Origin of the sequence: Filobacillus milosensis (assembly GCF_004402015.1) — a bacterium.
Classification (GTDB): domain Bacteria; phylum Bacillota; class Bacilli; order Bacillales; family Alkalibacillaceae; genus Filobacillus; species Filobacillus milosensis.
The window spans coordinates 1-57,671 of the sequence record NZ_SOPW01000014.1 but is presented as its reverse complement, the minus strand read 5'-3'; the positions used below and the strand labels follow the sequence as shown (position 1 = coordinate 57,671).

The 57,671-nt window shown below is 33.1% G+C and carries 70 protein-coding genes, 1 pseudogene and 1 other annotated feature (1 of these 72 running past the window's edge); of the genes and pseudogenes, 13 read left to right on the top strand and 58 right to left on the bottom strand.

What is annotated here, in order from left to right; translation table 11 throughout:
- From E3U55_RS12520 to E3U55_RS12490, 7 genes are all read right to left on the bottom strand, one after another.
- On the bottom strand, positions 1 to 51 hold the beginning of the coding sequence (locus E3U55_RS12520) for a hypothetical protein (protein ID WP_134340821.1). It extends 261 nt beyond the left edge of the window; only the first 51 of its 312 coding nucleotides appear in the window; its start codon is at positions 49 to 51; its stop codon lies beyond the left edge, outside the window.
- 145 nt (positions 52 to 196) lie between these two features.
- The gene (locus E3U55_RS12515) at positions 197 to 1,939 is read right to left on the bottom strand and encodes a carbon starvation CstA family protein (RefSeq protein WP_134340820.1); all 1,743 of its coding nucleotides are present in this window, start codon (positions 1,937 to 1,939) and stop codon (positions 197 to 199) included.
- 101 nt (positions 1,940 to 2,040) lie between these two features.
- Positions 2,041 to 2,901: a 5-oxoprolinase subunit C family protein gene (locus E3U55_RS12510; RefSeq protein ID WP_134340819.1), complete on the bottom strand. Its 861-nt coding sequence runs from the start codon at positions 2,899 to 2,901 to the stop codon at positions 2,041 to 2,043.
- 1 nt (position 2,902) lies between these two features.
- Complete coding sequence (locus E3U55_RS12505) at positions 2,903 to 3,667, bottom strand: LamB/YcsF family protein (RefSeq protein WP_134340818.1); 765 nt, start codon at positions 3,665 to 3,667, stop codon at positions 2,903 to 2,905.
- Positions 3,657 to 4,367 carry a 5-oxoprolinase subunit PxpB gene (gene pxpB, locus E3U55_RS12500; RefSeq protein ID WP_134340817.1) on the bottom strand — a complete coding sequence of 237 codons (711 nt, stop codon included), beginning with the start codon at positions 4,365 to 4,367 and terminating at the stop codon, positions 3,657 to 3,659. Before pxpB ends, E3U55_RS12505 begins: the two co-directional genes overlap by 11 nt.
- Position 4,368: 1 nt before the next feature.
- Positions 4,369 to 5,934, bottom strand: a complete 1,566-nt coding sequence (locus E3U55_RS12495) for a zinc ribbon domain-containing protein (RefSeq protein ID WP_134340816.1) — start codon at positions 5,932 to 5,934, stop codon at positions 4,369 to 4,371.
- 11 nt (positions 5,935 to 5,945) lie between these two features.
- Positions 5,946 to 6,332: a zinc ribbon domain-containing protein gene (locus tag E3U55_RS12490; RefSeq protein ID WP_134340815.1), complete on the bottom strand. Its 387-nt coding sequence runs from the start codon at positions 6,330 to 6,332 to the stop codon at positions 5,946 to 5,948.
- Between the two features lie 143 nt (positions 6,333 to 6,475).
- Here E3U55_RS12490 and pcp point away from each other — a divergent pair, with 143 nt between their 5' ends.
- Positions 6,476 to 7,075 (top strand): pyroglutamyl-peptidase I, encoded by a 600-nt coding sequence (gene pcp, locus E3U55_RS12485; protein WP_134340814.1) that lies wholly within the window; start codon positions 6,476 to 6,478, stop codon positions 7,073 to 7,075.
- Between the two features lie 158 nt (positions 7,076 to 7,233).
- Here pcp and E3U55_RS12480 read toward each other — a convergent pair whose 3' ends face one another.
- The 8 genes and pseudogenes from E3U55_RS12480 to E3U55_RS12440 form a co-directional block, all read right to left on the bottom strand.
- Positions 7,234 to 8,325, bottom strand: coding sequence for a Ger(x)C family spore germination protein (locus E3U55_RS12480; protein ID WP_134340813.1), 1,092 nt, complete (start codon positions 8,323 to 8,325; stop codon positions 7,234 to 7,236).
- Positions 8,312 to 9,420: pseudogene (locus tag E3U55_RS17725) on the bottom strand (GerAB/ArcD/ProY family transporter). The gene E3U55_RS12480 and the pseudogene E3U55_RS17725 overlap by 14 nt, the downstream one beginning before the upstream one ends.
- 9 nt (positions 9,421 to 9,429) lie before the next feature.
- Positions 9,430 to 10,950, bottom strand: a complete 1,521-nt coding sequence (locus E3U55_RS12465; RefSeq protein ID WP_134340810.1) for a spore germination protein — start codon at positions 10,948 to 10,950, stop codon at positions 9,430 to 9,432.
- 241 nt (positions 10,951 to 11,191) lie between these two features.
- A complete protein-coding gene (locus tag E3U55_RS12460) occupies positions 11,192 to 11,896 on the bottom strand; it encodes a hypothetical protein (protein ID WP_134340809.1) in 705 nt (234 codons plus the stop codon).
- Positions 11,897 to 11,950: 54 nt separating this feature from the next.
- Positions 11,951 to 12,340, bottom strand: a complete 390-nt coding sequence (locus E3U55_RS12455; RefSeq protein ID WP_134340808.1) for a hypothetical protein — start codon at positions 12,338 to 12,340, stop codon at positions 11,951 to 11,953.
- Between the two features lie 66 nt (positions 12,341 to 12,406).
- A complete protein-coding gene (locus E3U55_RS12450; protein WP_134340807.1) occupies positions 12,407 to 12,607 on the bottom strand; it encodes a hypothetical protein in 201 nt (66 codons plus the stop codon).
- A gap of 178 nt (positions 12,608 to 12,785) precedes the next feature.
- Positions 12,786 to 13,097 (bottom strand): hypothetical protein, encoded by a 312-nt coding sequence (locus tag E3U55_RS12445; RefSeq protein WP_134340806.1) that lies wholly within the window; start codon positions 13,095 to 13,097, stop codon positions 12,786 to 12,788.
- Positions 13,098 to 13,893: 796 nt separating this feature from the next.
- Positions 13,894 to 14,451: a phosphatidylglycerophosphatase A family protein gene (locus E3U55_RS12440; protein ID WP_134340805.1), complete on the bottom strand. Its 558-nt coding sequence runs from the start codon at positions 14,449 to 14,451 to the stop codon at positions 13,894 to 13,896.
- A gap of 182 nt (positions 14,452 to 14,633) precedes the next feature.
- Here E3U55_RS12440 and E3U55_RS12435 point away from each other — a divergent pair, with 182 nt between their 5' ends.
- The 4 genes from E3U55_RS12435 (at position 14,634) to E3U55_RS12420 (ending at position 17,173) form a co-directional block, all read left to right on the top strand.
- On the top strand, positions 14,634 to 15,359 hold the full coding sequence (locus E3U55_RS12435; RefSeq protein WP_134340804.1) for an alpha/beta hydrolase: 726 nt from the start codon (positions 14,634 to 14,636) through the stop codon (positions 15,357 to 15,359).
- Between the two features lie 97 nt (positions 15,360 to 15,456).
- Positions 15,457 to 15,975, top strand: coding sequence for a YjcG family protein (locus E3U55_RS12430; protein WP_134340803.1), 519 nt, complete (start codon positions 15,457 to 15,459; stop codon positions 15,973 to 15,975).
- A 3-nt stretch (positions 15,976 to 15,978) separates the two neighbouring features.
- Positions 15,979 to 16,404 (top strand): GNAT family N-acetyltransferase, encoded by a 426-nt coding sequence (locus E3U55_RS12425; RefSeq protein WP_134340802.1) that lies wholly within the window; start codon positions 15,979 to 15,981, stop codon positions 16,402 to 16,404.
- Positions 16,405 to 16,492: 88 nt separating this feature from the next.
- Positions 16,493 to 17,173 carry a DUF421 domain-containing protein gene (locus E3U55_RS12420; protein WP_323740416.1) on the top strand — a complete coding sequence of 227 codons (681 nt, stop codon included), beginning with the start codon at positions 16,493 to 16,495 and terminating at the stop codon, positions 17,171 to 17,173.
- Here the strand turns inward: E3U55_RS12420 and E3U55_RS12415 are convergent.
- From E3U55_RS12415 to E3U55_RS12405, 4 genes are all read right to left on the bottom strand, one after another.
- The gene (locus E3U55_RS12415; RefSeq protein WP_134340800.1) at positions 17,170 to 18,078 is read right to left on the bottom strand and encodes an MBL fold metallo-hydrolase; all 909 of its coding nucleotides are present in this window, start codon (positions 18,076 to 18,078) and stop codon (positions 17,170 to 17,172) included. The two genes, E3U55_RS12420 and E3U55_RS12415, sit on opposite strands and share 4 nt — an antisense overlap.
- Positions 18,079 to 18,106: 28 nt before the next feature.
- Positions 18,107 to 18,397, bottom strand: a complete 291-nt coding sequence (locus tag E3U55_RS12410; protein ID WP_134340799.1) for a hypothetical protein — start codon at positions 18,395 to 18,397, stop codon at positions 18,107 to 18,109.
- Between the two features lie 77 nt (positions 18,398 to 18,474).
- Entirely contained in the window at positions 18,475 to 18,648 is a 174-nt protein-coding gene (locus E3U55_RS17420; RefSeq protein ID WP_153801948.1) for a hypothetical protein, read from the bottom strand.
- A 326-nt stretch (positions 18,649 to 18,974) separates the two neighbouring features.
- Positions 18,975 to 19,169, bottom strand: a complete 195-nt coding sequence (locus tag E3U55_RS12405) for a hypothetical protein (protein ID WP_134340798.1) — start codon at positions 19,167 to 19,169, stop codon at positions 18,975 to 18,977.
- 232 nt (positions 19,170 to 19,401) lie between these two features.
- Between E3U55_RS12405 and E3U55_RS12400 the strand changes: the two genes are divergently transcribed.
- Positions 19,402 to 19,854: a CotY/CotZ family spore coat protein gene (locus E3U55_RS12400; RefSeq protein WP_134340797.1), complete on the top strand. Its 453-nt coding sequence runs from the start codon at positions 19,402 to 19,404 to the stop codon at positions 19,852 to 19,854.
- A gap of 56 nt (positions 19,855 to 19,910) precedes the next feature.
- On the opposite strand, the gene E3U55_RS12395 is transcribed toward E3U55_RS12400, so the two are convergent.
- Together E3U55_RS12395 and mgtE are read right to left on the bottom strand one after the other, a co-directional pair.
- Positions 19,911 to 20,285, bottom strand: a complete 375-nt coding sequence (locus E3U55_RS12395; protein ID WP_134340796.1) for a CotO family spore coat protein — start codon at positions 20,283 to 20,285, stop codon at positions 19,911 to 19,913.
- A gap of 138 nt (positions 20,286 to 20,423) precedes the next feature.
- Positions 20,424 to 21,797: a magnesium transporter gene (mgtE, locus tag E3U55_RS12390; protein WP_134340795.1), complete on the bottom strand. Its 1,374-nt coding sequence runs from the start codon at positions 21,795 to 21,797 to the stop codon at positions 20,424 to 20,426.
- Positions 21,798 to 22,127: 330 nt separating this feature from the next.
- Here mgtE and E3U55_RS12385 point away from each other — a divergent pair, with 330 nt between their 5' ends.
- Positions 22,128 to 23,309 carry an FtsW/RodA/SpoVE family cell cycle protein gene (locus E3U55_RS12385; protein ID WP_134340794.1) on the top strand — a complete coding sequence of 394 codons (1,182 nt, stop codon included), beginning with the start codon at positions 22,128 to 22,130 and terminating at the stop codon, positions 23,307 to 23,309.
- Here E3U55_RS12385 and E3U55_RS12380 read toward each other — a convergent pair.
- From E3U55_RS12380 to E3U55_RS12370, 3 genes are read right to left on the bottom strand one after another with little or no spacing between them, the layout of a single operon-like run.
- Entirely contained in the window at positions 23,281 to 24,159 is an 879-nt protein-coding gene (locus tag E3U55_RS12380; RefSeq protein WP_134340793.1) for an RluA family pseudouridine synthase, read from the bottom strand. The genes E3U55_RS12385 and E3U55_RS12380 overlap by 29 nt on opposite strands.
- A gap of 3 nt (positions 24,160 to 24,162) precedes the next feature.
- Positions 24,163 to 24,972, bottom strand: coding sequence for an NAD kinase (locus tag E3U55_RS12375; RefSeq protein ID WP_134340792.1), 810 nt, complete (start codon positions 24,970 to 24,972; stop codon positions 24,163 to 24,165).
- Between the two features lie 24 nt (positions 24,973 to 24,996).
- Positions 24,997 to 25,611 carry a GTP pyrophosphokinase gene (locus E3U55_RS12370; RefSeq protein ID WP_134340791.1) on the bottom strand — a complete coding sequence of 205 codons (615 nt, stop codon included), beginning with the start codon at positions 25,609 to 25,611 and terminating at the stop codon, positions 24,997 to 24,999.
- 145 nt (positions 25,612 to 25,756) lie between these two features.
- Between E3U55_RS12370 and E3U55_RS12365 the strand changes: the two genes are divergently transcribed.
- The 3 genes from E3U55_RS12365 (at position 25,757) to E3U55_RS12355 (ending at position 27,785) form a co-directional block, all read left to right on the top strand.
- Complete coding sequence (locus tag E3U55_RS12365) at positions 25,757 to 26,323, top strand: CYTH domain-containing protein (protein WP_134340790.1); 567 nt, start codon at positions 25,757 to 25,759, stop codon at positions 26,321 to 26,323.
- Positions 26,324 to 26,471: 148 nt separating this feature from the next.
- Positions 26,472 to 26,855 (top strand): globin domain-containing protein, encoded by a 384-nt coding sequence (locus E3U55_RS12360; protein ID WP_134340789.1) that lies wholly within the window; start codon positions 26,472 to 26,474, stop codon positions 26,853 to 26,855.
- A 27-nt stretch (positions 26,856 to 26,882) separates the two neighbouring features.
- Positions 26,883 to 27,785, top strand: a complete 903-nt coding sequence (locus tag E3U55_RS12355; protein WP_323740415.1) for a ClpXP adapter SpxH family protein — start codon at positions 26,883 to 26,885, stop codon at positions 27,783 to 27,785.
- Between the two features lie 37 nt (positions 27,786 to 27,822).
- Here the strand turns inward: E3U55_RS12355 and E3U55_RS17415 are convergent, their stop codons facing one another.
- The 25 genes from E3U55_RS17415 to E3U55_RS12235 form a co-directional block, all read right to left on the bottom strand.
- A complete protein-coding gene (locus E3U55_RS17415; protein WP_153801947.1) occupies positions 27,823 to 27,984 on the bottom strand; it encodes a hypothetical protein in 162 nt (53 codons plus the stop codon).
- Between the two features lie 118 nt (positions 27,985 to 28,102).
- Positions 28,103 to 28,669, bottom strand: coding sequence for a DUF4256 domain-containing protein (locus E3U55_RS12350; protein ID WP_134340788.1), 567 nt, complete (start codon positions 28,667 to 28,669; stop codon positions 28,103 to 28,105).
- 209 nt (positions 28,670 to 28,878) lie between these two features.
- Entirely contained in the window at positions 28,879 to 29,223 is a 345-nt protein-coding gene (locus E3U55_RS12345) for a hypothetical protein (RefSeq protein WP_134340787.1), read from the bottom strand.
- Positions 29,224 to 29,281: 58 nt separating this feature from the next.
- Positions 29,282 to 29,449 carry a hypothetical protein gene (locus E3U55_RS17410; RefSeq protein ID WP_153801946.1) on the bottom strand — a complete coding sequence of 56 codons (168 nt, stop codon included), beginning with the start codon at positions 29,447 to 29,449 and terminating at the stop codon, positions 29,282 to 29,284.
- The gene (locus E3U55_RS12340) at positions 29,449 to 29,949 is read right to left on the bottom strand and encodes an NUDIX hydrolase (RefSeq protein ID WP_134340786.1); all 501 of its coding nucleotides are present in this window, start codon (positions 29,947 to 29,949) and stop codon (positions 29,449 to 29,451) included. Before E3U55_RS12340 ends, E3U55_RS17410 begins: the two co-directional genes overlap by 1 nt.
- A 150-nt stretch (positions 29,950 to 30,099) precedes the next feature.
- Positions 30,100 to 30,294, bottom strand: a complete 195-nt coding sequence (locus tag E3U55_RS12335; protein ID WP_134340785.1) for a hypothetical protein — start codon at positions 30,292 to 30,294, stop codon at positions 30,100 to 30,102.
- Positions 30,295 to 30,329: 35 nt separating this feature from the next.
- Entirely contained in the window at positions 30,330 to 30,680 is a 351-nt protein-coding gene (locus E3U55_RS12330) for a DUF2200 domain-containing protein (protein WP_134340784.1), read from the bottom strand.
- 297 nt (positions 30,681 to 30,977) lie between these two features.
- Positions 30,978 to 31,409, bottom strand: a complete 432-nt coding sequence (locus E3U55_RS12325) for an SRPBCC family protein (protein WP_194840917.1) — start codon at positions 31,407 to 31,409, stop codon at positions 30,978 to 30,980.
- A gap of 69 nt (positions 31,410 to 31,478) precedes the next feature.
- Complete coding sequence (locus E3U55_RS12320; RefSeq protein WP_134340783.1) at positions 31,479 to 31,931, bottom strand: SRPBCC family protein; 453 nt, start codon at positions 31,929 to 31,931, stop codon at positions 31,479 to 31,481.
- 170 nt (positions 31,932 to 32,101) lie between these two features.
- Entirely contained in the window at positions 32,102 to 33,424 is a 1,323-nt protein-coding gene (locus tag E3U55_RS12315; protein WP_134340782.1) for an MFS transporter, read from the bottom strand.
- A gap of 5 nt (positions 33,425 to 33,429) precedes the next feature.
- Positions 33,430 to 34,035 (bottom strand): TetR/AcrR family transcriptional regulator, encoded by a 606-nt coding sequence (locus E3U55_RS12310; RefSeq protein ID WP_134340781.1) that lies wholly within the window; start codon positions 34,033 to 34,035, stop codon positions 33,430 to 33,432.
- A gap of 169 nt (positions 34,036 to 34,204) precedes the next feature.
- Positions 34,205 to 34,408: a helix-turn-helix transcriptional regulator gene (locus tag E3U55_RS12305; RefSeq protein WP_134340780.1), complete on the bottom strand. Its 204-nt coding sequence runs from the start codon at positions 34,406 to 34,408 to the stop codon at positions 34,205 to 34,207.
- A gap of 299 nt (positions 34,409 to 34,707) precedes the next feature.
- Positions 34,708 to 35,610: a phosphotransferase gene (locus tag E3U55_RS12295; RefSeq protein ID WP_134340778.1), complete on the bottom strand. Its 903-nt coding sequence runs from the start codon at positions 35,608 to 35,610 to the stop codon at positions 34,708 to 34,710.
- A 33-nt stretch (positions 35,611 to 35,643) separates the two neighbouring features.
- The gene (locus tag E3U55_RS12290; protein ID WP_134340777.1) at positions 35,644 to 35,991 is read right to left on the bottom strand and encodes an NUDIX hydrolase; all 348 of its coding nucleotides are present in this window, start codon (positions 35,989 to 35,991) and stop codon (positions 35,644 to 35,646) included.
- A 299-nt stretch (positions 35,992 to 36,290) separates the two neighbouring features.
- Positions 36,291 to 37,076: a class I SAM-dependent DNA methyltransferase gene (locus E3U55_RS12285; RefSeq protein ID WP_323740414.1), complete on the bottom strand. Its 786-nt coding sequence runs from the start codon at positions 37,074 to 37,076 to the stop codon at positions 36,291 to 36,293.
- Between the two features lie 69 nt (positions 37,077 to 37,145).
- Positions 37,146 to 37,694, bottom strand: coding sequence for a putative glycolipid-binding domain-containing protein (locus E3U55_RS12280; protein WP_194840912.1), 549 nt, complete (start codon positions 37,692 to 37,694; stop codon positions 37,146 to 37,148).
- Between the two features lie 148 nt (positions 37,695 to 37,842).
- Positions 37,843 to 38,772 (bottom strand): zinc-dependent alcohol dehydrogenase, encoded by a 930-nt coding sequence (locus E3U55_RS12275; RefSeq protein WP_134340775.1) that lies wholly within the window; start codon positions 38,770 to 38,772, stop codon positions 37,843 to 37,845.
- Positions 38,773 to 39,037: 265 nt separating this feature from the next.
- Positions 39,038 to 40,726 (bottom strand): arginine--tRNA ligase, encoded by a 1,689-nt coding sequence (gene argS / locus E3U55_RS12270; protein WP_134340774.1) that lies wholly within the window; start codon positions 40,724 to 40,726, stop codon positions 39,038 to 39,040.
- A 46-nt stretch (positions 40,727 to 40,772) separates the two neighbouring features.
- Positions 40,773 to 40,988: a binding site (T-box leader), on the bottom strand.
- Positions 40,989 to 41,264: 276 nt separating this feature from the next.
- Complete coding sequence (locus tag E3U55_RS12265) at positions 41,265 to 41,861, bottom strand: DUF1062 domain-containing protein (protein ID WP_134340773.1); 597 nt, start codon at positions 41,859 to 41,861, stop codon at positions 41,265 to 41,267.
- A 665-nt stretch (positions 41,862 to 42,526) separates the two neighbouring features.
- Positions 42,527 to 43,327, bottom strand: coding sequence for an MBL fold metallo-hydrolase (locus E3U55_RS12255; protein ID WP_134340772.1), 801 nt, complete (start codon positions 43,325 to 43,327; stop codon positions 42,527 to 42,529).
- A 152-nt stretch (positions 43,328 to 43,479) separates the two neighbouring features.
- Positions 43,480 to 44,328: an MBL fold metallo-hydrolase gene (locus tag E3U55_RS12250; RefSeq protein WP_134340771.1), complete on the bottom strand. Its 849-nt coding sequence runs from the start codon at positions 44,326 to 44,328 to the stop codon at positions 43,480 to 43,482.
- 319 nt (positions 44,329 to 44,647) lie between these two features.
- A complete protein-coding gene (locus E3U55_RS12245; RefSeq protein ID WP_134340770.1) occupies positions 44,648 to 45,928 on the bottom strand; it encodes an MFS transporter in 1,281 nt (426 codons plus the stop codon).
- Positions 45,929 to 45,987: 59 nt separating this feature from the next.
- Complete coding sequence (locus E3U55_RS12240; protein ID WP_134340769.1) at positions 45,988 to 46,590, bottom strand: TetR/AcrR family transcriptional regulator; 603 nt, start codon at positions 46,588 to 46,590, stop codon at positions 45,988 to 45,990.
- Between the two features lie 414 nt (positions 46,591 to 47,004).
- The gene (locus E3U55_RS17720; protein ID WP_228547560.1) at positions 47,005 to 47,274 is read right to left on the bottom strand and encodes a hypothetical protein; all 270 of its coding nucleotides are present in this window, start codon (positions 47,272 to 47,274) and stop codon (positions 47,005 to 47,007) included.
- A 16-nt stretch (positions 47,275 to 47,290) separates the two neighbouring features.
- A complete protein-coding gene (locus E3U55_RS12235) occupies positions 47,291 to 48,013 on the bottom strand; it encodes a LysM peptidoglycan-binding domain-containing protein (protein ID WP_228547559.1) in 723 nt (240 codons plus the stop codon).
- A gap of 461 nt (positions 48,014 to 48,474) precedes the next feature.
- Between E3U55_RS12235 and E3U55_RS12230 the strand changes: the two genes are divergently transcribed.
- A complete protein-coding gene (locus tag E3U55_RS12230) occupies positions 48,475 to 49,551 on the top strand; it encodes a LysM peptidoglycan-binding domain-containing protein (RefSeq protein WP_194840911.1) in 1,077 nt (358 codons plus the stop codon).
- A 195-nt stretch (positions 49,552 to 49,746) separates the two neighbouring features.
- Here the strand turns inward: E3U55_RS12230 and E3U55_RS12225 are convergent, their stop codons facing one another.
- Complete coding sequence (locus E3U55_RS12225; RefSeq protein ID WP_134340767.1) at positions 49,747 to 49,959, bottom strand: hypothetical protein; 213 nt, start codon at positions 49,957 to 49,959, stop codon at positions 49,747 to 49,749.
- A gap of 265 nt (positions 49,960 to 50,224) precedes the next feature.
- On the opposite strand from E3U55_RS12225, the gene E3U55_RS12220 reads away from it, so the two are divergent.
- On the top strand, positions 50,225 to 51,460 hold the full coding sequence (locus E3U55_RS12220) for an MFS transporter (protein ID WP_134340766.1): 1,236 nt from the start codon (positions 50,225 to 50,227) through the stop codon (positions 51,458 to 51,460).
- Here the strand turns inward: E3U55_RS12220 and E3U55_RS12215 are convergent.
- The 8 genes from E3U55_RS12215 to E3U55_RS12185 form a co-directional block, all read right to left on the bottom strand.
- Positions 51,401 to 52,207: a helix-turn-helix domain-containing protein gene (locus tag E3U55_RS12215; protein WP_194840910.1), complete on the bottom strand. Its 807-nt coding sequence runs from the start codon at positions 52,205 to 52,207 to the stop codon at positions 51,401 to 51,403. The genes E3U55_RS12220 and E3U55_RS12215 overlap by 60 nt on opposite strands.
- A 607-nt stretch (positions 52,208 to 52,814) precedes the next feature.
- Positions 52,815 to 53,012 (bottom strand): hypothetical protein, encoded by a 198-nt coding sequence (locus E3U55_RS12210; protein WP_134340764.1) that lies wholly within the window; start codon positions 53,010 to 53,012, stop codon positions 52,815 to 52,817.
- Positions 53,013 to 53,259: 247 nt separating this feature from the next.
- Complete coding sequence (locus tag E3U55_RS12205) at positions 53,260 to 53,697, bottom strand: hypothetical protein (RefSeq protein WP_134340763.1); 438 nt, start codon at positions 53,695 to 53,697, stop codon at positions 53,260 to 53,262.
- Between the two features lie 11 nt (positions 53,698 to 53,708).
- The gene (locus E3U55_RS12200) at positions 53,709 to 54,101 is read right to left on the bottom strand and encodes a hypothetical protein (protein ID WP_134340762.1); all 393 of its coding nucleotides are present in this window, start codon (positions 54,099 to 54,101) and stop codon (positions 53,709 to 53,711) included.
- 256 nt (positions 54,102 to 54,357) lie between these two features.
- On the bottom strand, positions 54,358 to 54,699 hold the full coding sequence (locus E3U55_RS12195; protein ID WP_134340761.1) for an NIPSNAP family protein: 342 nt from the start codon (positions 54,697 to 54,699) through the stop codon (positions 54,358 to 54,360).
- Between the two features lie 75 nt (positions 54,700 to 54,774).
- The gene (locus E3U55_RS17400) at positions 54,775 to 54,951 is read right to left on the bottom strand and encodes a hypothetical protein (protein WP_153801943.1); all 177 of its coding nucleotides are present in this window, start codon (positions 54,949 to 54,951) and stop codon (positions 54,775 to 54,777) included.
- 93 nt (positions 54,952 to 55,044) lie between these two features.
- The gene (locus tag E3U55_RS12190; RefSeq protein ID WP_194840909.1) at positions 55,045 to 55,401 is read right to left on the bottom strand and encodes a DUF3221 domain-containing protein; all 357 of its coding nucleotides are present in this window, start codon (positions 55,399 to 55,401) and stop codon (positions 55,045 to 55,047) included.
- A 193-nt stretch (positions 55,402 to 55,594) separates the two neighbouring features.
- Positions 55,595 to 56,134, bottom strand: a complete 540-nt coding sequence (locus E3U55_RS12185; RefSeq protein ID WP_134340759.1) for a nucleotidyltransferase domain-containing protein — start codon at positions 56,132 to 56,134, stop codon at positions 55,595 to 55,597.
- A 150-nt stretch (positions 56,135 to 56,284) separates the two neighbouring features.
- On the opposite strand from E3U55_RS12185, the gene istA reads away from it, so the two are divergent.
- The coding region (gene istA / locus E3U55_RS12180; RefSeq protein ID WP_228547558.1) for an IS21 family transposase at positions 56,285 to 57,671 on the top strand (1,387 nt) is incomplete at its 3' end.

Sequence of the window (57,671 nt, the reverse complement as noted above, 5' to 3'; positions counted from 1 at the left end):
CTCTCCTAACTGATTCCGCGAACCTTCTAAGTGTTTAAATTCATCTGACATGGTGATGAACCCGTCATCACTAACACCACCGCATCAACCAACGCCTATACCTTTTTCTTGTCGAACAATTATTACATCAACCACAGTAAGACCTCCTTTTTTATTAAGATTACAAAAGCCGCACACAAGGTACGGCTTTTGACTTTTATCCTACATCTTTTAATTCATCATTTTTATTTTCACTTAGAATAACTGATACGGCTGTAATAACAATCCAAAGCGCAAATATAAATACGATGGCACCAAAACTAAATAGTAACCAATCATGATTTGCTGCCCATGGAGCCCAGCTTGTAAAGACTTGAATGAACATGGCATATAACGTCATGAACATTAAGAAGATCATTGGAATTAGCGCTGGTAACATACTGCTACCTCTACGTTTCAAGAAGATAGCTAATAATAATAAACTAATCCCAGCTAATAATTGGTTGGATGTACCAAATAGTGGCCATAATAGATAACCACCTGAACCAAACCCATTAGGTCCTTGCGGAATCAATGTTAGAGCCGCACTTGATACAACAGCAATTGTTGTAGCAGCATGCTTCTTAGTAATTGAAGGAACATTATATTCAACACCTAGCTCTGAAATGATATAACGCATTAAACGAACAGATGAGTCTAATGTTGTTGCTGCGAAACTCACAATGATTACAGCAACAATCGTCGGTGCTACGGCTGCTGGAATACCAATACCAGTAGCTAAAGCACCAGCACCTTGTACGAATACGCCTAAACCACTACTACCCGCAGCTGAGAAACTACTATAAGTGGATAAAAATTCACCTTGTGAACCGAAGAATGTTACCACGGCAATAATTGCTACCAATGCTAGTAACCCTTCTCCAATGGCACCTAAATAACCGACAAAACGAACATCTCTTTCATTATCCAGTTGTTTACTTGTTGTCCCTGACGAAACAAGACCGTGGAAGCCAGAAATAGCACCACAGGCTACTGTAATGAAGAGTATCGGGAACCATGGTGTATCTGATACACCTGTATTGGTCATTGGTGCTGTAATTTCAGGTGAAGTCACAAATAAACCAGCATATAGGATTAATAAACCTAATACTAATTGGTGTGAATTAATATAGTCTCTTGGCTGTAAAAGCTTCCAAACTGGTAAAGTCGAAGCAATGTAAACATAGACCATTAAGATAATAATCCACACGAAGAATGCTGTCGAAGTTGCAGACATTCCTAAGAATGTAAATGCACCTTCTCCACCAAAGTAACGCACTAAATCAATTTGTAGTATGTCATAGTAGCTTGCTAGTATCGCTGTTCCATACATAACGATTAAAGCAGCAATCGACGGTAAAAGCATGCTACCACTACGTTTGTATACATGATACCCAATCCAAACCGCTAAAGGAATTTGGATAAATACAGATAAAACTGCAGATGGATTAGAGATAAATAATTTCGCAATAACCCAAGCAAATACTGCATTTACCATTAATACTAACAACAAAATAATAAACAAGAATAAGATCTTAGCACGTTGTCCAATTAATTTATTTGCCAACGTACCAACAGATTGTCCTTTATTACGGACTGACATAAATAATGTCCCTGAATCATGTACCCCTGCGGCAAAAACTGTACCAAGGATGACCCATAAAAAGGCCGGTAGCCAACCCCAGTATACAGCGATGGCTGGACCTACAATAGGAGCAGCCCCTGCTACAGAAGTAAAATGGTGTCCCCACAAAACGAATCGGTTAGTAGGAACATAGTCAACACCATCCTTATATTTGTGAGCTGGTGTTGTGTAATTCGGATCTAATCGGTATATTTTTTCTGAAATGTACTTGGAGTAGAAACGATAACCTAGAAAGAAAACCAGAAAACCAATTAGAGCTAACCAAATACCACTCATATCTCATACCTCCCCAATATTGTTAACGCTTACATTAAAATTTTATCGATATTTTATTTGAATTTCAAGATTTATCTAAAAATTCATTTAATTCGATACTATTAACCTAGTTGGGAAAGTCGATTAAATTTGATTGAACCTTTTGGAGGAATTTGAGCTGCACGCCATAAGTCATCTGAATGTATAGTACCTAATGTTGGGTAGCCTCCTGTTGTTTGTGCATCAGCTAAAAGTACCATTGGCTGACCACTTGGTGGCACTTGGACGGTGCCAAACGTAACCGCTTCAGAAACAAGATCGACTGGTTTGTTTAATGATAAAGGTTCACTCCCCTTTAAAAGCGTCCCCATTCTGTCGCCTCTTTGCACTGTAAACGGTTCTTCGTAAAAGCGTTGAATAGATTGAGAGGTAAATAATTGCTCATGAGGACTTGGTATGACATTAACTTGCACTTCGTTAATATAAGTTGGAATGTCCATAGATAGAATGTCATTCTCAACAGATGGTCGATAAAGTTTAGCAATTATAGTATCGCTCGATGCTAACCGTTTACCAAACCCTGCTTTTTCATAAACGGATTGTGAGCCTAAATAAGTTTTAGAATCAATACCACCAGGTAAGGCTACATACGCAATAACCCCAGCCTTTGGTCCTTTGAAAGTCAGTTTTTGATTTTTCAACAGTGTCATCGGTTTCCACATATCTACAGTTTGACCATCCACTTGAGGGTTTAAGTCAGCTCCTGTTATGGCAATATCTATATCTTCTAACACCAGGAATTCCACTCCACCAAAAATTACTTCTAAGGCTGCCGCATTTAATTCATTACCTATTATTCTATTGGCCTGTTCATAAGCGTACTGATCCATAGCTCCCGATACCGGCACACCATAAGACCGGTATTGGAATCTACCTTTATCTTGAATGGAAGTAAACACTCCTGATTTAATAACTTTTAACATATTACCTTCCTTTATTAAAAGATGATATTTGTATTCCTTGTTGATCTAATGCAGCCTTAATTTCTTTAGCATGCTCTAACGCGCTTGGTGTATCGCCATGCAAACAAATCGTATCCGCTTCCATCTCCACGGTTTTTCCTGTATTCGAGATAACTATATTGTCGTTAACAATCATTAGTACTTGTTTGATAATATCATCGGTTTCATGTTTCATTGCATTAGGCTCTGTTCTAGGCATAAGTAGTCCTTCATCTGTATAGGTTCGGTCAGCAAAAGCTTCTTGTACTGTGTTTAACCCAATCTCTTGTCCCGCTTCTACTAAAAAACTATTGCATAATCCAAATAATATTAAGGTCGGATCAAAGTCGTATACTGCTTTAGCAATTGCCTCAGCCACCTCTTGATCCTTATTGGCAAGATTATATAATGCACCATGCGGTTTAACATGTTGAATGTCGGTCTTGTTGGATTGCGCAAAAGCTTTAAAAGCCCCTAGTTGATACATCACTAAGTTATAGATTTCCTTATGACTAAAATCCATTCGTCTTCTGCCAAACCCTTGGATATCAGGAAACCCCGGGTGTGCACCAATGGCTACGCCCATTTCTTTGGCCGTTTGAATGGTGTGTGGAATCGTTTGAAAATCACCGGCATGAAATCCACATGCTATATTGGCAGAACTCACCACTTTCAATAATTCTTCATCACTACCAATCTGATACGCTCCAAAACTTTCGCCTAAATCTGCATTTAAATCAATTTTCATCGAACCACTCCACTTGAGGATTATATGAGGTTTGTATCATTTCATCATACGTTGCCTGATTTATTGAGTAAAATTTAATAGAATCACCAGCCTGAAACAAAAATGGAGATTCCCGGTCCATATCAAATAACTTAACAGGGGTGTAACCAATAATGTTCCAACCCCCAGGTGAGTTGACAGGATAGATTCCAGTTTGTTGACCTGCAATCCCTACACTTCCTGCTTCAACATTTGACCTCGGTTCATTTAACCGGGGTGTAGCCAGTCGTTCATTTAACCCTCCAAGGTACGGAAACCCTGGCAGAAAACCAATCATATAGACCATGTAAACATTCTGCTCATGAAGCTCAATAACTTCATCAATCGACAATTTATTATGATTAGCAACTATTTCTAGATCTGCACCTTTATATAACACCGGAATGTAGACTTTTTTAGATTGTGTAGCAGCATTTTGCATACTCGATTGATGCAGGCTATCTTTTATCTTATCTTTTAGTACTTCATAATTAATCAATTCATTATCAAAAAATATCGTTAATGTTGTATAAGCCGGTACTAAATCTACTAAATAAGGCTCATCAACATTTCGAAAAACATGATATAAACGTTGAACCTTTTGACTTGTTTCCTCATCAATCTCATTCCCAAATGAAATAACTATGGATTGATCATTTAAAGGGTAAATATCTACATTCATACTATAAAACTTCCTTTTTTGTCTTAATAATATAGGAGCTGACGAAGGTCAGAATGAAAGTGAAGCTAAAAAACACAATAAAGGACATTATTAATGAAAATCCTAAGATAAATATAGACTGGTATTCCACATTATCCGTTTTAAGATGAAAAGTAGCTCCATAGCTAAGCATAGTTGCTATTACAGAAAAAAATGCACTATAAACGCTGATAGATTTTATCCTGTCTCTGAGTTGTTCATAACTAAAATATTTTGATAAATACACAACTATAATAATAACTGCCCCTAATAAAGCCCACAAGACATAATCTATGGAATTGAAAGCATCAAAAAAGCCTTCAGAAATATCACCACTTAGCTTTCTTTTAGTAAACATATGATAGCTTGCTATATTTTCTTGAGTTGTCGAGTTCATTTCGGAAAATGCCGCTTTAAATCTATAAACATTTTGAAACACTAAATTAAATAAAACAATACTGATTTGACTAATGACCACTGGTGCTGAAATAATTGATGACTTCTCAATATATTCTATGGCATGTAATTCTCTTAAATAAAAAACATACAATAAACCACTTACTATAAGTAATAATACAGTAGTCATGATTAATAATTTAACAGCATATTTCATAGATAATATTAAACTAGGCAATTTATTTTCCCTAGTCATAATAAACCCTGAAAATATTGCGATAAAACCTATTAAAAAGCTTTTCCACAAAGCATCACTTGCAATAAACGAATAAGTAAAAGGAGTAAAGTTGTTATAATCCTCAGTGCCATGTGTTGTAAATAAGCTTAAAATAAATATTATCAATGCATACATCGAACTAAATACTAGAGCATAGATTACTAATCTTCTCCAGTCTGAAAATGGCTTTTTCTTACTATAAATTATACCAACTAAAAAGATTATAAATATAGTTAAATACAAATAATAAACTAAACCAGATTTAACCTGTGTTGTTTGATGCCCGCTATCTTTTCCAGCGTAATCATGACGGATTGTTTCTAAATAGACTGAATTTGATAACATCATTAAATCTAGTGAAGATATTACTGGATCGACTATACCCTCAGGATTGTGCCCTAGATTAATAGAGTCTTCACCTAATGACCTCCGTTTATTATTTTCATAATCTGAAAAATAGTTAAGATGCATAACAATTTCCATATTAGACTCGATATTTTGGTAATCGAAAGGCGTTGAATCGATTTTCCCCAAAGAAACAAAAGAGAGCAGCCAAATAGCCAATATAGTAATAATGACTAAAGGAAGTGTATGTAGAAATGCTTTTTTTACATCATTTTTCTTTATACTTTTAAGCGCTAATGCCCCTTCATTTTTAGGAATTATAGGTGATTGAACTACAGCTAGTGATTCCCCACAGGTCAGACAATATTGAGCATTTGGTAATTGATCGGCACCACAAGATTGGCAGCTTACTTGCTCCTCCTTATGTCTTATGACGGTTCGTTCTTTAATTTTATTTAGAGGGAATCCATCATTGATACAATAATTTGCATCTTTGTTATTGGCTGTGCCACACCTAGAACAATAGATCATAACGTCTCCCCCTAACCCTGACTTTGCCTGGAACCACAAACATGACAAAAATTAGAATGTATGACAATCGATGTTCCACAAGTATCACAATCCGTTTGAGATTCCTCTTCAGCTTTTTCAGTATTTTCTCCACATTTTGAACAATATACATCATCTGATTCTATTAAATTACCACATTGACACCGCCAGGCTTGTGTGGCATCCTGCCCTGACAATTTAATAGACAATTGATGAATGTATTGATCTAATTCATTAATCTGTTCACCAAAGTCTTTTAATTCTTCACTATATACTTGTCCAATTCGATATTGATAATAAATGGATTGGCCTAATTTCGTTAATAAATATGACTTCTCCTGTTGCAATCGATGTATTTCATTTCTATAATATTCACTCATATCCCATCCCCCTAACAATAGTTATATTTTAACATATCAATTTTTTGAATTTATTGAACATACTTAAAAAATTCCTTAGAGTCTCTAAGTTATACATGTTAAAATAAAGCTTATATTTGAATTAAAAAAGGAAGTGAACATATATGTCTAAGATTTTATTAACTGGTTTTGAACCTTTTTTATCCTTTAAAACTAATCCGACTATGGAGATTGCTAAAAAACTAGACGGTCAGTCCATTAACCAATATGAAGTTGTGAGTCGTATTTTAACTGTGGATTTCAATCGTTCTGGAAAACAAATGATCGATGCCATCGAAGAAGTTAAGCCTGATGTTATCGTAGCTCTTGGACTTGCTGGTAACCGAAAACATATTACGCCAGAAAGAATTGCGATTAACTGTAATGATGGCCCAGAAGATAATGAAGGAAATAAGCCTAACGGTGAAAAGATTTTTGAAGATGGCCCCGATGGGTATTTATCAACTTTACCTATAAAGGAAATGGTTGAAAACATTACGAAGAACGGTTTACCAGCCTCAATTTCAAATACAGCAGGTACATATCTATGTAATAATGTCATGTATCATGGATTACACCATGGACAACAAAATAATTATAACTATCGAGCTGGCTTCATCCATATCCCGCCATCTCATGACATTGCATTACAACAACCCAGTTTAGCTAGTTGGTCACAAGATGATTTAAATCAAGCCGTTCAGCTTGCGTTGGAAATTTTATAATATGTCTCTAAAATTGACCAGTCCTAATTATTTATAAGTTAGGACTGGTTTATTTTTAACAATGGATCTGTTAAAAAAGTAGTTGGTTCTACGGACCGTTTAGAAAATCAAACATTAACGAGGTTATGCTGCCTAACTAAAATAATTCATCTATTCATTTATTTTATAATGCCTGATTCAGTTATATCTACTTTTGTAACAATTTTCACTTCAATGTTAGGATAGGTATCCTCCCATTTTTTAATATCAAAATTTCTGTCCTGACTTCTTACCTTTGCCCCAATCCCAATCGGATCGATTTTAAGTTCTTGAAATTGTTTCATTAATTGTTTGCACAACTCACTTAGTTTTTTTTCTGTTGCCTGTGTGATGTTTTCTTTCACCTTTTTATTTATTTTATCACCTGTATATTCCATAATTGCACCTGATACTTCTAGACTTATAGTGATTTGGGGAGAACTATGTAGCTTGTCAATTTGAATATTTCTTTTTACATGAATATTATAGACTGATGCGTAGTCTGCTTCTGCTTGATTTGAAGAGTTTATTTTTACCATTATTGAATCACCTGTAGAAAAGTCCTGATACATGGCTCTAAAAGCGAATAAACTCTCCCCTGTAATATCGCCAACCATTTTCCCGTCCTTGAATAAAGCAACTCCTAAAATTTTGACTCCTGAATTATGTTTTATTATTAACGGCAAGAAAGGATCTTGTCCTTCTTGAAAATAAGATCTGGTAAAAAGGTGTAAGTTCGTGTGAGGTAACGTTCCGTTTTTAATTTCATGCTCAATTAAATTAGAAAGAAATATCCCATTATCTTGTTGTCCAAATTGTTGTTCTAATAAATTTTGGGTACTTCCGTCTACTATTCCAAGATAAGTACGCGCTCCAATACTCGGATCCCTATTTAATGTATCAATATAGTCAAACATCCCATACTTAGCTAATTCTTTGCTATAAAGAACTACTTCTATTTTTCCACTTACAAAAGGTTTTGATGATACCGTGTTTAATTTTTTTCTAACTTCCTTGCTAAGAGGTGCAGTGTCAGTAAAAGTATGACCTTCAATGCTCTTATCTGCTAAATATTCTGGGTAAGAAGCCGTAAGCGATACAGTTTCATTATCAATCAAATCAAACCCAAGAGCACTTACTAGCTGAACATCATCAATAACCTCTTGCTTTAAACAACCTGACAACAATGTGAAGATTCCTATTAGGTAAATATTATATTTATTTATTTTCATTATTTTCACTCCGTCTTAAAATGAAATAGGATAGAATAAATAAAATGGGAACATATATGGTAATTAAATAAAAACCAATATTCGAAACAGCGTTAAGGAATGCATTAATTTCTTCACGTTTTTCTAAGATGATACACGTTAAAAATGACACGATTAAAATAAACATTAAAGATTTCTTTTGACAAACTAATAATAATTGTCGCAGTCCTCTAGAAGAAGCCCAAAAAACTAAACAAATATTAGGTAAAATAACTAATACCCAAGTCGATATTCCAATATATTCAAACCTTTCAATGAACGGCATTTCAAATATTTTCCACATATTCAATGTTGCCCAAACTGTTCGATTTAATTGAGTTTCACTATAATATGATAATGAAAGTAACATTAATAAAGTATACATAACTATGGTTATGATGTTCCCACATGAGCCCATTTTTGCGATTTTTCGGGTTGTTTAATAAAAGGGTAATACATTAAAAGAGTTGAAAACCCTAAATAACTTATAATCATATGCTTAGAAGAAATCGCAAATTCTTTCAATGAGTGATTCCAAATGGGCAATATATTTTGAAATTCTGCAAAATTTAAGGGGAATATTAAAGTTAATATTAAATACAAAGGGATAATCATTCCTAAGAAACAAATACCTGCTACTGCTTTAAAACCTCCTATCACAATGTAGTAAACTAATGATAATAGAAGAAAACTTAGAAATGTAACACTGATATTAGGAAACATCCATACTTGAACAATTTCAATATATGTACGTAAAACAGCAATACCGATTAAAGTAAAATAAATAAGCCAAATAAAACTTAAGACTCCCCCAAACCACTTTCCAAAAATATCACGCTGTATAGTTATCAAATCTCCGCGTCCATATTTTAAAATTTTATATAACATCCATATGATAATGTGTACTAATAAACCTGCAAGAATTACTGAAATCCAACTATCATTCCCAATAATCCCTACGATTGTTTGTTGAAAACCTAATATGCCCACTCCAACTTGGATAGAGTGGACAAGGAATAAAACCAAAAAGTTTGAAATTTTATAATTATTATTAATAGTTCTTTGTATTTCCCTCATAATTGGCTCCTATCCATCCAATTCAGTAGAAGGTTTTCTTTTTTTTATTTTTTCTTTAAATTTCATAGTGTCTTCTGATTGCAGATAAACCGGTCTTTTAGATTGAGAAGAAAAGGGCAACCTGATAAACCCATCTTTTAAATCTGTTATTCTTGGAGGGTATATTGGTTCTAATATTGGTCTACCTAAGGAGGTTAATTTTAATAAATGAGCCAAGATATAACAGAAGCAAATCGTAATACCAAGTAAACCTAAAATGTGAGCGAAAAATAGAAATGGAAAACGAATAAGTCGAATCGTATTACCCATTTGATAAACAGGGGTCGTAAAAGATGCAAGTGCTGCTAAAGCTACAATTATAAGTAATACATTACTTGTTAACCCAGCTTGAACAGAAGCAGTCCCTATTACAATACCACCTACGATACCAATAGTCTGACCGACCTTAGTAGGAAGTCTTGCCCCAGCCTCTCTTAGTAGTTCGATAGCCAATTCTAAAAATATGGCCTCTAAAATCGGCGGTAAAGGAACCTCTCTCCTCGAAGTAACTAATGTACTGACAACATCTTTAGGAATTATTTCATAATGATAAGTTAATACTGCTACATAAATAGGAGTAATTAATATTGAGAATAAGACTGCGAATAGTCGGATGATACGAAAAAATGAAGCTACAATCCAATTTAAAAAATAATCTTCAAAAGCAGAAAAAAATTCAAGTAATGTAATTGGTCCTATTAAAGCATGAGGTGCACCATCAACTAAGATAGCTACTTTTCCTTCAGTAAGAACAGCTGAAATACGATCTGGTCGTTCAGTATCAATTAATTGCGGAAATGGTGAATTAGGGTTATCCGCTATTAATTGAGTAACATAAGAACTATCTGTTAAGTTATCAATACTAATTTCTTTAATTCTCTGTACAACAGTATTAACGTTTTCCTCATTTGCAATTCCTTCAATAGATAAAATGGCTACCTTTGTCTTAGATAGCTTACCAACAATAAACTGCTGGATAGTAAGTTCAGGTATAGGTAGTCTTTTTCTTACTAAATTTATATTGGTATCTAATGATTCAACAAATGATTCTTTAGGACCTACAACACTAAATTCTACTTCTGGCAAAGCAACGTCACGGGCCTTCTTCAATTCAGCTCTAATTAGAACTACTTCATCATTTTCTTCAAATCGAATCATGATTGAACCAGTAAATAATTGATCTTCTATCTTACTTAAATCATTAGTAATTGTAATGTTTTCGATGGGTATTACTTTTTTTATATCTATTAATGAATTAATTTCATTTTGTTTTAAGTATGGAAGAATATCGCGATGTAAGATTTCCACATCAACTAATGAATGATAATAAAATATTTTTAAATTCTTTTCTGGCTTTGGACTTTCAAGGGTTTCAAAATCTTGAGATTGTTTCATTTGCTTTAGGAGATCTTTTAAGGTTGCATCTACCTCTGGGTTTTCAGTATGATTTGTTGACTTTTTAAATTTGGACATCCAATTAAACAAGTTCATTAATTATCACCCACTTCTTTTCCACCTCGATGATATTCTCCCCATTTCTTCTTTATATAAACATCAAGGGTTTTAAGGTTTTTTTTATATTAAAACAAAAAAAGACAACCAACTTAATGATTGTCTAATAGATCCACTAATTCCAAAACAATATCAACATAATATTCAATAACTTGTTAGATAAGATAAAAAGGCGACAAATAATAAGTACACATTTTCACGAAAGAAGCCATTACAGTACTTAACTACCCCAGTCTTTAAAAAACTTATATAATTCATCAACCCTATAAGTTTTAAAAAGGAGCTCTTCCTCGTCATACACGAGCAGTACTGGAAATTGTTCAATATCCAGTACTTCTTTAAAGTCTACAACATAATCTTCATCATAACGCATCCACGAAGCATTAACTCTGTGTTCTGTACCCTCCAATATTTCCAATACATTCTTATAAAAAGACTCTTGCATTTCCTTAGGTAACTTTTTCCCATCTTCATACATTACAACTACATTAAAACCGTCATTATGTGATAGAAGTCTTGCATATTTCTCTTCGTAAGACATCTCTAATAAAATAATTTCAACTGGATGACCTTTAAAGTCATCCCCTCTCGGCGGATTAACTAACACTTTTTGCCCGTTTTTTATATCGCCGATTGATACTTTATTTTCATCTTCATGCATTATGACAGTTTCATCGGTTATCGTGGCTTTATAAGAATAACCTTCATCTGTCCAAGGGTTTTTACTATTTCGTTTTTCCCATTTAGAAATGTCAACAACTATGCTGCTCTCCCCTTTATTGACTTCCAATACTTTTCCTATCATTTTATCATCTTCATAATGACCATAGGGATTGTCTCCATAATCTCCCTCACTTTTACTACAAGCAGAAGCAAGTGAGATGACAAATAAGAAAAATATTAAAAATATAATGTTTCGTTGCAAGGAAGTCCCCCCTCTATTAACAGACATCTTATGATTCCATTACTCATGACCAAGCTATACTAGTTGTGTTCGTATCCTTTGATTTAATAAAAGTTTGATCGTTTGTACAGTATTTTCTACAAACCTATCGCCTTCATTTGGCGTAAGATATATAAATTCGTGGTCATCAGAAATCGTGTGGCTGCGATAAAAATTAGTGATATTTCTAATCTGTTCAAGTGTTTGACCTTGCGGAAAAAAATCTAGAAACTCTGGGAAATCAGTGATGTGTTGAAACTCAGTCCAAAAAATATTGTCTTTATGATTTTTAAGATATAAAAAATCTAATCCATACCAGTCTCTTTTAACAAGAGGAGTATATTCAGGAGTGTTTAGAATTTTCTCGAACACTTTTTCTTTTTTCTTTTGATCAGTAAATTCAATCCATTTCTCATCAGTCACCAAGTGGATATAATATCCAAGATAATAGGAAAACTCACCAAGTGAACTTTCTTTAACGTTACAGAGATATTATTGGTAAAAAGAATCAGAGTTGATATTTCCATCAATCTCGAAATGAGTAGTTTCTTTTGGAGGGGTGGGTTTACCATCCTTTGCGATGAGTCCACAATCTGGCCCAATGTTACCAATCAAAAATTCAATCTTGGAAACAGGGAGTTCTGCTTTTAATAATTTTTCAGTAATCCTAAAGTGAGTAACCCAAGTAGCCACATTTCTCACTCCCTAAATGTTTATGTATTTTTACATTGACAAGGTTTTCGTCAAGAGTGCTTATAAATCCTCTTTATATATTTTTTAAAACATCAATCAAAGAAATATTCTCCTCTACCAAAAAAATCAATTGCTATACCCTTATTCATATTAGCCCCATTTACTTGAAGAAGAGGCTTTACACTTTCTCTTTTGAGAAGCTTATTAACCCAAATACTAAAAAAATCATGCTGAATGTCCAGATAATTCCCGATATGCTTATTTGGAGTGAAATTTCTTCTGAGGCCATAGGATGATTGGAGTCAAATGTAATAACCCTTAAAGCAAAATTTGCTGCCACAGATACTAATAGTAAATGAAGGAATATCCATGTATACCCTAGATTATTATTCTTTTTTATCAAAAGGAAGACACAAATTAACATGCAAATTCCCATCACAGTTGAGAAGCCACCAATTAACAACCCTCTTACTTCCTCTTCTAATGGCATATAATTGCACCTCCAAACCCCAAAATAATTGTCTTAATGCTTAATATCTTTATCTTTTAAACTTAATTTTAACATAATATTCCAACAATTAATTTCTTTAAAACAAAAAAAGACAACCAATATAATGATTGTCTAATTAAACTACGGCCCTTTAGATCAATTTCTACTTACAATATATAATATTACTTTCTAGTATACTCGATCCAAATTTTTTAGTTTTAGAATTACAACAGAACTACTACATTCTCCATGTCTGCAGTAATTTCATTAAACTTTCCAGCCCAAGTAGGACTACCTTGTTCTGTTGAAAGGACAGTTTGAAATGTCAACAAATTACTTCTGGTATGAATGCAAATACAACGCAGTTTTATTTCCTTTTTTTGTTATAGTAGCCAGTGCCTAAAACACCTAGAAAAATTACAAATATCGCTACAATTATGCTTATATCCATATTTTCACCTCCTAATAAACGTTTACCTACTTGTTCATTTAAGTGTATCTAAATAATAGTTGTCAACGTCCCAAACATTTGAACAATATGTAGTCACTAATCTGATTTTAATTCTCACTCTCTTCAACTTGATTATCTGAATCATTACCTTTAAAACTGGCATATACACCAATAGATAAGCCTAATATCATAATTAAGAAACCCGTCCATAATAGATTTCTAAGTAACAGGAGCCCACCAAATAGTGTTAGATGAATACCGAATAGTTGTATTTGTATTGTAGATGGTTAATGGCTGCCCCTATATCAATTCTCATTGACTTTCTGGACAGCCCTTAACTTTTATTTATAACCGATCTTCTTCATCCCTCATTTCAAGGTCTTCTTCTGACATCCCATCCTGTAAATCTCTTGTTCGATGTGCAATCCGGCTCGAGGCATTAGCCGCAATACTTCCAATGATATCATCTAAAAATGTGTGACATCTGACACCATTTTTAGTATCGAGTCTTTCAATTACACCTATCTTTTGTTTATCAAGATGGCCATACGTCGTCACTGCGATACTTCCATAGCCCAAAGCAGCACCTAATGCGATGGTTTCATCCACCCCAAACAGCCCTTCATCCTGTGCGATCAGTGATTGTAAGGGTTCAGATAATTTATTTTCTTCTGCTAAGACATCTAATTCAACACCCACTAAAATAGCATGTTGGATTTCACGTTTTTCTAACACTTTATCTACACTTTCAACGCAATCTTCCATACGAAGAGATTCATTATAAGGTGCTTGCATGATATAGACAATATCTGCAATATCCTCAATCGTAACACCTCTATCTTCAAGGCGTTTACGGGCAGCTTTCTCTACTTCTTGACTCTTTATATGAGAACGTACTGTCATACGCTATCCCCCCTTATTATAATTATATCATTTTCAATGTTTTTTAATAATTACAAATTTTTAATCTTTTAAAAAAAGGGCTTGTCTTAAAAGCCTTCTCGTTAGCCAACTTCCTAAAGTATGATAAAATAATTTTTGAAAGTTCATACTGATAAATTTTATGATTGATGGAGGTTTTAAGCTTGGGAAGAAAGGGTACGATGGTAGAAAAAGATATTGATAGCCAGTATCTTGATGAAACATTAACACTTAAAATTTTTAAACCAGAAAATTATTCGCCCTTATATAAATATCATATCTGCATCATGCAAGATGGAAATGATTACTATCAGCTTGGAAGAGTTGCGACAGTAAGTGACCGACTCCATGAAGAAGGTGAAATTGAGAATACGATTTTTGTAGGTATTCATTATCAAGACCGTTATGATCGTTGGGATAAATATCACCCTGATGGTGAAAGAAATAAAGCCTATATTAAATTTTTAGTTTTCGAGGTGGTGCCTTTATTGGATAAAGAACTACCAAGTTATCATGTAGGCTCTTGCCGAGTACTTATGGGCGACTCACTCGGAGGAACAGTGTCCTTAATGACTGCTCTTAAGTATCCAAATAATTTTGGTAAAGTCATTATGCAATCCCCGTATGTTGATGAACAAGTGATTGAAGCCATTAAACAATCTGATGACGTTAATAATATGAGCATTTACCACACGATTGGATTAGATGAAACTGAAGTGCCTACCACAAAAGGGGACAAAGATGATTTTTTATCGCCTAACAGAGATTTAAATGAAGTACTTTCACAGCGAGCAAGTGATTACACTTATAAAGAATTAGAAGGAAAACACACTTGGAAACAGTGGCAAAAAGATTTACCTAATGCTATTAAAACGATTTTCAAAAATTAAGTTTTTTTTACGGACGATAAATTTTTTCATTTTTTGTTATAATAAAAGTTAGAATAAAATTCTGTTACGTGTAATTTAGTCTTAGGAGGTTATGAAAATGTCAAAATTAAAATATGGTATCGCTATTTTCCCATCAAAAGAAATCCAAGACGTTGCTAACTCTTATCGAATGAGGTATGACCCACGTTACAATAAAATCCCGCCTCATATTACATTAAAAGAACGTTTTGAAGCTAGCAAAGAGGAAATTAATGAAATTGCAGAAGAATTAAATAAAATTGCTTCAGAAGTACAACCCTTTGAAATTGAGATTAATAAGGTAAGTTCATTTAGCCCAGTGACAAATACTGTGTATTTAAAAGTTGAACCGCACGACCAACTTTCACTTTTAAACGACAAAATGAATGAAGGGGTTTTCCCTGAGTCTCAACAATATGCATTTGTACCACACATCACGATTAGCCAAGACTTATCAGAAGACGAGCATTCAGATGTTTATGGAAGTATGAGAATGTTAACATTTGACCTAAAAGATACTGTAGATCGTTTCCAATTACTATATCAATTAGAAGACGGTGCTTGGACAGTATTTGAAACATTTAAGTTAGGAAAATAATTTATGAATATCTACCGTGTTACTAAAGAAAACCAATTAAAAGATGCCTATAATGTAAGAAAAATTGTTTTTGTTGATGAACAAAATGTGCCTCCAGAAATGGAATTAGACGAACATGATGAAACGGCTGTTCACTTTGTTGGTTACTTTGAAGACCGACCCATTGCTGCTAGTCGTTTAAGGTTTGTAGACCAATACGGAAAGCTAGAAAGAATTTGTGTGCTAAAGGAAGAACGGGGAAAGCACTATGGCATCCAAATGATTAATCAAATGGAGCAATATTTAATTGATCAAGGCGTTAAAAAAGCTAAATTGAATGCTCAAACACATGCAGAAACTTTTTATAAAATACTAGGGTTCCAGACTGTGTCCGATGAATTCATGGATGCCGGAATCCCTCACGTAACCATGGTTAAAGATTTAAGCTGACGAGTATACTCGTCAGCTTTTTTTATGGTTATTTTTTATATGTATTGACCATAATGGATAAAAGGTACATGTATTTTTATTCAGGATGGTGGAGAAATTGGACTTCGTCAAAATACTAACAGAAAGTCTAGTTGGGTTTGGGGCTTTATTTGTCCTTACTAAAGTTCTTGGTAAATCCCAAATCACACAGATTACAGCCTTTGATTTTATTGCTGCTCTTGTATTAGGGGAACTTGTAGGTAACGGTTTATACGACCCACAAGTCGGGGTCTGGCATGTATTATTTGCCGTATCCATATGGGGAGTCATGATTTATCTCACAGAATGGTTTACTCAGAAATATCGACGGACCCGATCTATTTTAGAAGGCAAACCATCAATTGTCATCCGTCGCGGACAAATTCAACGGGACGTTATGAAGAAATGTAAGTTAGATATGAACCAGTTAATGCACCTGTTGAGGGATAAAGATGTCTTTTCCATACAAGAAGTGGAATATGCAATTTTTGAAACAAATGGGTCGATTAACATATTGAAGAAATATATTTACCAAAACCCGACGAATAAATTCTTTAATGCTGCACCTCAAGAGACTATATTACCTATCTCAGTTATTACTGATGGTGAACTCATTGAAGAAAATATTATGGAAATTGAGTGGGATAAGCAGCAGATTTATGATGAAATTTCGAAACAAGGGCTGTCTTTAAAAGAAGTGATGTACGCTGAATATAATAAGGAGGAAGGGCTGTATGTGTTACCATACTAAGCACCTTCCTCCTCTTTTATTTTAAACATCCAGCGAAATTGCTGAATGTAGTGCTCTATATTACCTTTATTAATTAAAGCAGTCAGATAAGCTGTCACTGCCGTTCTAAATAATAAGAACATAGATAATTGATCAGCCTTTACTTTCATCGCTTCACATAATTCGGCTACGATATCTTCATGAGAAACAGGTTGCTTGTCCTGAATGATACAGTAAACTTTATGAAGTAATTCCTTATGATATTCAATATTTTTTTCTACAGTATTTAAATAGTCTTCTTCATAAGGACCATGTCCTGGCACTGAGCCATCAAATGAATAACTTTTTAGTTTTTCTAAACTATTAATGGTTTTATCAACACTTGTGATATACGGAATCTTATGCTTCAATATCTCTTTTTGTCCAAAGTAACTATCTGCAGCAAATAAGGTTCCATTAATACCTAAGGCAAGTTGATTATAACTATGACCAGGCGTTGCAATAGCTTCAAAATTAAAGCCATCAATTTCATAGTGACCTTCATCGATCGTTAAATCCACTTCTATAGGTGGACCTTCTAAAAATTTATTTCTTAATTCGTCTAAGGGATCATTGCCTGAAAATAGATAGGTGGGTTCTAACACAGGATGTTTAATTATAGCTGCTTCTAAGGTAGGGGCTATGATTTTGACTTTGTACGATTCCTTTAAATATTTTGCTCCGCCATAATGGTCTGCATGTGCATGTGTAATAAATAGGTGAGTGATAGGCAAATTCTTCTCTTCTAACTGTCGCACTACTTTGCGAATGGCTGATTTATCAATAGCCGCATCGATAATTATGCCTTGATTACCTTCATGCACATACCCAATATTGACTGAGCTTTCAAAAACGTAATTGTTTGAATTAATTTGTTGCATCTTCATTAACGAAACTCCCTTTTAAAATAATTCATTAAATAGTTTCGCTAAAATGTTGTCCTTTTCCTGTAATTTCAGCTAATTGTTTGTGGTTTTTATTCATAAATTTTGTATCATCAGGTTGATATACTTTAGCAGGACTATAAGTCTTGCGTGCTTCTTGTTCTAATTCTTCTTGATCTTCTGAGTTGAATTTTCGCTTCAATTCATTTAATTCTGTTCTAAATACGCGTTCTAATGCTAAATCAGACTGGCGTCTATTAGATACCTCACGACGTTGGTATTGATTATATTGATGAAAGTCAACTGGTAAAATATAACCCATAAAACCAACCTCCTCTAATATTACTTTACCCGTTATCTATTAAATTATTCGTGTTTAATAGATTATATGCGTCCTTTTTATTTAGATTCGAACCATTTACCCATTTTTGTCATCCATTCATCTAGTCTTTTTTCATCTTCAATTAACATCTTTTCCCACTCTTGTTGTTTCTTTTCATCTTCTGCAAATCTCTTTTCCGGTGATTTACCTATTTCTATTAGAATTTTTTCTAAATCAGATAACCATTTCACATCAAAGCCTCCTTTTTAGTTCTAATAAAGTTTATTATAGATTCTTTCAAACCGCTACAGGCGGACGTTTTCCGTGGGCACGGCTCAACGCAGGAACATCAATGAATAATCTCCATTGAACCTTTGCACCGAGGAAGCCTACTTCGATGCATTCCTGGAAGACGCAGGTGCATCCCACGTGATTTCTCTCGCGCTGTTCTCGCAGGAGTCGCCGTCTTCCGCTAAATTAAATACCTTTTTTTAATTTTGAATACAATACTCCGGTTTAAATTCCATCAAAGTTTAAAAAGAACCCGTAATATTTACGAGTTCTTATCAATCTCTTTTTATATCCAAAAAAATGGTGGACGTTTTTGTTCAAGTTGAGGGGCCACTTGTTCTTCTGTATTTCTTCTTTTTGTATCGTTATTATTGTTTGGCTTCCAGACAGGGCCAAAATTTTGCTTTGGTCTAACCACCTTAACCTTTTTTGCGTTAGCCAGTACCTCTTCTATACGACGATCATTTTCTTCATTTGACATTCCAATCTCTCCTCCCACTATTGTCTCGATAATAGTATATTCAACACAACATAATCAGCATGGATATATGTCCCAAATATAAAGGAAATACAATTATTTTGAACGGACAAAAACTAATGGGCATAATAACTAAGAAAATTTAAAAATACAGTCAATTGCCCACACTCTCCCTAAGCATATGCATAAATTATTAACGTAAGAAAGGTCATATGACTAGAAAGGAGAATGGCTAATGTCATGTCGCGGTAAAGATCATACTGAGAGCTGCGTATGCGATATTCTACGCCAAATCGTGGACGCACAAAATGACATCGTTGAACACGATTGCGATGTCAGCTGTAAGCAATCTATTGAGGATTTATTGGGGGATACAACGTCACCTTCGGGGTTAGACACTGTTCCAGTATTACTATACTGTGATTGCAAAACATTTGAAGGTTTCGGTGCAATGAACGATGAAAATCGCACTGTTGTTGGAAGCTTTTACTTCCGAGTGAAAAAAGTAGATGATGATTGCTGTGCAGTATTAGAATTATTACGAGACCCTGCTGATTCTGATAGAAATCCTAAAGATCCTACATGCCAAAAAACTGCTCGCTTAAGAGCTACTGGAATCTGCATAAACGTCGATCTAAAATGCTTCTGTCACGTTACTTGTTTACCAGCAGTAAATGCAATCAACTAGATAATAATAAAAAATGCCTGCGACTTCATTATCGCAGGCATTTTTTATGAATGTTTTTAAAATCCAATGATTTGAATATCTAGCAATATATCATTTGTCAGGGTTCGACGTCGACGTAAGTCTGTTAAAAACACTTTTGCTCCTTCTTCTACAACCTCTTCTATATGTCCATTAAACGCCCCTTCTTTCGTTAAGAATTTACACTTTAATTTTGGCAATGTTTCTTGCATGTTCGTAATGTAATTTAATTTTCCTTCTACAGATAAGGACTGAAACCGACTTCTGCTTGCTGCTTTTGCTTGTTCAACCTCAGTTTTCTGTTGTTTCTGTGTATTTGCAGTATAATAGCTTGATTGAGTTTCTACTTGGGGGTGTGATTCTTTGTTTTGCGCAATGTACAGTAAAGGTGGTTTTGTACGTTGATCTTCCATATGCACATACTCCTTTCATGTGACTCTAACCCATTTTATGCGCAAACACCCAATTCTGTGAGGTTGGCTTAACTCTTCATTTAATTTAATTATTAAATATCGCCGATACCAAAAATAGAACCCGCTTAATTGCGAGTTCTACACTAAATACTCCATAAACATTGTTGCTGTGCCGAAATATATGAGTACTGAAATTAAGTCGTTAATTGTTGTAATAAAAGGACCACTCGCAACAGCAGGGTCAATGTTTAGTTTGTGCATTAACAGTGGCAAAAAAGCTCCTGCTATAGTTGCGACAATTAATGAAATCATGATTGAAAAACCTACGACTAATCCTAAATATAGAGCGTTTTTCCAAACAATAATGATTAACACAATGACTATTCCACAGATCACTCCAGTAATTAGCCCAGTTAATGATTCACGCTTTAATCGTTTGATAAAACCTTCATTCATTGCATCACCAGTTGCAATACCACGAACTGTCACTGCCAATGCTTGTGTTCCTGTGTTACCTGCCATACCTGCAATTAGTGGGATAAACGCACCAAGAATGGCTGCTTTTTGTAAAGTACCTTCAAACTGTCCGATTAACGTTGCTGTAAGCATTCCTAAAAATAATAAAATAATTAGCCATGGTAAGCGTTTTTTTGCTGCATCCATTGCACTCAAATCATTTTTATCTAAATCTGCAACACCGGCTAATTTGGAGTAGTCATCACTTGCTTCCTCATCCATAACATCTAAAATGTCATCCACTGTAATAATACCTAACAGATGTTTTTTAAAATCAACAACAGGTAAAGCTAAGAAATCATAATCTCGCATTAATTTGGCTATGGATTCCTGGTCGTCACCGGCTGATGCATAAACAACCCGCTCACTCATGATGTCGCTCACGATCCAATCTTCCTCGGATATAATTAAATCACGAAGAGAGATTACACCTACTAATCTTTTTTGATCATCTGTTACAAAAACATAATAAATTGTTTCAGCATTAGGTGCTTTTTCTCTTAAGTGAACCATCGCTTGCTTAATGGTCATGTTGTGATTCACAACCACATACTCGGTTGTCATAATACTACCCGCGGTTCGTTCCTCATAGTGCAATAAGTTCTTGATCTCACGGGCTTCTTCACGATTCATTAATGTTAAGTAACTGGCAATTTGATCACGTTCTAATGTATTCATAATATCTACTGCATCATCTGTTGATAATTCATCAAAAATTTGAGCTGCAAACCTGGGGTCCATCTCTGTAATAATTGCTCCAACCTCGTCCAGCTCAAAGTTTTCAATTACCTCAGACATTTCATCCGGTGATAAATACGTGTAAATCTGAAGTCTTACTTCTTGATCTAAATTAATAAATATATTCGCCTGATCATATGGGTGAAGTTCTAAAAACTCGGATCTAAATTGATCAATTGAATCTTTTTCCAAAGCAGTGTAAATTTTTTCTATGATTTTTTCATATTCGATGCTTCTATGGTTTTGTGGCGTCTCCATGATTACCCCTCCTCAGACGAGCTCAATATATTTATTTTAAATAAAATGGTTTAAATTTGCTACCGACAGCCTAAATTCTTTTATAATATAACGTTGTTAAAGTAAGATGTTGATTCTAAAAATCGCTGCAGGCGGACGCCTTCCGCTTTTCTTAAACAAATGACCTTTCATCCAATTTCCTTATTTTATCAATCTTAATATTTAACATTGTCTAAAATAAAAATTTAACTTACTTTACAACTATGACAAACGATTCTACTATTTCAAAATAACAGTTTTTGACGTATGATTAACTATAGAGATAGTTCAAGAATCTAAAGGGGAATACTCATGAATAACCAAATAAATAAACAAACATTAGACACTTTTCTAGTTACTACTGTCATTTTACTAGTTGGAATAAGTTGTTTTACATTATATACATTAGGTGAAGCCTATCCATCTGCTTATAGTGGTTATTACAAACGACAAATAATATGGTTTATTATTAGTGCGGTTGGTATAGGTGTGATTATGGTTATTGACTTTGACCGTTACCGGAAGTTTGGCTGGCCCTTATACATTTTAGGTATATTCATGTTAGTAGGTTTACATTTCCTACCATGGGCATACGAAAATAATGGTGCCCTTCGTTGGTATAAATTTGGTACAACTACACTACAGCCATCTGAATTTGTAAAAGTTTTCTTAGTTGTAGGTCTTGCGAATGTCATTACAAGTCATAATGAAAAATGGAATCATAAAGATTTGAATTATGATCTTGTTTTACTCGGAAAAATACTTGGTATGAGTTTACCAGTATTCATTCTAATTGCTATTCAACCTGATATTGGATCATCGTTAGTCATAGCTTCAATAGCTGCGTTCTTAATCGTCATTTCAGGAATTCGCTGGCGAACCATCATAGCTGTTTTTGGATCGGTATTTGTAGTCGTTGCTACATTATTCATTCTTTATTTTGCTAACCCGGACGGTTTTATTAATTTTATAGAAGAAGAAACGCCACAGTTTGATCACGTGGCTGACCGTATTAAAGCCTGGGATAACCCTCATTTATACCAAGCAGGTGCGGCTATGCAAGTTATAAAATCAATGTTAGCTATCGGCTCCGGTCAATTATCAGGTAAAGGAACCATGGATTATGAAGTATGGATTCCTGAACGTCATACCGATATGATCTTTACAGCTGTAGCCGAACAATTTGGTTTTGTAGGTTCAAGTATTATAATAATTTTGTATTTCTTGCTGATCTATCGAATTGTTCAAATTGCTTTGGAATGTAAAGACCCGTTTGGAACCTATTTAGGTGTTGGAATTGTTGGGTTATTCACTTATCAAATCTTCCAAAACATTGGTATGTCTATACAGCTCATGCCATTAACCGGTTTACCGTTACCATTTTTAAGTTATGGAGGTACATCGTTACTGGTATATATGGCTGCCATCGGTTTAATATTAAATGTCCGTTCACGTCAACGAACCTTTATGTTTGAATCTGGTGAGGATGATTAATGATCATAAGCAGTTCGTGTGGGTATGAAGCCACACATTGAATGATATTTTCATAAATTGGATGTTTAAACCGGACTTGTCTACAGTGCAAAGCCTGTCCTTGAATTGGTAAAAATGTGCTTCCGTATAAGTCATCCCCTATTAATGGGTGACCTATATGTGAGAAATGGACTCTAATTTGATGTGTTCGTCCAGTTTCTAACCAAACTCTTAATAATGAGCAGTTACGCCACTCTTGAATGACTTCATAGTGCGTAACTGCTTTTTTTCCATTTTGATCTACTTTTCTTTCTATGATTGAAGGTAAATTTCTATCAATAGGTAGGTCAATGGTGGATTGTTTTAAATTCATAACTCTTTCAACCATCGCTCGGTATTCTCTGTGAATCTTTTGAGTGGATAATAAATGATGAACATAACCATTTTTAGCAATAACCACAACGCCTGAAGTATTTTTATCCAGTCGGGTAATAATATGCGGGGCTAGATTCATACCCTGTTGTTTATAGTAATACATCAAACCATTAACCAATGTCTCTTTATCGTTCATATTGGGGGATACAGCTAGACCTCTAGGTTTATTGATACCAATGAGATACTCATCTTCATAAATTATATTTAAAGGTATATTAATGGGAGTTAGATGATCCTTTGATACTGAATCCGGTAGGTTAACCTTAAGGATCTCCCCTGCCTTTAATTGATGCCTGACTGTAACAGGTAATTCATTTACCAATATTTCACCTTCACGTTTAATATGTTTTATAAGCCTATTAGAAAAAGCTCGGTCGTGTAACAAATAATCACGAACGAGCTTATTTTCATCTTTTCGTTTAATTTTCCATTCCATAACCTATAACTCCGTTCGCTCATCAGCAATAAATGAGTCATGCACGCGTTTCCAAAATGGGAAAGGTCGGAACCTCGCAAATCTTACTCTTTCTTTAGCCACACGACATTGAATACTATGAACATCATTAAATGCCATGTTTAAATGATCAATCGTAATCATAAATGTTCTTTCATTGCGCGGCTTTAGAACAGCTGTATGGTGCTTAGGTAAGATTAGCGGCGAGCCCACGGTTCTAAAGACTCGGTTGTTGATTGAAGCCATTTCTGTAATCTGAAACGCTTCTAATGAAGGGTGAATAATGGCTCCGCCAAGTGCTTTATTATAAGCTGTTGAACCAGATGGTGTAGAGATGCAAAGCCCGTCTCCTCTGAATGTTTCAAAATGTTCACCTTTAATCTCAACATCTAATACCACAGAACCTTCTGCCGTTTTTACTGTAATCTCATTTAATGCGATATAAGTATGTTCTTGTTCATAATCATTAGGTCTAATCGTTAACTCAAGTAATGGATACTCCACTACTTGGAATGGTGTTCTTGCTATTTCAATAATTAACTTCTCTAATTCTTTAGGAACCCAATCCGCATAAAAACCTAAGTGACCTGTATGTATACCAATAAAGGCCGTTTGATCTAATCGATGGACATATTTATGAAATGCTTCAAGTAATGTACCATCACCACCAACTGATATGCATAGATCTGGTTCTTCTTCGTTATATTCCATTTTAAACTGTGATAAGTAGCTTTTTAATTTTGATTTTATTTCTTTTGAATCGTTATCTCCTCGACATTGAACCGCAAATTTCATCGTCACGACCCCTTTTTTAGATTGTTAATCCTTTTTACGTCTGAAGACTTCTTGTGCATCTCGGATTTCTTGGCGAATCTTGGACATCTCTTCATCCAGTCGAAAGGCGGCTTCAGAAGCACTTCTTAACCGTTCTGTAACTTCAGATGGAATCTGCCCTGAGTATTTATAATTTAACGAATGCTCATTAATTGCCCAAAAATTCATAGCTAGTGTTCTTATTTGGATTTCTGCTAATAATTGCTTTTCTCCATAAATGGTCTCAACTGGATATCTAATAATCACATGAAAGGAACGATATCCACTATCTTTGTTTTTTTCGATATAATCTTTTTCTTCAACGATTGAAAAGTCTTTCCTTAACCTTAACATGTCTACAACGTCATATATATCTTCAACAAACGGACATACAACTCTCAATCCAGCAATATCTTGAACTTCATCCTCAACATTTGCAATGGCAATGTCTCGGCGCTTAGCTTTCTCAAGTATGCTGGTAATAGGTTTAACTCTTCCTGTCACAAATTCAATCGGAGAATGGCGTGATTCATAATCGAATTGTTTTCTCATGCCTTTTAGTTTGATTTTTAATTCATCGACAGCTTGTGTATATGGCGCTAAAAATATTTCCCAATTCATTGCCGCTCTCCCCTCTTTCCACATCTTGCTAACTTGCAATATTATTGTATCACAAAATACCAATAGATAACCTTTGAATCCAATTGAAGTATACTTCATAATTAATGAAAGAAAAAGTAATTGATAACGATTTGAGGGAAATCAAATGCAGGAAATTGAAATCGAATTTAAAAATATTTTAAATGAAAAACAATATAATCAATTAAGAGAAAAATGGTTTAATGACCAAGAGCCAAAAAAGCAAACCAATTATTATTTTGAAACCGATGATTTTCAATTAAAAAATCATCAATCAGCATTGAGAATCAGAAAAAAGAATGATCAATATATAGCCACTCTAAAACAACCTCGTGATGAGGGGCTTTTAGAGACACATGATCAACTCACTGATGATGAAGCTAATCAATGGTTTGATAATCAAGTCATACTAAAAGAAAATATTCAGAAACAGTTGTCCCCTTTAAACATAGATTTAGATCAAATCAATTATAAAGGCGAATTAACAACTTATCGCCTAGAAAAATCTGTTAACAATTTTATCGTTGTTTTAGATTATAGTAGATATAATGGTGTTGAAGATTTTGAGTTAGAAATAGAATCCCCTTTATATCAGGAAGGAAAGGCTTTTTTTGAACAAATTTTAGATGAACATAATATAGAAAAACAACCTAGTATAAATAAAATTCAACGCTTTTTTAATACCTTAGAATAAACCTTAAAGTTTGCCAGAGTACATAAGCGTTGCTACAATAATAAAGTAAAAGATAACCTGATTAACTAATTTTAGTCATTAAGGTTATACTATATTGTTATTTATTGATACTAAATGTTTTAGATTCAAAGAAAGGATTATAACTAACATGGCTTATCAACAAGGTAATATCTATGAAGCTATAGGTGGAGCTGAAGCAGTCGATCGACTAGTTGAAGCGTTCTATTCAAGGGTTGGGGAGCATCCGGATTTAATACCCATCTTCCCTGATGACTTAACTGAAACAGCTCGTAAACAAAAACAATTTTTAACACAATTCTTTGGTGGCCCACCATTATATATTCAAGAGCATGGTCACCCAATGTTACGCGCTCGCCATATGCCATTTCCGATCACACCAACTCGACGTGATGCCTGGTTAGAATGTATGGCAGGTGCATTAGATGAAGCTGAAATTGAAGAACCTTATAAATCTTCTATTTATGAGAGATTAACAATGACGGCAAATCATATGATGAATACAGAAGAATAAAATTTTCTTGTGAAAGGGGAAATCGATGTGGGTAAACTAACATCCGAAGTAATGGACAATCTAGCATCGAATGATAATTCCCAAGTTGACTTTTGTCGTATTATAGATAAACCCATTGAGATATATGTATTTATAGATCCATTATGTCCAGAATGTTGGTCGTTAGAACCTTATATTAAAAAACTAGCAATGGAATATGGCTGTTATTTTAAAATACGACCGATTGTATCTAGTAATCTAACAAACTTAAACAATAAACCTAGCAAAAAATCAAAAGACTTAGCAAGTTATTGGGAGAAAACCGCTTGCCGTACTGGAATGAGTTGCGATGGCGACCTTTGGTATGAAAACCCTGTTTCCTCCCCTTCAATTGTAGCATTAGCTATTAAAGCAGCAGAACTTCAAGGGCAGCGATTAGGTTCTAAATTTCTACGCAAATTACAAGAGTACTTGTTTTTAGATAAGAAAAATATATCAAATGAAAATGTACTCTTTGAAATTGCTGATAAAGTCAATTTGGATTTAGACGAATTCAAAAAAGACATTCATTCGAATACTGCTAAACGTGCTTTAAAGTGTGATTGGAACTTGACCTGTGAGATGGATGTTGAACAGCTACCAACAGTGGTCATGTTCAACCGTGAACATGATGCTGATGGGTTAAGAGTGTCTGGTCTTTATAATTACAACATTTATCTTCGTGCGTTATTTGAAACGTTAGGAAAGAAGGTTCAACCAACAAGAAAACCTTCACTTGAAGATTTCTTATGTCACTTTGAGTTTGTAGCTACGAAAGAAGTCGCTGTTGTCTTCGATTGGAGTATTGAAAAGGCAGAAAAAGAACTAAAAAAATTAGTTCTAAAGCAAAAAGTCAAACAAGTGCCAGTAAAGTACGGTATGTTTTGGCAATATGTCAATGATGCATCATAAGGTAGAAGGAATTTTAAAATGATTCCTTCTACTTTTTTTATTTTTCAGCTATTAGAATAGGCTGATAGTAACCAGTGTCTTCAGGCATATTCCAAGTAATATTTGAGAAACCCGCTTCACTTAATATTTGACTCAATTCTTCTCTTAGTAACGCACGATAACTCGTAGTATGATGTTTCGTTTCCCACAAACCATTCATTTCTTCTAATATGAAATGATTTAATGTACATAAACTTAATCATGCCAATCCAGCATTTTCTCTTTTTCTGTTTTCATAAGTGCATCTCCTAATACTTAATGTAACTGTCTTCAAAAAATTAAACCCTTAAAGAACCACGAAAACCTCTTGCAGAATAGTAAGACTCTGCTCCGTTATGGTACACAAAGACAGTGTCATAACGTCGATCACAGAAAATGGCACCGCCAAGAATTCTAATATTGTCAGGTGTTTTCACCCAGCTCGAAGTTTTCGTATCAAATTCTCCAAGTTGTTGTAAATCGCGGTATTGGTCTTCCGATAAAAGCTCAATACCCATGTCGTTAGCCATATCTATAGCATTATTATCTGGTTTATGTTTCTTTCTTGACTCAAGTGCTTCACGGTCATAACACACACTTCTGCGCCCTTTAGGACTTTGCGCAGAACAATCATAAAAAATGTATTCATCCGTTTTGTTATCATAACCAACTACATCTGGTTCTCCTTCAGTTCTTTCCATTTCATTGAGCGACCACAGTTTTTCAGGTTGATCATCTAGTTTTGTTTGGACGTTATCCCATTCAAGACCTTCATGGCGGCTCATGTTTTTCTCAAAGCGGGTTTTCAATGCTTTTATTAATTCCTCACGTTGTTCAACAGACAGTTCCATATTTTTCTTTGGCATATTAATTTCCTCCTAATAGTTTAATTATATTGAATCTATCTTTATGTAAAGATCGCCAGTTAGATAAATAAATTTTTACAACTTCTTTTTATTGTACAGTAACCAACCAAAATATAATAAGCACACAAATATTAATAATAAACTAGGTATAATATGCATTCTGATAGGAGGTATAGAATATAGTATAGGTTAAGCATCATAGAATTAAATCACTCTTTTTCTACAATGACTTCTCTTGCAATCCTGTTATCAATTTCATTATTTTCACCTTTATCAATAACCCAAAGATGCACAACTGGTTGCTCAATTTGGCTTATAAAATTATCTAAATCCTTATATCTTTCAACTTCTCCACTAAACTTTGTCGATTTATTAATCATTATTTCATAAACCGGATATGTAGATTCCGGATTAATGTCGTCTTCACTTACAAGGATACTATCTTCTTTTACCTCAAGAATTGTCCCCTGAAAATCCGCATCATAAACATTATCATCTCCACACCCGACGATTAAAAGAAAAAATAATAGTGATAAATTGCTCAAAAAATTCATTTTCATATTTCCTCACTTATTCCACTCGATCTTAATCCTCTAAAAAAATAATATTTATCTACTCTTTTTCGTCTAAATCAGTTTTTACAAATCCTATTAACGTCAACACACTACCAATTCCTACAAGAATAAATTCTTCATTCTCATAGAAGATTCCCTCTTGTTTTATGTATACAGCTACAATTAATATCGCTATACCTAACAACATTGTTTTGATTGAATTCATTATACTCCCCCTGTATACTTTAGTTCATTTTGAAAATCTATAACCATTTTCTCTGCAACGCTATTAGTTACTAACTCATCAATAGATACTGGGGCTATCTTAACTTCATCAGCATCATCGCCTGCTTTTAATTTTCCGTCTATAACCTTACAATGGAACATTAAGTAGATATCGTCTGGAGCATTATTAGAAACAATGGAACCCATAAACTTTTCTACTTTTGTATCCAGTCCTGTTTCTTCTCTAACTTCTCTAACTGCAGCCGCTTCAGCACTCTCACCTCTATTAACATAACCTGAAACTAGAGACCACACGCCTTTTGGGTACTGATTTTGTCTTACGTATACAATGTTATCTTTTCCAGCAGATACTAATACAACAACAATTGGTACCGGGTTAGAATACCATTTCCATTTACAATTCGGACAGATCATTTTTGCACGATTTCTATTACCTTGATTTAACAATAAAAGTTCGCCACATTGACCACAGTATTTCATGAGTGACCTCCATAATGAAACTATTTTTTCGGCATCTTAGGTGACATAAAATTATACGTCTAATCTAATTTTAACATAATATTCCAACTATTTATCATAAAAATAAAAAGACGATCAATGATAATCGCCTTTAGTCTAAAAACTGATCCTTTAACTGTTTACCTGGTTTCTATTATCTACTTTTCTAATGAGGCCAATTGCTTCAATAATAGCCAAAGATGCTATGATAGTTTTTGCTGCTGGGCTAAGAGGTTGGTATTCATATAAATTACTAAATAACACAATAGCTAATGCAATATATAAAAAACTCTTCAATAATGATTGCAATACTTCTAAACGCCCCATATTATTTAGCCTCCTTCTACACTATCCTGACAAAATTATTTACGCAAAATCTTCTCCATCGATTTTCCCCTTGCCAATTCATCGATCAGTTTATCCATGTAGCGGATTTCCTGCATAGTTGTTTCTTCGATATCTTCTACGCGAACTCCGCAGATTACACCTTTAATTAAAGTCCTAGATGGATTCAATTGGGGAGCTTCGTGAAAAAAGGTCTCGAAATCTGTCTGGTTTTCCAGCTGTGTTTCTAATTCCCCTTGGCTATACCCCGTTAACCAACGAATAATTTCATCGACTTCTTCTTTAGTACGTCCTTTTTTCTCCGCCTTTTTAATATAGTGGGGATAAACACTTGCGAAACTCATTGTATAGATTTTATGTTTAGCCATGCTAAATCCTCCCTTTAATCCATTGTTTAATTAACTTTTGACTTACTTTAGTCGTAACAGTCTCATACTATTTAATATAACTAGTAATGTTGCTCAATTTCACTAAATATAGCGATCCATGGTGTCATTAAGTCAGGGATTATTTATAGTAAATCTACAGCTTTAACTAGTTTAGTAAACTAGACGTTTTATTTAATTTAAAGCTTTCCATCTTAATCGTACCGTAAATGGAAGTTGGGATGTACCATTTTTTGTTTTATCAATATAATTAACTATATAAAACGACATAGACAAACATTATTTCACCAATGCAGCTCTCAAGTTAACGCCATGCTCTAAATAACCTTTTAAACAAGTTAACATATAGACCCAGCCTTCTTTGTTATCTAGTAATTGATTTATTAGTTGTTCATCATTTTCATTAAAACCTTCTTCTTTAATTTCGATTATTGTACTCCCGTCATCAAATTCATTTAAAAGAATCGTGATAACGTGACCGTCTCCATTATCTCCCCAACCAAAAACGATTTTCTTATTTTCATCGATTTCCAAAATTTTTATATCACCTTGGACATCATATTCATTATATCTCAATGTAATAGTTTTTCCTTCTTGCCATCTTTCAGAACTTGATGAAAACCAAAAATTACCGATTTTTGATGGGTCAACAAATGCTTCAAAAACTTCATAAGAAGGCTTTAATATCTTCATTTTCGTAATATTATTAATAATTAACCTCTCCTTCAATCCGAATATCTGTTCTAAGTTCAACCATCTACAAAATTAGTAAGCTATTATTCAATTTTCAATATAACTTTTATACGCATCTAAATCTTTTGCACAAGCTTTTTTAAAAGTTCCTGCTATCAATTTACCGAATAATTTAGTTAAGCCTTTAAGTCCTTTTATCTCTCCTACTAGAGTAACGAATGATTGATCATCTGATGAATCAATGAGGTATGTAAACAAATATTCTCCTTTGCCCGTTGTTCCTTTCGTCCCATCGCAGCGTAACTTGATTTTATCAGGCTCATTAAGTTCGACAACTTCAAAATGTTCAGTAGCTTCTTTTCCAAACATTTTTCTTGTTTCTTTCCACTCACTACCTTCCTGCAATGGCCCATGATCTAAACGCTCAATTCTTACTAGTCCCTGCATCCAATCCTTAGCTGAATCAAGGTCTAGTAATCCGTTGTATAATTTTTCTTTTGGGACCTCTGTAAATCGTTTCACTTCAAATCGAATGCTCAAGTAAACTCCTCCTTAGAACCTTTTTCTAAAAGTATAGCATACTAATCTTGGTGTGTTCCTTAGCTATCGCAATCCCAAAATTTTATATTGAATTGCAACGTATTTATGAAGTGCTTCTCACATAGAAAAATGGCTCAGACATATAGAACTGAACCATAAATATAATTTTTTTATTTTGATCTTGATTGAGACAACTTTTTACTTTCATTATACAGTTGTGGCATATTATAATCATGTTCGTGTTTTTTCCTTGAATCTAATTGATTGATAATTATATTAAACAAACATGCCCCAGTTAAACCCAACATGAGTAGTAAACCTCCCATATAGATAGGTTGTATCCACTCACCTACAATAATCAATGAAGAAGCAATTACCATAGCGCCGTAATTTGTCAAACTATAAAATGCCATATAGGTACTTATTGCGTTGGATGGTGCAAGATCACCAATCATTGCTTGTTTAATAGGGACATACATAAGCTCGCCTATCGTGCCTATAAACATGAGAATAAAAAGCATCCATATATTATTGATAAATGCTAGAGAGCTAAAGCATAATGAAAAAATTATAATACCAGTCACTGCTGTCCAACGGTCTTTTAACTTTTTAAATAATAATAATATTATAGATGATAGGAGTACGACCAGAATGGTATTCTCCGTACGAAGAAAACCAAGCATCTTGGTACCATCTATCATAAAATCTACTCCAAACGATGAAATGGACTGAGGCTGAATATCTTCTTCAAAACGAATTGCAATATAGTTTGTTAATGACTGTTCCAGCGATAAAACTAATACCGCACCCAAAATATAGAACATAAATAACTTATCTTTTAATATGGTTAAATAATTTTGGAACATATGTATTAGCGGCGTTTTACTGTCTCTTACCGAAGATGCGGATTGAATAACAGGCTTATATGTTTCAGTGATAAAAACTAACGTGATTGACAAGGAAATGAAAGATATTAATGCAATTCCTATAAATAACTCAAATAAATAGTTTTGAAAGAGCAATGCGCCAATAATCCCCCCAATCGCTGTCGATAGATTACTAACCCAATAGCTTATAGTAAAGACAAGCTTTCTTGATTGAGAATCGGTTAAATCAATAATCATAGCCTGGGCAGCAGGTTGAAACATTCCTCCAAAGAACATATTGACGACAAATAAACCTGCTGTAATATAGGGAAGGTCATACCAAGGGGAATTGCATAAAGCAATAAACAGATATGTAATGAAAATACCTAAATCCGAATAGATCATAATTTTCTTTCGACCGACTTTATCGGAAATATGCCCTCCTACAAATCCTCCAATAACACCTGTTATAACTACACAGATTAGTAATATACCTGTTGAAGTCGTACCTATTTTCTTAGAGAAGTAAATCGCAAGAAATGGAATGACAGCCATTGAAACTAAACCGCCCAAAAATTGCAACCCTAGTCGAAGCTTGATGTTCGGATGTATCTCTCTCAAATTCAAATCTCTCACTCCTCGCTTTTATAAAATGGTCCAAATAACCTCAACGCTTGAATCTTGAATCTTTCCCATACAGGATTTGTTTCATCATCAATAAATGTTAATCGGATTCCATTTATAAAAGATAGATAGGATTCTGCAATTAATGAAGGAGAGCCCTTGTAAAAGTAACCAAGCTTTTGTCCCTCTTCAATTATGGAATTTATACTATCAACAAAAGAATTCACAAACCCATCTAACTCTTCAAACAGATTAGGAAATCTGCTTGGTCTTGCAAGTACTTGTTGTATTAAGAGTAAGAGTTCTTTTCGTGTTGAAAAGATTTCCACATGACAATCAATCATGGCCTTCATTACATCTAATGGATCACCTTGAAAATGATCTTCTACATTTTCAAAATATGATCTTATTTCTTCAAGTGGTTCTAATATAGCAGCTTCATATAGAGCATTTTTAGATTCAAAATATGAAAACACAGTACCAAAACTGACCCCAGCTTCTTTTGCGACATCAGCAATTTTTGTTTCCTCAAATCCATTCACACTGTATAACTTAATAGCAGCATTTAGAATTAACGCTCGTTTCTGTTCTTTTTTATCTTTCATGGTTTTCATAAATAAGATCATCCCCTCACAAAAAAATGATTGATTAATCAATCAAAATTATACTGTTAATTTTTAACTTAGTCAAGGTGACAGATAAAAAACACCTATATCGAAATATAAAAAAAGCAAATTCCTTAATGGAATATGCTCTTCTTTAACTTACGCCACTATAATTTTATTACTTTCTAATAGAATCACTGATGAAAAGCTCATCTACTGTGGTATTTAATACAGAGGCTATGTCAAATGCTAATTGCAGTGTCGGATCGTATTTATCATTTTCAATTGCATTTATTGTTTGTCTGGATACCTTACATTGCTTAGCCAGCTCATCTTGCGATAACTTAACTGATTTTCTTAATTTCTTAATATGATTTTTCATTTAATCACCATATTTTTTTCTGTAAGTTAGTAATGTCCCCAGATATATAATTAATATCAACGTTAAATACATGATCGGCGAAATTCCATAACCAATATTTGAAGCATTCTCTTGTCCATCATCTAAATTTACACTAATATAATAATCCGATTTTTGACAAAAAAATAAAAAAGACATCAACTTAATGATTACCTTCCTAAACTATGGCCCCTTTGATTGAACAAGAGAATTAATTTAAGTAATGTGTTAACAAATGATACATCTATTCCTATTTCTTTTACCCCATCCTTATTTATCTATCAAATTTGCTTAAAGCACTCATTTATAGAAGAAATCATTGGGGGCATCCAAGAACGAGTCACAGGAACCTTGTGAATACCTTCCTTACACACCCAACAAAGGCCATGTAATAGCCAACAAATTCCTCCAACTTGAATTTGCCACTCAATATCATAACTTTTATCCAGTTCACTGTATGCTTCTATAACAACTGACTTATCTATACCGTTATCTTCTGCTTCATTGATTAGACAGTAAAGATCACCTAAATGGGGACTAAGATAAGCGTTCGACCAATCAATGGGAATAATGGATTGATTAGTAATCATAAGATTCTTAGCGTTGTAATCATTATGGGTAATAGTTACTTCGTGTTCGCGATAAAGACGGTCAAGGTGTTTAGGTAACTCTTCTAAACAATCTTTTAAAATACCTAGTTCATCAGGGGTATATAAATTCTGGTTTTCCATGATAAAATTAATGTCTTCTAAAACATCCTCTTGAGATTTGAAGTAATTTTGATAAATTGAAGAATTAAGTGAACTCATACGACATGTAGCCATTTTTCGTATCTCCGCTAGCCTACGAGCAGCATTTACGAAGTGTATTTGTAACGGGTTCATCTCAATTGTGTCTTTACCAAGATCCTCCATTAAAAAAATATTACTAGTAGCGTTTTCATATGTATCGTATAATCTTGGGCGTGGTAGATTAAATGGCTCTAATAGAGATTGATAAACTCTCATTTCTCCTGCCATTGAATCATGTCCCATCTTGGCAATGGCAGTATCCCCTGATTTAAAGGTAACTCGTTGAACATCTGATAAGGACCATTCACGCAAAGGCTCCCAATCAACAGCTTCTTCCAGCATTGAAAAATTGTTGGTATATGTTAACCATTTCTTCGGAATCCCTTGTTTCATTAAATACACCACCTACTTTAATGATTTTCTATATTAATCTAATATCGGTAGAGTAAAATTATCCCACTTCTTTTTGTCGTCAATTGATACCCATGCAACATCAATGATGTCGTTGTTGTCTTCTAATCTTTTATTTAAAAACATTTCGCCATCTTCAATTTCAACTATATAAGTATACTTATTTCTATTGTTGTAGAGAAGCTTGTTAACCTTCACATCATATCCAGTTTCTTCTTTTACTTCTCTCTTACAAGCTTGTTCTGGTGTTTCTCCTTCTTCAATACCTCCACCAGGGAAATTCCAAATGACTGCCCCTCTTTGAACGTATTGCTTAACCATTAATACCTTGTCGCCATTAATAACGAATCCTTGAGCAATCATGAATATCCCCCCTAATAATTTTTTTTTAATCCATCTTTTCACCCATTACTTTAATAATGTTAGATTAGCTCCTTGATATATCCACATTATTCTTTTGAAATTCTAGCACTTCAAAATTTAAAAAAAGAGCCTTATTTCAATTGAAAAGTATTTGCTATTAGTCAACATCTTCTCATTTTATTTTAACATAATATTCCAAGGCTTTTTCAGTTAAATTAAAGAAGACGATCAATTTACTGATCGCCTTGTTCAACTCTTGCCCTATTAAGTTGAAAAAACTTAAATGACATTACATTCAACTAGTCATTTATCTTCCTACAAATATAAATCATTTCATTGCTAACAGATGTAATAGGAGATCCATTCCAATCCTTATATAAGTGAAGAATTTTCAAACCATATTTATGTAAAATTCTCTCCATTTCTTTTGGATAAACATATCTCAATGAAATGTTAGAAGAAGTTTCTTTAACTATTTCCCCTTCAGAATCTTTATATTTTTTAATAGTAGAGTTATGTTGTATCTGGGTTAATGCATCATATTCACTAATATGATACTCTTCAACTATTAATTGAGAGTTTTTGTCTTTATAAGTTCTCACATATTCCTCTTCAGGTGACGATAATAACTCTGAAGCATTAGGGAATCTCGTGCCAAATATAAATATACCACCATCTATAAGATGGTTTCTTACAGATGACAATAAAGCATCCTGGTTTTCGTTTGTGAGAAAATGTTGAAAGGAGTTACCGACAGTATAAATTAAACTAGCTTTTGTTTTAAGATTTAATTGAGTACAATCTTGTCGTACCCAATCAATCTTCAAATTCATTCTAGAAGATTTTTCCTTAGCTCTATCAAGCATACCTTGATGAATATCTATACCCATTAGCTTATATCCTTCATTAGCTAAAGGTATAGTTGCCCGACCTGTACCACAAGCTAAATCAATTATAGTACCTTTAGTTATTGAAGCCCATTTTAATAATAGTGGAATTTCAGCTTGATAAGATTCATATTCTTCATCATATGATGATGGGTCGTCGTACATATCTAAGTTGTTCGAAGCATTTATTTCTTTCAATATTATCCTCCTTGATAAACTGACTTGCATCATTCGTATAATTCACATAAGTAATTAAGTGTTCACACATTAATAGTTTCGTTTAAATAAACCGGGATATAAATTAACAAACCCATGATCATCGACGTAAATTTTAGATTCAAAATCACGGCATTGATATAAAAACACCCTTAAATCTTCATCACGCTGTAAAAAAGTATAACTTTGAGGTATTTTAAACATCTCTAATGTCGGTACTGATATATATACCATTTGAAAGTCTCTTTGTTGATTAGGCACCCAATCATACCTATTAATGGGTAAAGAATTAGAAAAAGGCGTTGCAGAGATATCGATGTCTATAGCTCCTTCTAATTCATTAAGTTCTCTATGATCATTAGACCAATTTCCAACACCATCAGATATGATTTCTAGTTTAGGTTTCCCATCAATATCTAACATTAGTTTTTTTGTGTTCCAGGTTTGATCTAAATGAACAATATAATTTACATTGTAAGGGTTGTTCTGTTCGGAAGTAATTATCGTGCCTCTAGCTATAAATTCATCATTTTCTTTACTCAGCTTTAGAAACTCATACCCAAAACCCTCTAAATTCTCCCATACAATTTTATGTAACAATGTCAGTCACCACTTTCTAAATAAACATACAGTTCCATTTTTACTTCTAATTGATGGAATAAGAATCGAACTTATAATGCACTATTTGTTTAGGTCCCTTTATTCACATCAATAAAAAAATAATGCTCAAAAACAGTTAATTTTCAATTTAATATTCAATCAATACTTTTAAAGGATTAATTTTGTCTTCGCTTAAATCCTCAAAACACTGGATTAATTTTTCTTTTCCAATTTTCAACTCAAATAGATTACTTAATATTGCGCCTTTTTGTTTTACGTTCTCGAAATACCATGCTGAATGTTTAAAGTAATCCCAACCATCACTTGAACCAATAATTTTTAGTTCCTTTTCATAAAACTCAGGTTGTAGTTCAAACACGTCTTTATTTCCATCTGAGAGAATGCATAATCCAGCATCTTTCAATAATGATTTTTGTAGAGTTATAAAAGCTTCTTTATATCCTGAACATTCTATTCCGTGATTATAAATATCCTTTGGGCACTCCGATATATCCTTAAAAACATTTTTGGCTCCTAATTGTTTGGCTAATTTACCTCTTGAAGGAATCGGTTCAATGACATCAATATGATCAACGTTCATATATTCTTTAAGAAAATAAACTGTTAAAAGCCCCATTGTACCCATACCTGTAACTAATACTTTATCTTCTTTTTGGGGATTAAGCTTCAGAACTCCTTTTGCTGAGTCACACGACAATATGATAAGCAATGCATCTGAGTAGTGAATATCATCGGGGACCGGTATCGCTTTATGCTCTTTAATGATTCCGTAATCTTTATGTCCATAAAATGCTATTACTCTATCTCCTATTTTTAATGATTTAACTTCGTCACCAACATTAACGATTTCACCGTAACTTTCGTAACCCGTTTCATTAGGATATTGGGGAGATTTTTCTGTTATATCAGTTTCCTTATATTGTGGTAATTCAGCCCCAATGCTAATTGCTCCGGCAATTGTTTTTACTAATACTTCATCTTTTTCAAGAAAAAGGACTTCTTTTTGAGTCCACCTCAAGTCTTTTCTTCCATATAATACGAGTGAGTTTTGTTTCATATAAAACATCCTAAAAATTTATTTAATTGCTTCTTCAAAAATTCGAATCGGTTCTTATTGACACCTAAACCAATGTTAACACAATATTTCAACAATATAGCAGGTAAAATAAAATACGATTAATATACTAATCGTCCTGTTACACTGTTGCAGCCAGTCACTTTAAATGTACTTCTTCAAACTCCTACTAACAAACCTTCTGCATTTTATGAATAGTATTTTGGTAATTTAAATAAACTTTTCATCAGAAATATCACTCTCAAACTTACATCTTATATGGTGCTTCTATTCCTAATAAACGTAGTCCTTCTTTCAGTACAATTTGAACAGAATGCACGAGTGATAATCTTTCTTGCTTTTTTTCATAATCATCTAAAATACGTACAGATCCATAAAATTTGTTAAATGCTTTGGAGAGTTCAAGTAAATATTTTGCTACTTGTGAAGGATCATTCCCATGAAAAGCTCGCTTAATGACATCTGGAAATACCATTAAAGAAGTAATAATGGTCCAGGCTTCCTTATCTGTTATATTTATATTCTCATTATTTTCCTGATAATTCCCTTTACTTAATATTGATGACGCACGAGCGTGCGTGTATTGAACATATGGACCTGTTTCACCTTCAAATCTCAACATGTCTTCCAATGAAAATTCAATATCATTTAGACGATAGTTTTTTAAATCGTGGAAGATAACAGCTCCAACCCCAACCTGTCTCGCAACGTTTTCTTTTGACTCAAGTGATGGATTCTTTTCCATAACATTTTTCGTTGCAAGTTCTATTGCCTCATTCAAGACTTGTTCTAATAGAACAACTTTCCCTTTTCGAGTAGACATTTTTTTACCGTCTTTAAGTATCATTCCAAACGGAACATGTGTGAGACCCTCATGCCATTCATAACCCATTTTTTCTAAAACTTCAAAAAGCTGTTTAAAATGAAGAGTTTGTTCATTTCCAACAACATAAAGGGATTTTACAAATTGGTAGGTGTCCTGTCGGTAAATTGCTGCGGCTAAATCACGAGTGGCGTAAAGTGTAGTTCCATCGTTTTTCTTAATCAAACATGGAGGTAATTCGTTGTTTATTTGTACTACTTTAGCCCCTTCAGATTCTTGTAACAAGTCCTTTTTCTCCAATAAGTGAACCACTTTCTCCATTTTATCATTATAAAAAGCCTCACCTTGACTAGAATCAAATTGAACACCTATTAATTCATATATTTTGGAAAATTCTTTTACTGATTCATCCCGAAACCACTTCCATAATTCTAAAGCTTCCTTATTACCATTTTCTAAATTTTTAAACCATTGTCTTGCTTCTTCATTTAATGATTCATTTTGTTCTGCCTCTTCGTGAAAGTGAATGTACAAATTTAATAGCTCTTTTATGGGATTTTTCTTTACTTTTTGTTCATCTCCCCACATTCTGTATGAAACAATTAACTTTCCGAATTGAGTTCCCCAATCACCTAAATGATTTATTCTAATTGGTTTGAAACCGCATTTTTCATAAATTAATGCCAGAGCATTCCCAATGACAGTGGAGCGTAAGTGCCCCATAGAAAAAGGCTTAGCAATATTCGGAGATGAAAAATCAATTGTCACAACTCCGTCTTTTCCAATATTGAGATTTCCGTAATCTTCTTTTTTCGAAATGACTTCGTAAACGACACCAGATGATACTTCTTTTTTATTTAAGAATACATTAACATAGCCATTTACGGGCTCTATCTTTTCATATAAATTGGACGTATTTATTTTATTCGCTAAATCTGCTGCAATATTTAGAGGAGAATCACGATAAATTTTTGCTAATTCAAAACAAGGAAATGCCAGATCTCCCATCTCTTCATATTTAGGCTTTTCAATCATTTTTCTAATCATGCTTTTATCAATTTTACTTTTTAATAAGTCATACAAATCTTCAACAAACATATTCTTATAATCCATTTCTATCTCCTCCTAAATTAAAAAAATCTCCCGTCTCTTTTAAATTAAAAGAGACGGGAGATTATATTTACCCGCGGTACCACTCTACTTGTTTAGTAAAACCACTCAAATTTGATAACGGGGTCATCCCCCGACTTCCCCTACTCAAGTTCAAGGAAGCATTTCCAAAGTGCGATTCATTATTTGTTCCGTGATCAGGCTCTCACCATCCCTGACTCGCTTGGCCCTCACAAATAATTACTCTCTTTGTCATTAATTTTGAAACAGTATTTTAAACTATTATATCCATTTATTACAAAATTTCAATACCCTTTTTTAATTTACAGTTATAAGCTAGTAAAGTTATGGATAATATATTATGAATTGTAGTGCCATTTAGTTTAAGTGTAATTGTTCACAATGTTACTTTATTCAAGAATAAACACTAGTGTCAGTCAGTTTGTTACCATCAGACGGATAAATTATCATTTCTTAAATACCTTCTAATACAACCCCAAGCACAAAACGTTCATATGATTTTCTCTCTGTACTTTTTAAATTAATAATGAAAAACATTAAAATCCAAACCTTTTCCTACAAGTGTTATTTGTAAATTATCAAATATTTTTTTCTTCATACTTATCTTTGGATTTAGCATTAATATTCCTTCAAGCTCTAGTTTTTTTAGAGTTGACCTTGAAACACCTAGTATTTCTGCTAAAACTTTATCAATTCTAAGGTCAAAATCATATTTACAGTAAAATTTAATGGTAAGATTGTTAGAATTTGTTTCTAGCCTTTTCTCTCTTAATTCGTAACGTATATTTGTACTCACTTCATTACATAGTTTTCGCAAATGGTTGAATTGAAAAGCATAGTACCAGACTGTCTCTCTATCATTATTCATAAATTTTTGATATAGATTAGAGTTGATTTTGTTTACATGTACTCTCGAAAAAATCGGGTAATTCCAAGTTCCCTCACAATGTATACAGTTATAAACAACCCAAACATCAACCATTTTTTGATTTGCATTAACTCTGAATTTCTCGCTACAATAAAATTCTGTATCTCTTTTACATTTACTACAATTTCGGATTACATTGGGTGTTTCCTGAGGAATAATCTCATAAGTTAATAAATCATAAAAACACATCTATGGCTCCTCCTAGTAATTCAGAGGAACGCCAATAACGGTTGAATGGAGAAAGATTTCCAATAAAAAAAGCGGAATCCCTTACTGGAATCCCGCTTGGAATTAAACAACTGGTTATCCCGCGCTCCCTGTAATGGTTAAAAATAGACATACTTCTCCCTTTACCAAAAATGTAAAAAAAGCATGCACTATTAAATTACTTTTTAACCATTACAAGTTGTTGGCAAATCTATTTCCACCTTCCATATTTCTCCTACCTATTAGAATACCACTATGGAACTCTGTGTCAATGTTATTCACATTCAATATTATCAGTGAAAATGATATGACAATGAATTCTATGATGGTCTTCTTCAACTAAAGCCTCAAGTTAGTTTAATAAGCTATAACTCTTTGGGATGTGCCGTATTATTTAAACTTCTTTGAATATATGAATTCTGTATTTGGACCTGTTACAAAAGTAAGAACTACTACTATAACAAGTGGATAATTATTAATTTCATTAAAATTGCCTGTTCCTTCAGAAATAAATAGTATTAAACCAGACAAAATCATGAGAGTATAATAACTGATTTTGGCACTTTGCGTTTCAATATGCCTATCTAATTCTTCCTTCTCACCACCACTTTCATGATGACCCCAATTCGGACAATTAAAAAAATAGCTTAAGAATACTCTTGCTTTGCAATTTTTTTATTTTCAAAGTGAATACTTTGCATACCATCAAAGAAGTTAAACTTTTTGCGGCAATATGCTTCTAATTCCTCGCTATCGGTCATTAGGTTTTCTAAATAGTATTGTGAAAAATTCAATCTATTTAACATTTCCTGTTTATCTTCAGTTATAAAACCATGTCCAGGTATATGATAATTAATATTGTGGTTTTTTAGTATATAATCAGCTTTTTTCATGGTATCCAGATAATCATTGTAACTACTGAATATAAAAGGAAATTCGACATCAGAAAGGTAGTCACCCGAAAGGAATATACCTAGTGGTTCAATAACAGTAAACAAGCCATCATTTGTATGCCCAGGTGCTTTATAAAAGGTTAACGTTACGTCACCTAAATTAATACTCTCACCATCATTTGAAACTGAAATATCGACTGTTGGATAAATGGGATCATAACCTCTATCTAAATAGTAACCCTGGTCGAACTTATGAATTTTCTTAATAGCTTCATCTTTATGAGAATTATTTTTCAACTCTTCAGTTGATATAACCTTTGATTCAGGAAATGCACCAGAGCCAATAATATGGTCAAAATCACTATGGGTGTATATTATATAAAGCTTTTTATTTCCTAAATGTTTATCTATGTAGTTCCTAATGCTCTGTACTTCAGTAGGTAACCAATTTGGGTCCGTCATAATAATCACTTCATCAGTGTGGATTATCGCGGTTGTAGTTATGTAAAGCGAGCTTTGGAATACTGTTATATTGTTTTTATCATATTGAATCATAAAAATCTCCTAACTAAATTTAAAAATCTTCTTGTTTCATTAATAAGTGAATTTCTTTGTTAAACACGTTCTTTAAACAAATGCCCCTTATAGTTAAAGAAGAATTAACAATATAAAATAAGTTCATCTATTCTAAATGATAATTTCCTTTTCTATTGTGACTTCAATATTTGATTATTCACAAAAGCTTTTATAAAGAATAGCTCGTTTTCATTTGGCTCCCTTTTATTATTAATCTTAAATCGCTCTAGAGCACTTTCAATTGATTTAGATTGTGTTGCTTGATTAGCTAAGATAAGTTCATCCCAATAGACATTCATTTCTTCTAAATCACAAATAGATTCATGTCCAAGAAGATAATCTTTTGCATCATATTTTTTTATATCCTCCATCATAGGTAATAACATATCTTGATCATAATGGAACAATTTATTTTTTGTAGTTCCGTATGCACTATCTCCTAAAAATAAAACTTTTTCGTTAGGAACAAAAACAATTGTAGAGTCATCTGTATGTGTACTACGAACCCTGTCGATAAGACAAATTTTATTACCTAAGTCAATAGTTAGTGATTTTTCAAAACTGATGTCAGTATTTTTTAACTTAAAGGATTCCCTCTTAGGTATTTCATTTTTTATTACTTCCATACACAATGAACTCATTTTATTCTCTTCCACATAACTTTGTAGTGAGACATCATCAAAAGAAAGATTCACCCAGTCTTTAATCAATTGATTGGTAAGAGTATTAACAATAATAGTAGCATCAAATTCATTCATTCCTAAAAAATGGTCCCAATGTGCATGAGTAATAACCAAATATTTTATAGGTGGAACATTTAAATCTTCTACTTCAGCTATAAATTCTCTAGCATGTTTAACTGAATTTCCAGCATCTATAACTAGACTATAATTATCCCCACAAATCACACCTAAAGTTGGTCTTTCTCTTTCGTCTTGATTAGGTAAATAGTAAATCGAGTTACTTAATTTATTCAACATTTTTTTCGCCTCATTTTCAATAATAGTCTTTTTTACATAACGCCCATTTTGTTAGAGTCTCATCTTATTAATTTGTTCTGCCCTTCTTCTAAACTAATGTTAACATAATATTCCAATAATTAATCAGACAAATTAAAAAGACAACCAATTTTATGATCGCCTTCTTAAACTATTGCTTTAAATAGTGAAACAAGATATAAGTACATATAATGTGAAACCTCTCTATCACAATTGTGGATCTTTTCACCTTGTTATTAATTTACAAAAACCATGTGTTATTACAGCCGGAATAATCTAGTTAGAATAATGGATAAAGATTTCATTCGATCATTTCGATTAGTTCTTCATGTTTATGGACATTTTTTTGATCACTTTGTGTTTTAATTAAGTTATAAAATAACGTTATACTCACAACACCCATTATTCCAATTAAAGTAGTTAAAACAAGAGGTGGTAACCAGCTACTTATAATCATAAACACCCCTGCTGTACTAACCCCAATAATTGCTGCAATAGAATAGAACGCCATATATGTACTACGAGCATCGTTAGGGACCATATTAGATAACATAGCTTGCGAAACTGGAATATACATAATTTCCCCCATCGATGCAAAAAACATGGCTAAAACAAGAACAGAGGGAGATTGGCTATAACTAATAATCGTAAATCCAGCGAAGAATAAGAATAAACCAATTAATAAAACATTTCGATCATTTCTTTTACTAATAAATCGTGTCAAAATCATCGTGAAACAAACTACAAGAATTGTATTTTCTGATTTCAATATACCTAGGAGGTTAACTCCATCTACTTTGAATGAAAGGAAAGATACAACCTGAATGGGTTCTGGTATCTCATTTGCTAGACGTACACCAATGTAATTCGTTAACTGCTCTTCTACTGAAATAATCAGTAGACTTGCCATAGAAAAAATCATAAAAATTCTATGACTCATAATGTTAGTATACGATCTTATCATTTGGAAGGACCTTCTTCCTTTTTGGCTATTACTCTTTTGTACTGGCACATATGTTTCTCTAATAAATAGACACGTAATAAAGAATGTAAACAATGTCGTAACAGCAACACCTAGAAACAAGTAAAATAAGTAGTCAAAGAATAATAAAGCACCAACCATACTACCAATCGCAACTCCTATATTACGTAACCAATAAGAATATGTATAAATAAATTTCCTTTCTGCTGGATCACTCATATCAATAATTAAAGCTTGGTATACAGGATTGCCCAAGCCATGACTAAATTGAATCAATATAAAAAATAAAAATGTAACATAAGGATATACTCCCCAGGTAGAATTCGTAAGTGCAACGCCAATATATCCAACAAAAATGATTAATTCAGAAAGAAGGATAACCTTTTTTCTACCTGTTTTGTCTGAGACATAGCCACCCAGTACCGAACCCAATACATTAGAGATCATGACGATTAAAAATAAAATACCTGTCATTAAACTTCCGACTTGTTTAGAAAAGTATATTATTAAATAAGGGAGTACAGACATGGTTGATGTCGTAGAAATAAACATCAACCATAAACGAATTTGAATAGTTCTATCAAAGGAATTAAATTTCATTTATTATCTCCCTCCAACAACGACTGATTAATCAATCGTTATTATAGTAAAAAGAAAACCTATTTTTTAATAGGTCCGAAAAGATTCATGATTGATGAAATATAACTATCCCATATATCACTCAACCTCGCATCTGTAGTGTTTAGACGAATCCCAATTAAAAGGCTTGTATATAAGGATGCAACTGTAAAGGGTTCTTGTTGTATTAACAATCTTTTTTCCTGCCCATTCTCTACAAGGCGACTAACTTTATCTAAAAGTTTATTATGAAATTGGTCCAGTTCACTAAAAGTTTCTGAAAATTTGGTATGCTGTCCAATTACTTGAACAATAAGTGTTAGATATGTACTCATTCCGGCAAATATATGAATGTGAGTTTTAATCATTTTTTCTAGCTCACAAATTGGATCGTCCGCAACTGGATTAAAATCAAATAACACTTCTGTTAATTCATTCAGTGGATCTAAAACGACTGTACGAAAAAGTTCCTCTTTATCATTAAAATAAGTAAAGACACTGCCATAACTAATATTAGCAGCTTCGGAGACTTTTTTAATCGTCGTCCCCTCATACCCCTCGGTAGCAAAAAGTTCCGTTGCGACCTCAAGAATATTTTCTCTTCTTTTTTTCATATTTAATTTTTGTTCATCAGATAAAGGCATATAATCATCACCATTTTCTTCACGACTGATTCATTAATCATTCGTGAATATTATATAGAATATAAAGCATTTTGTAAACCATGAAAGAGAATTATTGTTCAACTATTACCTCAGCGACTTTTAGCTAAAAACTTCACAAACTTTATTTAGGCTTTAGAGGTGAGAGGATGTTTAACTTTCGATGGAAATTCATTGTTTCCAATGGTTTTTACAAATAACATATCGTCCCCATTATATATATCCCTGAGTAATTATATCTCTATAATCTGGGGTAAAGACGACCTAACTTTGAAGTGACCCCATAAAGTTAGACAGAATATTTCATTAGGTAGCTGGTTGGGCATAAGTTCTATATTATATTGGACTTATGCCCTTTAGTTTTGACTTAATTCTTATACTCTTTAATAAGCTCACTTATTGCATTGATGCTCGAATTTCTTTCATTTTTTTTAGCACTAATGGATAGAAATTGCTTTGTGCAGATGTTGTGGAGTTCCCTCCAAAAAATCCTGTACCCGGACATGACTTTATCGCATGTCCTTCACCATGATCTAAAACCCTTTCTCCTGTGTTAACATCCCACCAATGATGATAAGTGATATTGTCAACGGAAGGTGTTAAACCGAATTTTAACATTAACAAGGCAGTAACCGTAATTATCGTTGCTCTTTGTTTAGCTGTCATTTGATTATTTCCCTTATCAAAGTTTCCAATTTTCAATAGCCAACATATTTGCTTCAATTTTATGCATAGTAGATTCGTTTAGCAATCCAAATGATCCTTCGGGAGGTGAGTTGAACGGTCTACCAACTGCAACTGTCCCGTCTGGAAAAGTAGTCAGTTGTTGACTAATATTACTCCACCCCATTTCATTCACATGATAGTCTTCCATTCCTTTTAAAAGAGCAAAATGATTCGATCCGTTAAACTGCTGATAAGATGGATGATAAGTATGATGTTGTTGAATGGTACTAATTTTCCTAGTGAATTTATGGTTAAATAACCAATCCTTGAATTCCTCTTTCGTCATAAGTACATACTGTCCATTCATGGTCAGTTGATTAGGAGGAATTTTTAATTTTTGTCCGATATAAATGGTGTTTGAAGTAAGTCCATTGACTGTTTTTATGGACTGGACAGTAGAATTGAAGGATTGTGAAATTTCCCACAGAGTATCTCCTCGAACCACTTCATACATTATAGGAACTCTTAATTTCTGACCTACTAATAATAAATCAGATTGTAATCCGTTAATTAGTTTAAGGTTTTTTATTGAAGTTTGATAGGTATTTGAAATTTTCCACAAAGTATCTCCTGATTTTACCTCATATATATTTCTCGGGTTATTTATCGCCTGAACAGGGGATAAATTTATAAAAAAGAATATAATCAAACTAAATACAATTACAAATTGTTTTTTCATTATTGGATTCCTTTCTTTGATATCACAACTTTATTTTTATGATTCGAAAACAGCTAAGATAATATTCGAATTTAAATTATTAATTCAATATACGTAGAAATAACGTATACCAAATAAGCAACTGCCTGTAATAAAGATTTCCTTTGTATGGTACAAAACCTTTAATTCCATAAATAAAACAAGGTAATTAAATTTGAATTCATCCATAATTCAAGTTAAAAATGGATTTGCGTTTTTCTAAATTCCTAAGCAATTAAATCCCTTATTCAACAATTTAATGTTCATACCATGCCACAGAAATTTAATTTGCTCACCCCTTCAACATGAGCTTGACGTTAATATACCCCTGAATCACCTAACTACAAAATGGATTGCACATTTAAATCTGTACAGCACCTTGCATAATTAGTAATTTTTAAGTGGAAAATAACTCTACTTAAAAAATTATGGGAGTTAATTTAATGATACTAAAGTCTTTATTTCTCTTCTTTATTAGTTGTGTATTGATTCTTGGTTTGACCGCTAACTCAAACATAACTCAAGCCAGTGTTACAACCAATGATCTTCATCTACCATTAACACCAAAATATTCGAGCGACCGAACAAAGAAAGTGACTCATGTTTTGGTTCACTTCATTTCAAATGCTGGTAAAAACCCCAACGAACCTTACAATGTAAATTCAATTTATAATATCTTTCTTGACTACGGCTTTTCTACCCATTATATGATTGGAAGAAGTGGTGAAATTTATAAACTGGTCGATGAAGAACGTGTTGCCTTTCATGCAGGTAAAGGGAGTTTGTCAAGGTTTTCGGGGTATAAAAACAATTTGAATGATTACTCGATTGGAATTGAATTACTCGCCATTGGAACTCGAAATGAAATGATGTCCATGATATCTAGTCAAGCATATGATTCAGTTTCATCATCTGATATTGGATATACAGATGCTCAGTATCGTTCTCTCAACCGTTTATTAGATGGGATTTTAAATCGTCACCCGTTAGTTAAAAGAAACAAAAATCATATTTTGGGACATGAAGAATATGCCCCTGGCAGGAAACCAGACCCGGGGAAATTGTTTGCTTGGGCGCGTGTCGATTTTACCCAAAAACATTATGTGAGAGAAGGGGATACATTATGGGAAATTGCACAAAAGTATGGGGTAACCATTGATAGCATCGCATTATTAAACACTATTGATCCAAATAAATACCTTCAGATTGGGCAAAAGTTGATAATTCCTGCAACGTATAAGGTACTTTCAGGAGACACTTTATGGGAAATTGCAAAAAAATATGGGGTAAGCATTGAAACCCTAACCAATTTAAACAATCTGAATCCTAAGGATTTTCTTCAGGTTGGTCAAAGATTAAAAATTCCTTCAGGAACAACAACTTATAGAGTAAAATCTGGAGACACATTATGGAGAATCGCACAAAAATATCACGTTAGTATCGATACCATTGTCAAGGTTAACCATTTGGACCCGAACGCTTATCTTCAAATTGGGCAAAACCTATTAATTCCCCAATAATTAGTTTCTTAACAAAAATGGTCTAGATTTATGTAACGTTTTACGATTTGTTAAATTCAAGTTAATGATTGCTTGGAATTCATAATGGGATTCAGTTGAATATCACATGTAAAAAGGCATTTGGATTAAATTCCAAATGCCTTTAGTATTATAAAATCTTTATTATTAGCTTAATAATCTAAAGATAAATCAAAATTACTTTTTAGAACGCTTTATCCAACAATAATAAAAAAGAAAAAATGAAATAGCTATAAAACCAAAAAAGATTAAATAATCTAGAACCTCACGGATTTTAACATCCAGCGGTGTTTCACCAGGACAACCTTCACAAGTTGCCAACACCTGTGAATCAACTCCAGTTTGACTCAATACAATTAAAAACGTCGCTGCAACAATATTACGAAACATGAGTTTTCTTCGTCCTCCAATAAATTTAAATTTTTTATGTTTATCAAACAAAAAGAACTTAATCAATCCCTGCCGAAATCAACCAATTATAAATAGTTACTTTAATTTAAATAATAGAACTAGATGAATATGCTAAATTGTTACCCCTAAATTAGGATAAGCTTTTAAGAAAGAATATTCTTGCGGGAAATTGTCCTTATTTGTAACAATAATCAAGCAGACTCTAACTAGCTTTATCCTTATAGTTGTCTCTGAGGTGATTTAATTGTTTACGAGGATATGGAAAGATAAAAATATACGGTACTACTTACTTGGAGGAGGAGCTTCTAAGCTCGGGGATGTTCTATCGGGAATGGCTTTTCTATTTTTGGCTTACGACTTAACAGGATCCAAAATTCTTACAACTGGTATGGCTATTGCAGAGACCCTACCCTATTTACTATTTGGTTTAATTGGTGGGGTTGTAGCAGACTGGCTACCTAAGAAAAAACTCTTAATTGTCTTAGATATGGTTCGAATCCCATTAATATTTTCTATTGTATGCCTATTTTACTTAGAATTACTCTCCTACTCTTACTTATTAGTCGTTAGTTTTCTTATTCAATGTATTGGTTGCTTCTTTAATCCGACGCACAGAACTGTCTTGCCTACCATAACAGTGGAAGAAGAAAGAACTGAAGTAAACAGTTTAAATGATACCTTAACTAGAGGAGTAACTGTTATAAGTCCATTTCTCTCTGTTTTGCTATTGAACAGTTATGGAGTTATCCATTTCTTTACTTTTGATGCCTTAACATACTCAATTAGTGCATATTGCATTTCAAAAGTAGATATAAAAGAAAGAAAACAGGTAGTTAACAAATCGGTTAAGAACGTTTTTAGTTCTATCGCAGAATTTGCTTCTTGGGCTAAAGCACACACAAGTGTAAGAAAACTCTTTCTTTTCACTTTTATAACAGTTTTCTTTAACACGTGGGTCTGGGAGGTGGGCCTTTTACTTGCTCTAAGTGAAATGAGTTCCGAAAGTGAAGAATTGTACAGTATTATCCAAGGAGTTTTTGGAGGTGTAGTTATATTAACCAATATCATCCTACCATTTTTCTTAAAGAAAATGACTCTTCAGATTCATCTTGTTGGCACAATGATTTGGGGAATCGGCATAACTTACTATGGTCTCTTCTATGGGATAAACCACTTTTTTATTGGCAGCGCAATAGTAGCTATTGGATTACCGATAGCTGGACTATCACGCATTTACCTTATTCAATCACTTGTACCTGAAGATAAAATGGGAAGAGCTTTTAGCTCTAATGCAGTTTTATTATATTTTTCCAATACTATTTCTTTAGGAATCTACGGATTTTTAGTATCCTTCATTTCAATACAAAAGCTAATGCTGTTTAGTGGCATTCTTATAATTATAACCAGTATTATAGGATTATTACTTTCTATGTATAGAACGAAATTGCGTTGGCGTTTTATTATAAATTTTTCTAAATAGATGGTTGAAAACAGACACGCTATTAAAACCATGTTCAAGGGCAATAGTCAAAATTGTTTGATCTGTAAAAATAAGTGATTGTTGACTTTTAAATAAGCGATATAACTGGAGCCACGAATATGGAGATATACCAGTTTCCTCCTTGAATAAGTGAGCGAACTGGTATTTACTCATTCCCGCGACTAGAGACATCTGATCCAACGTCCAATCTTCCTGATAGCTTTCCTTTAGTGCATTTAATACACTATTAATATTCTGCTTGCTAATTATCTTTGGAAACTGATTTTGATGTGAACCAGAACCATATTGAAGCATTAAAATTGAAATTTGCGCTAAACTATTCTCAAGAAAAAGTTGATTAGACATTGGATTAGAGTCCTTGTTAATCATTAGAAAGTCTCTTATAAATGATGTCCATTGATGAATCTGGGCATGACGATATGAAAGTAAAGAAAATTCAGGTTCTATCACTTTAAATCCTAATTGCAGTGCTGTCTCTTTTAGTAATGATGGTTGTATTTCTACTAGAAATTTTTCCTTTGTAGCTTTTAATTGTTTATGATCAATATTTGGGTTGAAAATAAAAAATTCATTTTGTCCGATAGAAATATCGCCTTGACTTAACTGATATTCTGCTTGTCCATATGGAGAAAAAATAAGTTTATAGCAGTCATCGTTTCTCCAGTCTCTTTCATATAAGTGATCATGGCGTATGAGAAGAAGACCATCATTATTATCTAATATCATTTTTTGTCTCCCTGTACACAAAATCATTAATATGTTATTTTATCATAACTTACACCTTAATTGACAGCGATAATACTAGTGGATTGACAAAATATAACCTTTTTAATTTCCATTAAATCAGGATTAATAATCTGACCAAAGTAGTATGCTGTTTTATTATCGCGAGTACCTGAAGCACTCCAGGTGTTGTTCATCTTTTTGTGGTGGAAATATTAAACACATCATCTTTTGTAGGGAGTTGTTTATGATTATATATAATAAACAAAAATAAAAGTATTGTATATCAGTCACTTTCATTAAGTATTATTGATTATCAATATTTTATTTCTTAAACAAAAGCCTCCAATAATTGAAAGCTAATAATAAGCAGCTACTTTTTTAATAGATCAAAAAAGTATATCCTCTAATTTTTTTATGTTTATTGTGAATTCTTCACTTCCAGGATTTAGTATTTCAATTGAAAAACGGGCAAAACCAGCTTTCCAATTGTATTTCAAATCCATTTAATGAAGTTTTATTATTGCAGCAAGGTACAGTTACTTGGAGCCTAGTAAATTGGTGATTCGATGCCTTATTCATAGCTTCAACCCACCATTCTGAACTAATTTCACTTGTACATAAAGGGCAAAAATGTATTCAAAATTTTCCCCTTGGTCAATAAACGTATTTCATCTGTGATTAATATTTTTATATCATCATAATTTGAAATAATAGACGTTATCCATTCTTCAGCTTCATTTATGGCTTCAATTTTGGGTACAAATACTGGATTAGTAGGTATAAATTTAATAACACTATCCGACATAAATATATTCCTCCAACATTTTCCTAATAATCTTTACCATTATTGTTAAACTAAACTTCCCCTTTAGCTTAGGTCCTTCTAAACTAATTTTAACATAATATTCCAACAATTAATTAGACAAAATAAATAGACGACCATTTTATTGATCACCTTGTTCAACTGACGCCCCCGTTCGCTTAATAAGCATATAACAATAATTTGTATCTCTAAATAAAATTATTGTTAAATAAAGTGTAATAGAGTAATGTTATTCATTTGATATAATAATCTTTTTAAAAACATCATTTAATCTATCCTCAACATCAACTAACACATATTTATCAGGATTTCCTGTGTCAGTCCGTTCAACAAATATTCCATTTTCTGTATAATTCAAAATTATTGTTTCTCTTCCTTGAGAGGGGCTTTCCGCATCTATAATGATTGAAGCCTCCGAACGTGGATTTTCTTCCATACTCGAAGTCTGTTCAACAGGATGCTCGTTAAATAATTCAACTACCTCCATGTACTTATCAGAATCAACCATTTTTATATCTTTTTCAGTGTGAGTGCTTATATGAATAGCCATAACGTTTTTTGTGTTGATTGGTTCATGTTTTGGTGGTAACTGCTGAAATATAATCATACCAACAACGAGCGTTAAACCAACAATTCCAATAATAATTAGTAACTTTCTTTCGCTCATTTTGTTCCCCCTCATTTCTTGTGGCTATTCTTTTGTATTATATTTTCTAGATTAAAGCCAGTGTTGATAAGATACTTATCTGTAACTACATTACCACCATAGCTAAAAACTTTAACTTCAACAGTTTTCTTTCCTTCAAAGATAATTCTTCCATCAGGTCCTTGTTCCAATACGATTTTAGTTATATCCTTTTTTGAACTCGAATTGATTTTCTTAATGCAGCTATCTATAACATCTTTATCAGTTATTACGAATGGTCCTTCATTATCCCAGTTCATGTAAATCGTCATTTTAGTAAAGTCATTACCCTTTATTGGCTGGTTTAACCAATGAAAGAATACAATCCCAATCAATAACAAAATTGTTGTAGTAACAATAGGTAATACAAAATATCGGTGTTTCATATTTTGCCTCCCTTTATGCTTATAGCAATAAAATATGAAAAGTTATAAGTGTTTTCTTTTACATTAACTTGCCCTTTAATTCAAGACCTTCTAAACTAATGTTAACATAATATTCCAATAATTTATTAAACAAAATACAAATCGTTATAAAAATAATATTTATTAAATTTTCTTGCCGATAGTCTCGCTTTCATTGAAATAGTCCTACAAAGCTTATTTAACATTCGCCCCATTTTGTTAGAATAAATTATTAACATTATCTATTTAATGTCGTTTTTAACTGCTCGTTTCGTACTTCTAAAAGATAGTTGTTAATGACATAATCTCTCCCACCATGTTTATCGTACCATTCATTAATTCTATTTACATGCTCATAATCACTTCTAACATTGGCTTCTATCTCTTTATACTTTTCATAACTATCATATTCCCAGATAGCAAAAATTTCAGTGGTTGCTTCATCATTTGGAATCAACCACCTTCCTACTAACCGAGCACCGTGTTTTAATTGATTAGGTAAATTATTTTCATTTAAATGAGCGTTGAAGACTTCTACAAATTCATTCTTTACAATGTAAAACTTTCTTCTATAAAACAAGTTTCTCACTCCTAATTTAATTAATTTTTTTACCTTTAGTTGAATTAGAATCCTTTAGCTCAAATGATGATAATTTTACCTCTTCGCAATCCAAAAAAACAAAAAGGCAAACAAAACAAATCCTATAATAATAGAAAGCCCATATTGACTAATAAATGCGTAAATATCTTCAAATACAATTTGTAATGGTTCATAATCAAATAGTAGTAAAAACACGAATAATACTATCAATACAATAAAAACATTTTTCATTGGTGTTAAACACCCCATAACTTATTTTAAGCATTTATACTTTCTAATTCCTTTATTCAAGTAAAGCCACCGAATAGTTAAATCATAAGTCAATTAATCAACAATAACCTCTACACCCTCCGCCCACATTTGTGGCGGATTCGATTCTAACACTGCATTAGAATTATAATAAATCTTAACACGGTCTCCTGTTTTTAAATCCTTGTATGCTTTAGAATTAATCGAATACCATACTCCATCATTTTGATAAGCAAGAATTTCTCTTTCATTCCTTGACTTATTCTCAATGTCTTCTTTCTTTATATCCGGAACTACAAGTACCTGATAAGGTTCATGATCGGTCTCTCTTTTGTCAACAATAAATCCTTCAAGGGTATCTAAAGCTTTACTTTTATAATCATCTTCTGATGTACAGGCAACACTGACAAAAACAATAAATAATAGTGCCAACGGTAAAAAAATCCTAATACAAAAAATAATTAATCCCACCTGACTTTTTCTTCAACTATACTGTCCCATTAAATCAATATCTTCTAGATTAATGTTAACATAATATTCCAAAAAATATCTGACAAAATAAAAAAGCGACCAAGTTGTAGATCGCCTTCTCTACTATTGCCCCATTTACTTTAAGTACAATGCTTCACAAATCTAAATCTGATATTATACCGCGCAATACTTCTTTGCTTTCTATGTCTTTTTGGCGAGGAGTTCGACCAATTTGTTGATAAACTTCTTTTTCTTTCAAAAGCTGTTTAGGGTTTAGAACATTTGCTGATATTCCATGCAGTTTAAAATTTTTAGATAACAAGGAATCTGTCATCCATTTCCATTCGGGTAATCCATTCATAATTAGACTGCCGTTGACGGAATGGGTTATATAGCTAAATGTTATTTCTACATTTCCTTTATGGAAGTCAGACTGTCTATTACAAAATTGCTTTCTTACAGGTATAGGCTCGTAACCTGCTTTTTTAAGTGCTTTTTCTAATCGTTCTCTATTGTGAATCCATGTTACTAAATCAATATCATCGTGTGGTCGAGTGATCTTGCCAAGCAAAAAATCAATCGCCCAACCACCACGCAGCCAAAATTCAATTTCAAGTTCATCAGTTATTTCACTAATTTCTGCTAACACTTTTAATTGTGAATCAGTTTGTTCATCGAATAATTCGGGTGTCATCCTGCCCCCTCCCATCCACCACAAATGAGTTGTTAAAATACATGTTACTTCAATAAGAATATAAATGCTAGTTTATAAATGTACATAAATGATCATTTAAGAATGTACAACTCTGACCGATAAATGCATACTTAATTCGAGGTGAGGAGAATGCATTTATCGATTAATTTAACAACTGACTTTAAAGCGGATAGTCTGACAGACTTATCCAAATATAAACTAATGATGGAGAGTCTTGGGATGAAAATTAATAAGAGTGAGCTAGCACGGCAACTTAATGTCGATCGACGAACAGTTGATAAGTATTTGAATGGATATGTACCTAATCAGTCCAGAAGTCGAAAATCTAAAATAGATGATTATTACGGCACTATTTCCCTTCTTCTTTCAGAAGATTCACCGCAAGTCTTTTATTATAAGAGGGTGTTGTGGCAGTACTTAACAGATAATCACGGATTAGATTGCTCACAATCTCGTTTTAGAAGTTATATATCTAGTAAACCCGAGTTTCAATCTTATTTTTCCAACGGAAAACGAACACCTTCAGCTAAACCGGTGTTGAGATTTGAAACCCCACCTGGAGAACAAGCTCAATTTGATTGGAAAGAAAATATAAAGTATATCACGCGGGACGGAGAAATTATCTATGTGAATGTTGCGGTTCTATTATTATCACATTCTCGGTTCAAGGCTTTTTACCTGACGCTTTCTAAATCACAGAGTGTTCTCATGTCTTTTCTTACAGAAACCTTTGAATCATTGGGTGGCGTACCTAAAATACTACTAACAGATAACATGAAGACTGTTATGGATCATCCAAGAACATCTTATTCAAAAGGCGTGGTCAACGAACGTTTTGATCATTTTTCAAAGGATTTCGGATTTAACCTTAAACCGTGTGAAGCAGGTAAACCTCAAACGAAAGGAAAAGCCGAAAATGTCAGGAAATTATTGGATGAAATTCACGCTTATCAAGGTCAAATGAACTATGAAGAATTACATGAATTTGTACAATCCTTAAGTGAACGTGCTAATCATAGCTACCACCAAGGAACAGGGAAAATTCCTATATTGGCTTTTAAACAAGAAAAGAATCTCCTACAGCCCCTACCCAGGAAGTCTATAAGAGATTCATATAAAATCGTTCATAAACTTGTAAAGGTTAATCCATCAAGCATGATTACTTATCAAAGTAACCAGTATTCAGTCCCACCTGAATACAAAGGAAAAACCGTTGGTTTACAAATTTATGATAACTATATACATGTTTATTATAACACGGCCTTAATCGCTAGACATCCCATTAGTCAAATGAAACTGAATTATAATCCATCACATTATGAAAAAGTTTTATCAATGAACACGCATGAAGATATAGATACGGATGATTGGTCAAAAAGAAATTTAGAGGCTATTGGGAGGTCTATAAAGATGAATAGTAGTTACCAGCAACTCGTTAAAAATCTCGAATATTTAAAGCTAAAACAAATGCATGAACATCTTGATGACATTATTGATACAGCAGTATCTAACCAAC

Coding starts and splice junctions, on each gene's coding strand:
- E3U55_RS12365 (WP_134340790.1), top strand. CDS start 25,757: ATGCAGGAAATTGAAATCGAATTTAAAAATATTTTAAATGAAAAACAA.
- E3U55_RS12210 (WP_134340764.1), bottom strand. CDS start 53,012: ATGTCGGATAGTGTTATTAAATTTATACCTACTAATCCAGTATTTGTA.
- E3U55_RS12230 (WP_194840911.1), top strand. CDS start 48,475: ATGATACTAAAGTCTTTATTTCTCTTCTTTATTAGTTGTGTATTGATT.
- E3U55_RS12185 (WP_134340759.1), bottom strand. CDS start 56,134: ATGACACCCGAATTATTCGATGAACAAACTGATTCACAATTAAAAGTG.
- E3U55_RS12465 (WP_134340810.1), bottom strand. CDS start 10,950: ATGAACTTGTTTAATTGGATGTCCAAATTTAAAAAGTCAACAAATCAT.
- E3U55_RS12240 (WP_134340769.1), bottom strand. CDS start 46,590: ATGCCTTTATCTGATGAACAAAAATTAAATATGAAAAAAAGAAGAGAA.
- E3U55_RS12515 (WP_134340820.1), bottom strand. CDS start 1,939: ATGAGTGGTATTTGGTTAGCTCTAATTGGTTTTCTGGTTTTCTTTCTA.
- argS (WP_134340774.1), bottom strand. CDS start 40,726: ATGGATTATAAGAATATGTTTGTTGAAGATTTGTATGACTTATTAAAA.
- E3U55_RS12380 (WP_134340793.1), bottom strand. CDS start 24,159: ATGGAATGGAAAATTAAACGAAAAGATGAAAATAAGCTCGTTCGTGAT.
- E3U55_RS12250 (WP_134340771.1), bottom strand. CDS start 44,328: ATGTTGAATAAATTAAGTAACTCGATTTACTATTTACCTAATCAAGAC.
- E3U55_RS12415 (WP_134340800.1), bottom strand. CDS start 18,078: ATGAAGATGCAACAAATTAATTCAAACAATTACGTTTTTGAAAGCTCA.
- E3U55_RS12400 (WP_134340797.1), top strand. CDS start 19,402: ATGTCATGTCGCGGTAAAGATCATACTGAGAGCTGCGTATGCGATATT.
- E3U55_RS12345 (WP_134340787.1), bottom strand. CDS start 29,223: ATGAATTTTTTGAGCAATTTATCACTATTATTTTTTCTTTTAATCGTC.
- E3U55_RS12225 (WP_134340767.1), bottom strand. CDS start 49,959: ATGTTTCGTAATATTGTTGCAGCGACGTTTTTAATTGTATTGAGTCAA.
- E3U55_RS12385 (WP_134340794.1), top strand. CDS start 22,128: ATGAATAACCAAATAAATAAACAAACATTAGACACTTTTCTAGTTACT.
- E3U55_RS17415 (WP_153801947.1), bottom strand. CDS start 27,984: ATGAATGGTTTGTGGGAAACGAAACATCATACTACGAGTTATCGTGCG.
- E3U55_RS12495 (WP_134340816.1), bottom strand. CDS start 5,934: ATGATCTATTGTTCTAGGTGTGGCACAGCCAATAACAAAGATGCAAAT.
- E3U55_RS17410 (WP_153801946.1), bottom strand. CDS start 29,449: ATGAATTCAATCAAAACAATGTTGTTAGGTATAGCGATATTAATTGTA.
- E3U55_RS12335 (WP_134340785.1), bottom strand. CDS start 30,294: ATGGGGCGTTTAGAAGTATTGCAATCATTATTGAAGAGTTTTTTATAT.
- E3U55_RS12205 (WP_134340763.1), bottom strand. CDS start 53,697: ATGAGCGAAAGAAAGTTACTAATTATTATTGGAATTGTTGGTTTAACG.
- E3U55_RS12395 (WP_134340796.1), bottom strand. CDS start 20,285: ATGGAAGATCAACGTACAAAACCACCTTTACTGTACATTGCGCAAAAC.
- E3U55_RS12340 (WP_134340786.1), bottom strand. CDS start 29,949: ATGAAATACTGTGGTCAATGTGGCGAACTTTTATTGTTAAATCAAGGT.
- E3U55_RS12375 (WP_134340792.1), bottom strand. CDS start 24,972: ATGAAATTTGCGGTTCAATGTCGAGGAGATAACGATTCAAAAGAAATA.
- E3U55_RS12410 (WP_134340799.1), bottom strand. CDS start 18,397: ATGGGTTATATTTTACCAGTTGACTTTCATCAATATAATCAATACCAA.
- E3U55_RS17400 (WP_153801943.1), bottom strand. CDS start 54,951: ATGAAAAATGTTTTTATTGTATTGATAGTATTATTCGTGTTTTTACTA.
- E3U55_RS12265 (WP_134340773.1), bottom strand. CDS start 41,861: ATGTGTTTTTATGATTTATTAACTTATGAGATTATTCCTCAGGAAACA.
- E3U55_RS12350 (WP_134340788.1), bottom strand. CDS start 28,669: ATGCCAAAGAAAAATATGGAACTGTCTGTTGAACAACGTGAGGAATTA.
- pxpB (WP_134340817.1), bottom strand. CDS start 4,367: ATGAATGTAGATATTTACCCTTTAAATGATCAATCCATAGTTATTTCA.
- pcp (WP_134340814.1), top strand. CDS start 6,476: ATGTCTAAGATTTTATTAACTGGTTTTGAACCTTTTTTATCCTTTAAA.
- E3U55_RS12490 (WP_134340815.1), bottom strand. CDS start 6,332: ATGAGTGAATATTATAGAAATGAAATACATCGATTGCAACAGGAGAAG.
- E3U55_RS12510 (WP_134340819.1), bottom strand. CDS start 2,901: ATGTTAAAAGTTATTAAATCAGGAGTGTTTACTTCCATTCAAGATAAA.
- E3U55_RS12445 (WP_134340806.1), bottom strand. CDS start 13,097: ATGCCATTAGAAGAGGAAGTAAGAGGGTTGTTAATTGGTGGCTTCTCA.
- E3U55_RS12440 (WP_134340805.1), bottom strand. CDS start 14,451: ATGACAGTACGTTCTCATATAAAGAGTCAAGAAGTAGAGAAAGCTGCC.
- E3U55_RS12505 (WP_134340818.1), bottom strand. CDS start 3,667: ATGAAAATTGATTTAAATGCAGATTTAGGCGAAAGTTTTGGAGCGTAT.
- E3U55_RS17720 (WP_228547560.1), bottom strand. CDS start 47,274: ATGACAGCTAAACAAAGAGCAACGATAATTACGGTTACTGCCTTGTTA.
- E3U55_RS12330 (WP_134340784.1), bottom strand. CDS start 30,680: ATGGCTAAACATAAAATCTATACAATGAGTTTCGCAAGTGTTTATCCC.
- E3U55_RS12275 (WP_134340775.1), bottom strand. CDS start 38,772: ATGAAACAAAACTCACTCGTATTATATGGAAGAAAAGACTTGAGGTGG.
- E3U55_RS12235 (WP_228547559.1), bottom strand. CDS start 48,013: ATGAAAAAACAATTTGTAATTGTATTTAGTTTGATTATATTCTTTTTT.
- E3U55_RS12245 (WP_134340770.1), bottom strand. CDS start 45,928: ATGAAATTTAATTCCTTTGATAGAACTATTCAAATTCGTTTATGGTTG.
- E3U55_RS12405 (WP_134340798.1), bottom strand. CDS start 19,169: ATGTCAAATGAAGAAAATGATCGTCGTATAGAAGAGGTACTGGCTAAC.
- E3U55_RS12425 (WP_134340802.1), top strand. CDS start 15,979: ATGAATATCTACCGTGTTACTAAAGAAAACCAATTAAAAGATGCCTAT.
- E3U55_RS12295 (WP_134340778.1), bottom strand. CDS start 35,610: ATGAAACAAGGGATTCCGAAGAAATGGTTAACATATACCAACAATTTT.
- E3U55_RS12430 (WP_134340803.1), top strand. CDS start 15,457: ATGTCAAAATTAAAATATGGTATCGCTATTTTCCCATCAAAAGAAATC.
- E3U55_RS12305 (WP_134340780.1), bottom strand. CDS start 34,408: ATGAAAAATCATATTAAGAAATTAAGAAAATCAGTTAAGTTATCGCAA.
- E3U55_RS12255 (WP_134340772.1), bottom strand. CDS start 43,327: ATGATTCAATATGATAAAAACAATATAACAGTATTCCAAAGCTCGCTT.
- E3U55_RS12200 (WP_134340762.1), bottom strand. CDS start 54,101: ATGAAACACCGATATTTTGTATTACCTATTGTTACTACAACAATTTTG.
- mgtE (WP_134340795.1), bottom strand. CDS start 21,797: ATGGAGACGCCACAAAACCATAGAAGCATCGAATATGAAAAAATCATA.
- E3U55_RS12480 (WP_134340813.1), bottom strand. CDS start 8,325: ATGAAAATAAATAAATATAATATTTACCTAATAGGAATCTTCACATTG.
- E3U55_RS12310 (WP_134340781.1), bottom strand. CDS start 34,035: ATGAAAACCATGAAAGATAAAAAAGAACAGAAACGAGCGTTAATTCTA.
- E3U55_RS12215 (WP_194840910.1), bottom strand. CDS start 52,207: ATGATATTAGATAATAATGATGGTCTTCTTCTCATACGCCATGATCAC.
- E3U55_RS12370 (WP_134340791.1), bottom strand. CDS start 25,611: ATGAATTGGGAAATATTTTTAGCGCCATATACACAAGCTGTCGATGAA.
- E3U55_RS12360 (WP_134340789.1), top strand. CDS start 26,472: ATGGCTTATCAACAAGGTAATATCTATGAAGCTATAGGTGGAGCTGAA.
- E3U55_RS12290 (WP_134340777.1), bottom strand. CDS start 35,991: ATGATTGCTCAAGGATTCGTTATTAATGGCGACAAGGTATTAATGGTT.